The organism is Sphingomonas sp. 22176 (assembly GCF_052045505.1).
Taxonomy (GTDB): Bacteria; Pseudomonadota; Alphaproteobacteria; order Sphingomonadales; family Sphingomonadaceae; genus Sphingomonas.
The window spans coordinates 1-57,671 of the sequence record NZ_JBQEPL010000010.1 but is presented as its reverse complement, the minus strand read 5'-3'; the positions used below and the strand labels follow the sequence as shown (position 1 = coordinate 57,671).

Here is a 57,671-nt window from a genome sequence, read left to right as displayed (position 1 = left end):
ACATCCCCAGCAGTTCGTCGGTGAAGGTGGCGCCGTGCTCGCGGGCATAGACGATCATCGGCTCACCGCCGAGGTCGCGTAGCGTCACTTCCTTGTCGGCCAGCGGGTGATCGGGGCGCAGTGCCACGAACAGGCGTTCGCGCAGGATTGGCGTCACCGCGATGCCCTCCCCCATTTCCGGCCGACACTTGCTGCGGACGAAGCAGGCGTCGAGTGCATGGTCGGCCAGCGCGGTCAGCTGCGCCGAGCCGGCGACCTCGGTGAGGTTGAGCTTCACGTCCGGAAATGCCTGGCGGAAGGCGAAGATCGAACGGGCGATCATCGGCACGAAGGGCGCCGAGGCGTTGAAGCCCAGGTTGAGCTCTCCCAATTCGCCGCGGGCTGCGCGGTGGGCGATGTTGATCGCCCGCTCGGCCTGTTCCAGCGTCGCGCGTGCGGCGGGCAGGAAGGCAAGACCGGCGCTGGTGAGCTGCACGCTGCGACTGGTCCGATCGAACAGGCGAACGCCAAGCTCTGCCTCGAGCTGGCCGATCTGCTGGCTGAGCGGCGGCTGGGAAATGCCGAGCCGTGCAGCAGCGCGGGCGAAATGCAGTTCTTCGGCAACGCCGACAAAGTAGCGGAGATGGCGCAGTTCCATGGTTCGATACATACGAGATATCGATCATGCCGCAAACGATATTGGACGCGGATGGTTTTGCAGAGGCAGGGGAATGCTGCGGCTGCGAAACGGGAGCAGCGCCGCACTGTCAATCCGGAGTTTCCCTGATGCGCCTGGCCGCTCTCCATTCTTCTGACCTCCTCGGGCGGAGCCGCTCTTGATCGGGATCGTCCGCGTCGCGCTCACGCGACCGCTCACCTTCATCGTCATGGCTATTCTGATCCTGATCCTCGGCGTGCTCGCCGCGATCCGGACGCCCGTCGACATCTTTCCGGACATTCGCGTGCCGGTGATCGCGGTCGCCTGGCAGTATAGCGGCCTGTCGCCCGACGAGATGTCCGGGCGGATCGTCACGCCGTTCGAGCGCGTGCTGACCACTACCGTCAACGATATCGACCATGTCGAGAGTCAGTCGATGCAGGGCATCGGCGTGGTGAAGATCTATTTCCAGCCCGGCGCCGATATCCGCACCGCCACCGCGCAGGTGACGTCGATCTCGCAGACCGTGCTGCGCCAGCTGCCGCCGGGCATCACCCCGCCGCTGATCCTCAACTATAACGCGTCGACCGTGCCAATCCTCCAGCTCGCGCTGTCGGGCAAGGGCATGTCCGAGGGCCAGCTGTTCGATACCGCGCAGAACCAGGTGCGGCCGCCGCTCGTCACCGTGCCGGGCGCCGCCATTCCCTACCCGTCGGGCGGGCGCCAGCGCCAGGTGCAGATCGACCTCGATCCGCAGGCGCTGCAATCCAAGGGCCTGTCGGCGCAGGATGTCGGCAATGCGATCGCCGCGCAGAACCAGATCAATCCCGCCGGCTTCGCCAAGATCGGCGGCTATCAGTACAGCATCAAGCTCAACAACGCGCCGGGATCGATCGACGAGCTGAACGCGCTGCCCGTGAAGGTGGTCAACGGCGCGACGATCTACATGCGCGACGTCGCCCATGTCCGCGACGGCTCCGCACCGCAGACCAACGTGGTGCATGTCGACGGCGCGCGCTCGGTGCTGATGACGGTGCTCAAGAGCGGCGCGACCTCCACCCTGGCGATCGTCCAGGGCATCAAGGATGCGCTGCCCAAGGCCACCGCGACGCTGCCCGGCCTGAAGGTCGCGGCGATCGGCGACCAGTCGCTGTTCGTGAAGGCCGCGGTCGAAGGCGTGATCAAGGAAGGCGTGATCGCCGCGGGCCTCACCTCGCTGATGATCCTGCTGTTCCTGGGTTCGTGGCGTTCCACAGTGATCATCGCGATCTCGATCCCGCTGGCGATCCTGGCGGCGATCATCGCGCTGTCGGCGACCGGCAACACGCTCAACATCATGACGCTGGGCGGGCTCAGCCTCGCGGTCGGCATCCTGGTCGACGACGCGACGGTGACGATCGAGAACATCAACTGGCACCTGGAGCAGGGCAAGTCGGTCAAGGACGCGATCCTCGACGGCGCGGCGCAAATCGTGACGCCGGCCTTCGTCTCGCTGCTGTGCATCTGCATCGTGTTCGTGCCGATGTTCTTCCTGCCGGGCATTGCGGGCTTCCTGTTCGTGCCGCTGGCGCTGTCGGTGGTGTTCGCGATGATCGCGTCGTTCCTGCTGTCGCGCACGCTGGTGCCGACCATGGCGATGTTCCTGCTCAAGCCGCATGCGCCGGGGCATGGCCACGAGGCGGGCACGCCGGGTTCGCGCAATCCGCTGGTGCGCTTCCAGCGCGGGTTCGAGCATCGCTTCGAGAAGATCCGTACCGGCTATGGCGGGCTGCTGCAAAAGGCGCTCGCCACGCCGCGGCCGTTCATCCTCGCCTTCATCCTGGTGATCGCGGTGACCCTGTTCCTGGTGCCGCTGCTCGGGCAGAACTTCTTCCCGAACGTTGATGCGGGCGCGATGGCGATCCATGTCCGCGCGCCGGTCGGCTCGCGGATCGAGGATACCTCGGCGCAGTTCGACCGGATCGAGCGCACCATCCGCGGCGTGATCCCGGCCGACGAGCTGGTCTCGCTGGTCGACAATATCGGCCTGCCGGTCAGCGCGATCAACACGACCTACAACAACTCCGGCACCGTCGGCCCGCAGGACGGCGACATCCTGATCCAGCTCAGTAAGGATCACGCGCCGACCGCTGACTATGTGAAGAAGCTGCGCGAGTTGCTCCCCAAGGCCTATCCGGGCACCCAGTTCGCTTTCCTGCCGGCGGACATCACCAGCCAGATCCTCAACTTCGGCGCGCCGGCGCCGATCGACATCCAGGTCTCCGGCCGCGATGCGGATGCCAATGCCGCCTATGCCCGCAAGATCCTGCGCCGGATCAGCACGATCGGCGGCGTGGCGGACGCGCGCATCCAGCAATCGTCGCGCTACCCGCAGCTCGACGTGAACGTCGATCGCAGCCGCATCGGGCAGTTCGGCCTGACCGAGCGCGACGTGACCACCAGCGTCGCCAGCTCGCTCGCCGGCACCTCGCAGACCGCGCCGGTCTTCTACCTGAACCCGGAGAACGGCGTGTCCTATGCGGTGGTCGCGCAGACGCCGGAATATCGCGTCGGCTCGATCAGCGATCTCGCCAACCTGCCCGTCACGGGCACGAGCGGCGGCGCCAGCCAAGTGCTCGGCGGCATCGGCAACATCCAGCGCAGCAACGCCGCCGCGGTGATCTCGCACTACAACATCAACCCCGTCATCGACATCTTCGCGACGCCGAACGGGCGCGATCTCGGCGCGGTCTCGGCCGATATCGGCAAGGTGCTCGAGCAGCTGAAGGGCGAAGCGCCCAAGGGCGTCACCGTCACCATGCGCGGCCAATATGCCACGATGAACAGCGCCTTTTACGGCCTGGGCTTCGGGCTCATCGGCGCGGTGGTGCTGATCTACCTGCTCACCGTGGTGAACTTCCAGAGCTGGCTCGATCCGTTCGTGATCATCACCGCACTGCCCGGCGCCATCGCCGGCATCATCTGGATGCTGTTCACCACTGGGACCACCCTGTCGGTGCCGGCGCTCACCGGCGCGATCATGTGCATGGGCGTGGCGACCGCGAACTCGATCCTGGTGGTCAGCTTCGCCCGCGAACGGCTCGCCGAGCTCGGCGACGCCACTGCCGCCGCGATGGAGGCGGGCCTGGTCCGCTTCCGCCCGGTGCTGATGACCGCGCTGGCGATGATCATCGGCATGCTGCCCATGGCGATCGGCTTCGGCGAGGGCGGCGAACAGAATGCTCCCCTCGGCCGTGCGGTGATCGGCGGCCTGATCGTCGCCACCTTTGCGACGCTGATGTTCGTCCCCGTGATCTTCAGCCTCGTCCACAAGCGCAAGGCAGGCGTCGCCCCCGCCGACGGCCGGCCCATTCCATTGGAGGAATTGCATGTCTGAGAACGGCAACGGCCGACTCAAAATCGTCGCGGCCGTCGCGGGTTTCGTCGCGATCGGCGCGGTTGCCACCGGCATCGTGACGCGCGCCAATTCCGAGCGCAGCCTCACCACCTGGACCGCCGAGCAGGCGGTGCCGAGCGTCAGCGTGATCCACCCCACGCTCGCCGCGGCGAGCGATGCACTGCGCCTGCCCGCAAACCTGCAGGCGCTCAACAGCGCGCCGATATATGCCCGCACCACTGGCTATGTCCGCCGCTGGCTCGTCGATCTGGGCGATCCGGTGCGGCGCGGCCAGGTGCTGGCGATCCTCGACGCCCCCGATGTCGAGCAGCAGCTCGCCGCCGCCCGCGCCGACCTGCAGACCGCCCGCGCCAACCAGCAGCTCGCCCAGACGACCGCGACCCGGTGGAGCGCCATGCTCGCCAAGGATGCAGTGTCGAAGCAGGAAGCCGACGAGAAGCAGGGCGATCTTGCCGCCAAGTCGGCGCTAACCAATGCGGCGCGCGCCAATGTCGCGCGGCTCCAGGCGCTGACCGGCTTCACGCGGCTGGTCGCGCCGTTCGACGGCGTCGTCACCAGCCGCTCGACCCAGATCGGCGCGCTGGTCGTGGCGGGCAATGCCAGTTCCACGCCGCTCTTCACCGTCGCCGATGTCAGCCGGATCCGCGCCTATGTGAAGGTGCCCCAGGCCTATTCGCAGCAGATCCATCCGGGCATGGAAGTCGATCTTTCGCTCCCGGAATTCCCCGACCGAAGCTTCAAGGCGACGCTGACCCGCACCGCCGACGCCATCGACCCCGCCTCGGGCACGGTGCTGGTCGAGGTGCAGGCCGCCAATGGCGACCGCGCGCTGAAGCCGGGCTCCTATGCGCAGGCGAGCTTTCCGCTCAAGGGCGGTGGCAACGCCGTCACCTTGCCGCCGAGCGCGCTGATCATCGGGTCCAAGGGCACGCAGGTCGCCGTGCTCGGCAGTGACGGCAAGGCGCAGCTCCGCACCGTCACGCTCGGCCGCGACGAGGGCAAGGTGGTGGAGGTGATCGCCGGTCTCTCGCCGAACGACCGCGTGATCGACAATCCGCCGGACTCGCTGCAGACCGGCGACCCGGTCAAGGTGATCGCCAATGCACGCAAGTAAGGGCGCGCTCGTCGCGGCCACGGCACTCGGCCTTTCCGCCTGCTCCATGGCACCTGACTATCATCGGCCCGAGGTCGTGGCGGCCCCCGCCTACAAGGAAGCCGGCCCGTGGCAGACGGCCGGGTCGAACGTGCCGGCCGCGGGCAAATGGTGGGAGATCTTCGGCGATCCGGCCCTGAACGGGCTGGAGCAGCGGATCGAGGCGGGCAGCCCGAATCTTGCCGCAGCCGTCGCGCGCTATGACCAGGCCGAGGCGCTGGTACGCCGAAGCCGATCGGAACTGCTGCCCCAAGTCGGGATCGCGGCCGATGTGGAGCGGGACCGCGTTTCCGCCGCCCGGCCCAATTCGCCGGGCACAGCCGCGACTTACACCAACAAGCAGATCGGCGCCTCGCTCAGCTACGAGCTGGACCTGTTCGGCCGCATTTGGAACACCGTGCAGGCGAACCGGGCGAATGCGCAGGCAAGCGCGTCCGATGTCGCAGGCGTGCGGCTCGGGCTGCAGGCGCAGCTCGCCTCGGTCTATTTCGACATGCGCGGGCTCGATGCGCGGACCGTGCTGCTGCGGGAAACCGTGGCAGCCTTCCAGCGCGCCTATGACCTGACCGATACCCGCCACAGCGGCGGCATTGCTTCCGGGATTGACGTCAGCCGTGCCCAAAGCCAGCTGGCCAGCGCCAAGGCCGAGCTGGACGCAGTCGCTGCCGATCGTGCGCGCGACGAGCACGCCATCGCGGTGCTGGTCGGCGAGAGCCCGTCTACCTTCGCTATTCCGGTGGTCGACACGCTGATCGCCCCGCCCGCCATCCCCGCATCGCTGCCGTCGACCTTGCTCGAGCGCCGCCCCGACATTGCCGCGGCCGAGCGTCGTGTGGCCGCTGCCAATGCGCAGATCGGCGTGGCGCGGGCGGCGCTGTTCCCGAACCTCACACTGGGAGGCGCTGCCGGGTTCGAGGCAGCGAATGTCGGCCTGCTGCGCAGCGACAACAGCTTCTGGGCACTCGGCCCACTATCGGCCGCGCTGTCGATCTTCGACGGGGGTGCGCGGCGGGCGAATGTCCGCATCTCGCGCGCCCAGTATGACGAGGCCGCCGCCACGTACCGCGCGACGGTGCTGACCGCCTTTCGCGAGGTGGAGGACGATCTCGCGACCGGGCGCCATCTGATCGACCAGGAACGTAACCAGCGCGATGCCGCCGCCGCCGCCGAGCGCACGCGAGACCTGGCGATGACCCGCTATCGCGACGGCGCCGCCGATTTCCTGGAAGTCACGATCGCGCAGACCGCCGCGCTGGATGCGCAGCGGGCGCTTCTCACGATCCAGGCAAGCCAGTTGGCCGTGGCCACCGACACGATCCGAGCCTTGGGCGGGCTGTACTGAAGCGCCCTGCCCGCTTTCCACATACAAAAAGGGCGGCACCGTCACCGGTACCGCCCTTTCCGTAACAAGGTTCGACGCCAATTAGGCGGCGGCAACCTTCGCGCTGGCGCGACGACGACGCACTGCAGCACCGGCCATGCCGGCACCCGCGATCATCATGCCCCAGGTAGCGGGCTCGGGGATCGGGCTCGGCGGCGACGCGAAGCTGAAGCTTCCCGACACGTCCGAATTCGCGCCACCGGCCTGGTTGAAGGTGAAGGCAACCGAGGCCTTGCCCTTCTCGAAGCCCGACGCGGTGGTCGGGGTGAAGTCACCGAGCGTGTAGATGGTGACGAAGTTCAGGCCCGTGGTGACCTTCGCGACCTGGCCGGCGAACGAGCCGAACACGCCGGAGAACGTCACGTTGGAGCCCTGGGTCGCCGTGACCGACGAGGCCTCGAACGCCGTGAACACGTTGACCGACGACAGGTCGCCGCTCGAACCCAGCACAGCGGCGCCGCCGTTGCTGAACGTGGTATCAGCACCGATCGTAGCGGTGCTGCTCTTAACATTGACCAGACCAGCCGAGAAACCGCCGATGATGGTCGCCGCCGAAGCGGTGGCCGGGGCTGCAACCGCAACGGTCGCAGCAGCCAGCAGGGTGAGAACACGGTTACGCATAGAACCCCCTAATGGTTAACACACCGACGGAATGCCGGCAGCGCCCTACTCCACGGAAAATCCTGCCCCGTCAATCACAATATACAAAAAATGCCCCATTCAGAAACACTGGCACCGTTAATCCCCTCCGAATAAAGGATATGCGCGACGGGAATCGAGGCTTCGCGTCAACTTTTCACAATTTTACGGAGGATCTCGGCCCACCCATATTACGGCTAAACATAGCCGTTAACGGGTCACCGCAAGATTTAATTCTATATATGCAAATTATGCGAAGTTATTACTTGATCATTGAAGAGCTTCATCAAGCAATACCATAGATCGCGCACAGCGATGTGAGGCGTATATTCAACGCCAGTCCTTAACACGCTATTAACTATTTTGTTCCCCGCAAGCGCCCGCTTTTTCGCAAGCGCAGCACGAGCCAGAACCGCAGCGAATAGATGGAGAAAAACGCAAGGATTCGCTGCAGCTGCGAAGCAGAGTTTAGATGCAGGGCAGCAAGTGCTGGTGTGCGTTCACGGCTTCGACAAGGGCAACGCCGCACTGGAACAAATGCGCCCACAAGCAGCGCGCGCGGAGCAGCGACACCTTTTCGCCCGGTGGCGTCGTCGCCAGCGATCTGCACCCACTGCAGCGCGGGTGCGGCGTGACGCCCATGGGACCTGTATGATGTTTTTGAAGGATGGTCGGGGAGACAGGATTCGAACCTGCGACCCTCTGGTCCCAAACCAGATGCGCTACCAGACTGCGCCACTCCCCGACGAACCGCCGCGCTTAGAGCGTCCGCACCGCGGACACAAGGCCCCGCAACGCAGGCCAAGCGACACGCTGGTGGGCCCGGCAGGACTCGAACCCGCAACCTAGCCGTTATGAGCGGCCAGCTCTAACCATTGAGCTACAGGCCCCCAGCGCCGGCATGCCCTAGCGGAGCCCCCGCCCAGGCTGCAAGCCCAAGCAGCGTTGTCGCGGTCAGTTCTGTTGCACCTGCTCGCGTGTACCCGGCGCTGCGGCGGGCAAGCGCAGGGTGAGCAGATCGGGCGCGATCACCAGGCCGCCGCCCAGCTCGCGCGCCAGGTTCCGCGCCAGGCGAAGCGCGAATCCGGTGCCGAGCAGGGTCCCGTCCTCATCCTGCTCGTCGTCGATTCCCAGGACCGCTTCGCCGGGATACTGGCCGAGCGCCTGGGGCCGCGCGATCCGGATCGCGACGTGCCGTTCGCCGTCCTGTGCGAAACGGAGCTGCAGCCGCTCGCCCTGCCCCGTGGCGGAAGCCAGCGTTGCCAGCAGCCGGGCGAGCAGCCGCTCTATCGCTCGGCGATCGCCCGAAACGATCATGTCCTCCTCGGGCAGCAGGATCGCCGAGCCGCGCAGGGTCAGCAATTCGCCGAGATCTGCAACGATGGCGGCCAGCAGTGGGCGCAGCGCCACCCGTCCTTGACCCAGCGACAGCGCTGCACTCTCGATCCGGGCAGCCAGATCGAGGTCGTCGATCGCGCCGAGCAGCTCGCGCGCCTGGGCGCGGATTACCGCGGCTCGATCACGATAGGGCTCAGCCACCGGACCCAGCATCTGCGTCTCGATCATCTCTGCAAAGCCGGCGATCGCATTGGTCGGCGTGCGCAGTTCGTGGACGATCTGGCGGAGTGCGTCGGCTTCGATCGGCGGGCGCACGGGTTCGGCCCGCTCGTCGGCGCGGGGGCGCCTTGCGGTGCCGCGATAGCCGGTGAAGCGGCCGGTGATCGGTTCGAACGCCGGCAGCGCAGAGACCAGCCAGTCCCCCGCTGCATCCGATTCGCCCTCGATCGTCAGGCGGGCATTGGTAAAGCCGGCACGCCGCCGGAAGGCCCCCGCCGCAACGCCGTCGAGCCGGCTGCCGCGGGCGAGCCCCTGCAAGTCGAGCGAAAGGCCGATCACCGGCGGCCGGCTGACGCCGTCCACCCAGCGCACCACGCCCGCCGCATCGGTTTCGAAGCGAAAATTGCGCGCACGCTCGCTGCCCGACACCGCCGCCTTGGCAGCGTCGCGATCGCGGTGATAGGCCTCGATCCGCGCGACCAGATCGGCAACGGCGAATAGCCCCTCGGGCTCGCCGTCTTCCGGTGCGCGGCCGGTATCGCCACGCTGGTCCGCCAGGACGAAATCGACCGCACCGAAGCTCTCCAGCGCGCGAGCAACGCCCGGCGGCAGATCGCGCCGATTGCGCAAGACATGCCGCGCGCCGGGCGCCAGCGCCGGCAGCAGCGCGATCCATTCGTGCTCGGACATCTTCGCCTCGCGCAGGATCGGCACCGCGACGCTGAGATCGTCGATCGCGAGAAGCCGCACCAGGTCGGCCGGCGGCTGCGCACCTTCCAGCGCGCGCGCGCTCGCCGCGCGTACGGTCAGCGGCACCGAATCGCGTATGGAGTCGAGCGCCTCGAGGGCCCGTGGCTCCGCCGACACCCGGCCGCGGCCCAGCAGATCAACCAGTTGGCGCCACGCTAGCGGCGCGCCGGTGGCCGAGCGCAGGTCACCGGCCAGCACCGTCTCCAGCGTATCGTCAAAGCGCAGCGGCAACGCCGTCGTCCCCCAAGGTCCAATCACTCACGATGTGTTCATACCGCCATGCAAGGCATGGTGGAAACAGTCCATTTCGGCACGTCGCAATGTGGGACAATTGCGTTGAAGCGTAATTTTATTATGCTAGGAAGCGCCGATAAGAAACGAACCCACGCAGGAGCCCCAGAAAAAAATGCGATTCGACGAGATCGACGTCCGTATCCTCGGATTACTCCAGGAAAATGGCCGCATGACCAATGTCGAGCTTGCCGAGAGGGTCGGGCTCACCGCCCCGCCCTGCCTGCGCCGCGTTCGCGCGCTGGAACAGGAAGGTGCGATCAAGGGGTACCATGCCGCGCTCGATCCGAGCGCGCTTGGCTATAACCTCACCGTCTTCGCGATGGTGAGCCTGAAAAGTCAAGCCGAAAGCGATCTCCGTGCCTTCGAGCAGCTCGTCGCCGAGATCCCCGAAGTGCGCGAATGCCACATGCTGAACGGCGAGATCGACTTCATCCTGAAGATCGTCGCACCCGACCTGCAGAGCTTCCAGACCATCCTTACGACGCGGCTGACCACCGCCCCCAATGTCGAGCACGTCAAAACGTCGCTCACCATCCGCACCGCCAAGGCGTTGCCCGGCGTGCCGGTGCCCGACTTCCAGGGCTGACAGCCTGATCGAGTGACGCCCAGCCGGCACAAAAAAAGGGGCGGTCCGGCGGGACCGCCCCTTTTCTTTTGGCAGGCGCCAGAGCGATCAGGAAAGCGCCGGCAGGTCCAGCGCCACCATCCACAGCGCCGCGAGGTCGACCGCCGGAGCAGCCTTGACCTGGCCGAAGCCGGTGCGCGCCTCGTCCTTGCGGCCGAGATTGTACAGGGCGATGCCGCGGTGCAGGTTGACGTCGTCGGTAGCGACGCCGCCCTTCTGCAGCGCCATGTCGTACAGCTCCACGGCCTTGGCATAGTCGCCCGAGGCGAGGAAAGCGTCGCCGGTCTGCGCCGCCATCTTGCCGTTGGCAGCCGCCTGCGACTGCTTAATCAACGGGGTGAGCGAGCCTTCCGACTTCGACTTGGTCTGCGCCGAGGCATAGACGCGGGCAATGTCGGCGTTGCCGGTCGGCAGCTTGCCGTCAGCACGACCTTCGTCGATCACCTTCACCGCTTCCCAGGGAAGACCGGCAGCGTTCACCGATTCGGCATAGTCGAGATAGTCGTTCTGGTCGGCCAGCACCTTGGTGGTGCGCAGCAGGCGATAGAGATCGATGCGCTGCGCCGCGGTGAGGCGACCGCCCGCCTGGTCCGCGCTGCCGCGCATCACCAGCACGCCCCAGCGCCAGTTCTGCTTGGTCGGATACTCGGCGATCATCTTCTTCATCCACTCCGCGGTCGCGGCGCGGTTGCCCGTCGCGTAGACCCGCGGGATGGCAAACTGGTACCAGGCGACCGGCGGCTTCTGGCCGGTGGCCTTCACTGCCTGGATCGCGCGATCCACTTCGGCGACGGATTCGGCCGGCTTGCCGGTTGCCGCATAGGCATTGGCGAGCGCGATCGAGACGTCGAAGTCGTTGTTGCCGGCTTCCCGCGCCTTGGTGAGGCCGTCGATCGCTTCCGGATACTTCTTTTCGTTCAGCGCCTGGTTGCCGATGATCGTGTAATATTGGCGCTTGTAGATCGGCAGCTCGTTCGCCGGGGTGCGCGGGCTGGCGATCAGGATCGGCAGCGTCTTGGTGAGGCCGGCCAGATCGTTCTGGCCGATCTGCACGCGGGAGCGCAGATAGGCGGCATAATATTTCTCGTCATCGTTCTGGGCAGCCTGGTCCAGCGCGTCGAGCGCAGGCGTAGCAGCGGCCCAGTTCTTCGCCTGCACGGCGTCCATCGCCGGCTGAGCGGCCTTACGGAAGGCATCGCCTACCTTCAGCGCGTTGGGATCTTCCTTCGCGGCGGCGCCCTTCTTGTCCTTCTGGGCCAGCGCCGGCGTCGACACCAGCGCGGTGGAACCCAGCGCAAGCATGGCAGTCAGCGCAAGCTTCGAAACAACCTTCATGTGAAACTCTCCTCGTCGGCCATGCGGCGTCACGTCATCCTCTAAAGGCGCCCTGTACACCATTCAAGCGCGCTTGCCGTGCTAGAAGCACGCTGAACCACGATTGAATAAGCGCCATTGCGGTGCGGAAACGTTTAGCCTCTGACTTGGCTCCCATGCTCCCCACGCGCGCACGTACGCGCGGGCGCGGGGTTGGCAGGAGGCATGCGGACGGCTAGAGCCATCGCAGCGTAACAAAAACCCGAAAGTCTGTTGCATTGACCGACGAGACCCTGCTCGCCGACCCTTCCGACATTACCCCGATCTCGATCGTCGACGAGATGAAGACCTCGTACCTCGATTACGCGATGAGCGTGATCGTGGCGCGCGCCCTGCCCGACGTTCGTGACGGCCTGAAGCCCGTCCACCGCCGCATCCTCTATGCAGCGCAGGAAGGCGGCTATGTCGCCGGACGGCCCTATCGCAAGTCCGCCCGCCTGGTCGGTGACGTTATGGGTAAATACCACCCGCACGGCGACAGCTCGATCTACGACGCAATGGCCCGCATGGCCCAGGACTGGGCGATGCGCGTGCCGCTGATCGACGGCCAGGGCAATTTCGGCTCGATGGACCCGGATCCGCCCGCCGCGATGCGCTACACCGAAGCGCGCCTCGCCCGCGTGGCGACGGCGCTGCTCGACGATATCGAGAAGGACACGGTAGACTTCGTGCCGAACTATGACGGTTCGGAAAGCGAGCCGTCGGTCCTCCCTGCCCGCTTCCCCAACCTTCTGGTCAACGGCGCGGGCGGCATCGCGGTCGGCATGGCGACCAACATTCCGCCGCACAATCTCGGCGAAGTGATCAACGCGTGCCTGGCGTATATCGACAACGGCGCGGTCACGCTCGAAGAGCTGATGGAGCTGGTGCCGGGTCCGGACTTTCCGACCGGCGCGGTAATTCTCGGCCGCTCCGGCTGCCGCTCGGCCTATCAGACCGGCCGCGGCTCGATCCTGGTGCGCTCGCGCCACGAATTCGAGCAGCGCGGAGAGCGCCGTTCGATCGTGCTCACCGAAATCCCCTACCAGCAGGGCAAGAACGCTCTCGTTGAGAAGATCGCCGAGGCCGCCAAGGAAAAGCGGATCGAAGGCGTCTCGGACATTCGCGACGAAAGCTCGCGCGAGGGTGTCCGCATCGTCATCGACCTGCGTCGCGACGCGACGCCCGAGGTGGTGCTCAACCAGATCTGGCGGAACACGCCCGCGCAGTCGAGCTTCCCGGCCAACATGCTCGCGATCCGCGGCGGCCGCCCGGAACTGCTCAACCTGCGCGACATCATCGAGGCCTTCGTCAAGTTCCGCGAGGAGGTCATCACCCGCCGCTCGAAGTTCGAGCTGGCCAAGGCGCGCGACCGTGCGCACATCTTGCTCGGCCTGGTGATCGCGGTCACCAACCTGGACGAGATGGTCCGCATCATCCGCGGTTCGTCGAGCCCGGCCGCCGCGCGCGAAGCCCTGCTCGCCCGCGAATGGCCGATTGCCGAGATCGCGCCCTATATCCGCCTGGTCGAAGCGGTGGACACCGAAGTGACCGGCGACAGCTATCGCCTGTCCGACACCCAGGTTCGCGCGATCCTCGACCTGCGCCTGCACCGCCTCACCGCGCTTGGCCGTGACGAGATCGGCGACGAGCTCAAGGAACTCGCCGATTCGATCGCCGAGCTGCTCGAGATCCTCGGCAATCGCGCCAAGCTCTACGAAGTGCTGCGCGGCGAGCTGGTGCTGATCCGCGACACCTATGCCACCCCGCGCAAGACCGAGATCGCCGCTGCCGCCGACGGCATCGACGACGAGGACCTGATCGAGCGCGAGGACATGGTCGTCACCGTCACGGTCCAGGGCTATATCAAGCGCACCCCGCTCGACGCCTTCCGCGCACAGGCGCGCGGCGGCAAGGGCCGCGCCGGCATGGCGACCAAGGACGAGGACGCGATCACCGAGCTGTTCGTCACCTCGACGCACACCCCGGTGCTGTTCTTCTCCACCCTCGGTCGCGTCTATCGCATGAAGGTCTGGCGCCTGCCCGAGGGCGGCCCCGCCACCCGCGGCCGGCCGATGATCAACCTGCTGCCGCTCGCCAATGGCGAGACCATCTCCACCGTGCTCCCGCTGCCGGAGGATGAGGAGGAATGGGCGAACCTCCATGTGATGTTCGCCACCGCCAAGGGCAATGTGCGGCGGAACAGCATGGACCTGTTCACCAACGTGCCCTCGAACGGCAAGATCGCGATGAAGTTCGAAGGCGAGGACGAGGACGATCGCCTGATCGGCGTCGCGCTGCTCAACGAGGGCGACGACGTGCTGCTGGCGACCCGCGCCGGCAAGGCGATCCGCTTCCCGGGCGAGGATGTCCGCGCCTTCCAGAGCCGAGCCTCCACCGGCGTCCGCGGCATGCGGCTGGCCGATGGCGACCAGGTGATGTCGCTGTCGATCCTCCATCGCTCCGGCGCGAGCCAGGAAGAGCGCGACACCTATCTCCGCTTCGCCCCCTGGAAGGGCGAGCGCGAGGGCGAGTGCGAGCTGCCGGCCGAGCAATACGAGGAGATGAAGGACCGCGAGCAGTTCATCCTCACCGTCTGCGCCAATGGCTATGGCAAGCTCAGCTCGGCCTATGAATATCGGCGCACCGGCCGTGGCGGCCAGGGCATCACCAACATCGACAACATCGCCCGCAACGGGCCGGTGGTGGCGAGCTTCCCGGCGACCAAGGGCCATCAGCTGATGCTCGTCACAGATCAGGCCAAGATGATCCGCATGTCGCTGGGCGACCTGCGCGTCATCGGCCGCAATTCGGCGGGCGTGCGCCTGTTCAACGTCGCGGCAAACGAGCATGTCGTCTCGGCGGCACGCATCGAGGAAACCGAGGAGGAGGCCGAGGTGAACCTGGCCGACGGCGCGGTGGCCGGCGAAGCGACGCCCGATGCAGTGCCGGGCGAAGACCTCGCCGATGGCGGGGAGGCCTGAGTCATGGCCGAGATGCCCCTCACCGCCTACAAGATCCTGACCCAGGAGCAGATGGACACGCTCGAGCACGAACGTGTCTTCCTGGGCGCACCGATCGACCTTGCCGACGGCTATATCCACCTCTCCACCGCCGAGCAGGCGCAGGAGACGCTGGAGAAGCATTTCGCCGGTCAGACTGACCTGTGGCTCGCCGCGGTGGACCTCGCTGCGCTGGGTGACACGGTGCGCTGGGAACCCTCGCGCGGCGGCCAGCTCTTCCCGCACATCTACGGCCCGCTGCCGCTCGACGCGGTGACGGCCTACAGCGAAGTCGCGTACGAACCGGACGGCAGCCTGCGCCTTCCGGTGGCGGGTTGAAAAAAGTCTAAAAACATCGCTTGACGGCGCCGGCCCCGGAACGTAATTGGCCGCCTCTGCCAAGCACTGGCCCCTTCGTCTAGCGGTTAGGACGTCGCCCTCTCACGGCGAAAACACGAGTTCGATTCTCGTAGGGGTCACCAAATTGCTTTCCCAACGCATTCCGGAACATGCCATAATTGGCTGATTTCGGCGATTTTTTGGCGTTTTAGGCTCTCCTTCGAGCTGGCAGAATTTCAACACATATACCAGCAACGTGATGGTGTTTTTGATGGCATGTGCCGGTCGCTTCGACGGGAGGCACCATCACGACGCTGTCGGTGGTTGCCATCAAAGCTGCAGAGATTCGCGGCAAGGCTTACAACCTAAGCGATAGAGACGGGCTCTACCTGCTCTTGACGCCATCCGGCGGTCGCTATTGGCGGATGAACGGATCGTCACCTCAGTCTCAGGAAAGCCGTCGCCCGCGTCCGACAGCGATACGCCTGTCGTCAGCAGCATCAGCGTGTTGAAGTCCGCGGTAGTGATCGGGTGGTCGATATAGCCCCGTCCCACCTGCGATAGCGGCTGGGTCGTACAACGCGAACGGCTAGCGGCAGGCTTCCCCCCGAAGACGTTCACCCGACCAACAGGTTCTCCAGCGCGCGGGTGAATGCTTCCAGCGTGCACCGTCCGGTGCGCCCGGGGTCGCACGGGCCCAGGGTCAGCGGCATCCGTGCAGGACGCAGCGTGCCGCCGAAGCGGGTCAGGTTGCGGATCTGGATCGGCGTGGCCGCTTCGTAGAAGGCACGGACATATTGGGGGCCATTCCGGCCTTCGCGGACCAGTTCGAAACCGATCGCGCCGCCGGGGGGCGGGTCGTCGCGGCCATAGCCGGGAATCTGGAAATGGGTGTGGACCAGCGACGCCAGCGCGGCGATGTTGTTGTCATGCCCGACGAGCAATGTCACCGCCGCCCCCTCCGGTGCCGTCAGCGCGGCCAGCAGCCGGCGTGCCATCGGGCCGGCGATGCGCGGCGCCATGTAGGGCGAGCGGACATGCACATCGAAAAGCAGGGCGTGGAGCCGCGAAATCTCTGCCAGTCGCTTCGGCGTGGCGCGGCCCCAGCCGACTTGGGCCCGCGGCATGCCTTCCAGATATTGCAGCAGGAACACCTGCGCCGTGCCCGAAGTGATGTCGATCGGGCCGCTCAGGCGGATGCCCTTGCCGTCCGCGCTGGCGGCAATCTCGCCGGGCGCGTTCAGGATGTCGCAGGGCTTCGGGCCGGTGTCGCAGCCCAGTATATTCTCGAATGTCTGGATCGCGGCAGCATGCAGCCGGGCGATACCAGTCGCGCCGCCGGTATAGCGCAGGATGTCGGCCACCGCGGCGTTGGCGTCGAACGGCACCGCGCCTGCCTCGATCGGCTCGAACAGCGGATCATGCACGTCGGCGGCCAGATGGCCGATGGGCACGCTGCAGCCCGGCGCCACGCCGTCGGCCAGCGCCTGGCCGCTGGTGATGGTGCGGCTGACGGTGTTGGTCCAGATCGCCAGCTGGCCCGCAGCGGGACATCCGCGCGCGGGCAACAGCCCGGCAGCGGCGAATTCCTGGCGCTGCCACGCACCCAACCGGCGCAGCGCTTCGGCGCCATGCGGGGTCAACAGGCTTTCTGGCGTCGACCAGCGCGGCAGTGGCGGGTGGCGATAGGCCTGGATTGCCGCCTCGCCATCCAACGGCGCACGCACGCCGTGGCGATAGAGCAGGAATACACGCTCCACCTTCAGCGCAGGGCGCCGGCGGGCAAGCGCAGGCTGTACGGCGAGCGCCGTGAGCAGAAGCGCGGCGGCAGCGCGGCGGAGAAACGACATGGACGCTCCCAAACAGAGGATAAAATTGGAGGGGCGCGACACCGCCGCGCCCCCGGATCAAGGCATCAGAAGCTGTACTTCAGCGTACCAAGTGTCGTCGTTCCCGAATTGACGATATCGGAAATGGCCAGCGAGTCGCGGCCGACGTGTGCCCAATAGGTATAGTTGTTGAACAGGTTGGAGACAGACACGTCCGCCTTCAGACCCTTGCGGATCTCATAACCGACATGCAGGTCAACCCGCTGGATCGGCCGCACCCAGCGATCGTCCCAGCGCGTCGGCTGGCTTAGATAGTTGTACGATTCCAGATAGGCACCGGTGTAGTTGTAGATCGCGTCGATCGAGAAGCCGTGCAATGCATAGAAGACACGGCCTTGCCCGATCACACTCGGCGCGTTCTGGATCTGACGCTCGATGCCGCCGCCGATGTCGACCTTGGTCCACTGGCGGGTGAGGTTGGCGCCGACGCCGAAGCCGCTGAGCAGGCCCGGAAGTTCGACGAACGTCTTCTGCACCTGGAATTCCAGGCCGTAGATGTTGCCATCGCCACCGTTGCGCGGCTGGCTGATGAACGTCTGGTTGGTGCCGTCGTTGGTCGGCGTGTTCAGCAGCGACGTGCCGCTGTCGTACATATAGTTGCGGATGCGCTTATAATAGCCGCCGAACATCGCATAGCCGGACTGGGCGAAGTTCCATTCGACCGATCCGTCGACATTGGTCGCGCGGATCGCCTTCAGGTTCGGATTGCCCTGCACGATCGTCGTCTTGCCATCGTCGCCGGTCCGCGCCGTCGAGCTGCCGCCGAGCTGGAAGAAAGGCGGGCGGGTATAGGACTGCCAGATATCACCGCGCACCACGACCGCCGAGGAGGGACGCCAGTTCACGAACAGGCTGGGCAGCAGCGCGTCGAAACTAGACTTGTTGCTGGCGAATGCGCCGGGCTGCTCGGCACCGGAGGTGTAGGGGATCACCCAATAGGTGTTGCGGATATCGGTATGTTCGTACCGGATGCCCGGGATGATCTCGACATCGCCGGTCTTCAGCGTGGTCGTGGCATAGCCCGCGCTCACCGTCTCGCGACCCTTCAGCGTGCCGCAATTATAGTTGTTGGTGTAGAGCGAGCCGCAGGTGTCGAAGCTGTTGTAGCTCGAACCATCGGCTTCGTTGGCGAACTGGTACTTGTAGAACAGGTTGAACAGCGCCTGCTTGTTGAAGCGCGGAAGCGACCAATTGTACAGGCCGGGATAGGTCTGGGCATATTTGCCGTTGGTCAGCCCCAGCTGCGCCCAGGTCACCGGCTGGCCGACATAGTTGGCGGCATAGTCCGTGGTCCAGTCGCGGCTGCTGACGTTGCGCGTGCTGGTCTGGAACTTGCCGCCGAACGCGATCGACTGCACGATGCCGCCCTGATCGGAAAGGTCGCGGCTGATGTCGAGACGACCGCCCCATTTGCGCTGGCCGCTAAACTGTTCGGTCAGCTGGCCCGCGCGGCGTGCCGGCAGCACGTTTGCCGAATTGTCGAAGGCGTTGAAGATCGCCGGGTTAAGCAGCGCGACCGGATAGTTGTCGCTATAACCCACCTGCTGGCCGCCGAGCGGGATCTTCGAACCGTTGGTGTATTTGTCCGACTGGTTGCTGCGGGCCGAAACTTCGATGTGGTTCGGGCGGTTGTTATGGCCTTCGCTGTAGAAGACTTCGGGCGCGACCTTCCAGCCGCCGACCTGCGTTTCGCCGCCAAAGGCTGCGGTGGCGAGGATCGACGTTTCGGGGTTCGTTTCGAAATAGTTGCGGACCGAAACCGATGGCGAGGTGAGGATATAGCGATCGGTGCCTGGCGACTGCAGCCACGCCTTGGTGCCGCCGTTATACTGGGCCAGCGTTGAGTCCTGCGTCGTCATCGCCTTGCCATAGGTGCCCCGCAGATACAGCTTGGTGCCGTCTTCGGGATGCCAATCGAGCGAGGCATTGCCGCCGAAACGCTTGGTGGCGCCGCTGGACACGCCCGCATCGAAGCCGGTCAGCGCTGCATTGCGCTGCGGATCGAGGCCAGGATAGTTGTTGCCCTTGGCGTCGGCATTCGCATAGCCCCAGCTGCCATCGTCATGCGCCGACTGGGCACCGCGGATTTCGCTGTTGGTGTAGGTGCGGCGATCGAAATAACCGCTCGCATAAATGCCGAACGCATGGTCCGCACCGAAGCGCGTCGAGAGTGCACCGGCCACGCCGCCGCCCAGGCCGCTGTCGCCATATGTGCGGGCGCGCGATTCGACGCGACCCGACGCGGTGACGCTGCCGTGCAACGCATCGGAATAATCAAACGCGGTGGGCGTGCGGAAATCGACGGTGCCGCCGATTGCATCGCCATCCATGTCGGCGCGCGACGATTTGTTGAGCACGATCGTGTTCAGGCCGGTCGGGGGCAACAGGCTGAGCTGCACGCCGCGGCTATAGGGCTGCCCCTGGGCGACGTTGACGCCGTTGATCAGGTTGACGTTATATTCGGAATTGAGGCCGCGGATCCCGACATACATGCCCTCGCCACGCGATGCACCATCGACACCGCCGATGAACGACGATCCGGTATTGAGGACGTTGACGCCCGGCAACAGACCCAGCGCTTCGGCGACATTGTGGACGGCGGTGTGCTGCAGGTCTTCCTCGGACAGCACTGCGATCGGCTGCGACGACTGGAACTGAATCGACGCCGCTTGCTTGCGGGTGCCGATCACGACGATTTCGGACGAATCCGAACGCGCTTCCTGTGTCTCGTCCTGCGGCTTCGACTGCGCCTGCGCCACGGCCGGCAATACCAGCGCCACGCTGGCGAGCAGTGCCAGCTTTCGGTCAAAAAATACCATTCTGTCCCTCCCTGGAATGCGGGCAACGACCCGCTCCTGCGAGATCAGACGCAACAGCTTTTGCAATTCCCCCCGACATGAACTAATTTTTTCACTGTCATTAAACCATCATTGAACCTCGTCATACGCCCGTCCCCCGCCCGCCCGGCAGCTCTTGCGCACACCGTCGCGGAACTGCCATTCCACTGTTCTAAGGGACCTTTCCATGGCTTCTGGAGCGTCACATATGGAGAAGCGGAGCGGGATGCGGGGCCGGCTGAACATGGCCGGTCGCGGGCCCGCCACCGCATTGCCCGAGGAATGTACGGACAATGGGGTGCTGGAGGCGTATCGCTCCACGCTGCGCAGTTATTTCCGCCGCCGCGTCGAACGCCCGGAAGATGCCGAGGATTTCGTTCAGGACGTGTACCTGCGCGTGCTTGCCATGGGGCCGGACACACAGAAAGTGCGAAGCTGGCGGGGGTTTCTGCTCCATGCTGCGTCTAATCTGCTGATCGACAAGCATCGGCGGAGTGCGGCTAGGATGGAGAAGAACCATGTTGTCCTTTCGGACGACGTGCTGGACGGCGGCACCGACAATCCTGAACGGGTATTGATTGGCCGCGACGAACTACATGCGCTGTCCGAAGCGCTGAAAACGCTGTCGCCGGTCGCGCGCGATGCGTTTCTGCTGGTGCGCGTAGAGGGGTTGAGCCACCGCGACGCCGCCGCCCGATTGGGGATCGAGACCAAGGCCCTGTCGCGCCATATCGAACGCAGTCTGGCGCGCCTTGCCGCAATGCTGGCGGAGCCGGCGTGACGGCGCCTTCGCTCGACGATGAAGCCGTGCTGCAAGTGGCTGCACGATGGCTGGAACAGGCCCGCACCGGCATGTCGGCAACCGAGCGTGCCGCATTCCGCCGCTGGCTGGAGGCGCGCCCCGAACACGCCGCCGCCGCCGACATGATGGCCCGTGCCTGGGCCGCGGCGCCGGCTGCTGCCGCGCAGGGTGGCTTCGTCGCCTCCTCGACACGGGAACGCGCGGCACCGCGGGCACGGTCGCTGCGCCCGATCGCCTGGGGCGGCGGCATGGCGAGTGCGGCGCTGGCGGTGGTCGCATTGTTCTGGTTCGGCCAGCCGGTAACGACGCACTATGCCACCATCGCGGGCGAACGGCGGATGGTGGCGCTGGCGGATGGCAGCCAAGCCTGGCTCGCTCCCGGTACCCGCCTGACCGCGCGGATCGGGTGGTGGAGCCGCAGCTCCACCATCGATACGGGCGAGGCGGTATTTGATGTCGTGCACCAGTGGCGCGGCTTTGCGGTGGAAGCCGGACCGATCACGGTCGTCGATCGCGGCACGTTGTTTGCCGTGCGGCTGCGGGATGGCGCGCCGCGGGTGACGCTGGCGCGCGGCGCGGTGTCGATCCAGGACCGCAGCACCGGTGCAGTGCTCGCCGAACCCAGTCCGGGGCAAGCGGTAGACGTGGTGCAAGGCCGCGCCGTCACGCGCACGGTCGATGCCGATGGAGCACTGTCGTGGCGCGAGGGGCGGCTGACCTTTGCCGACACGCCGCTGCGCGACGCCGTCGCCGCGTTCCGGGAACAGGGATACACGCTGCGGCTGGCCGATCCCGATCTGGGCAGTCTGCGGATCAGCGGCGCCTATGGCATCGCCGACGTCCAATCCTTCCTGAGCGCCCTGTCGAGCATCCATCCGGTGCGCTGGACGCGCGCGGCGGATGGATACACGATAGCGCGTCGCTGAACGCGTGCGGCGGGCACGACATTGCCTTTCCGCTTCGTCGGCCCGCTGCTGATCCTGCCCGCCGCCTTGCTGGCGCCCGAACCGGCGCTGGCCCAGCGCCGGATCACGATCGCTGCGCAGCCGCTGGATGCCGCATTGCTCGCGCTGGCCCGCCAATCGGGCCGCAACATCCTGTTCGCCCCAGCCAGCATTGCCGGCATGGTGGCGCGACCGGTGGACAGCAGCGATTTCGATTCCGCGCTGGCCCAGATGCTGGCCGGGTTGCCGGTGCGAATCGTGCACCAAGCCGCCGGCGTATCGATCGCCCGCGTCGCCTCGCGCCCGCCCCGCACGGCCAACCGACCCCGGGTCAGCGCGCCGCCCGCCGCGGTGGTGGGCGCCACCATCTATGTCATCGCCACCCGTATCGCGCAGCGGCCGACGCTGGGCCTGCCCGACGGCACTGCGCCCGATGCCGATGTGCTGACCAGCGATCGCACCACGCCCGCCGATCGCAATCTGGCGGAGGCGCTCGCGCGGATACCGGGGGTGCTGACGTTGGCCACCAATTTGCAGGGCGACCTCGGCGGCATCGATCGAGCCGCGCGGGCGGAGGGGCAGTTCACCGCCATTCGCGGCCTGTCCGGCGCCTATAGCCTGGTGACGATCGACGGCGTGGCGATGCCGCAGGGACTACCCTATGGCCGCGATGCGCAGATGGGGCTGCTACCCGCCTTTGGGTTTGGCAGCGTGCGGCTGATCAAGACGCCCGGTCCCGAACGTTCGGGCGACGCCACCGGCGCGGTGATCGACCTGCAGACTCCCTCCGCCTTTGATTCGGGTGCCGAAGGGGTTCGGATGACCGCCGCCGCCGGGGTGGACGGCGGCGCCAGCGGCTATGGCCAGCACGCCGGCTTCGGCCAGTTGGGTCTGCGCTATGCCCGCCGCTTCGGCGACGATCGCTGGGGCGTTGCGCTGGGCGTGCAGGCCAGCCGCCGCGCCTTTGCCAACAGCCAGCAAACCTATCAGCAAGGGTCGGTCGAGTTCCGCGTAGTGGACGCGCAGGGCCGTACGCCGGCAGGCATGGATCCGGCCGCCAACCTGCTGCTGACCAGCGTCAACGCGCAGTTCACCCGCGGCGAAACCCGCAATGCCAGCGCGATGGCGGCAATCGATTTTCGGCCGAGCAGCGATCTGCATGTCTATGCCCGGTGGAGCGCGGCAGAGAGCGCGACGGATCAGGATATCTATCAGCTGGGCTTTCAGGGCGGCGCCGGCATCGCCGACATCACCCGCACGCCGATCGGCAACGGCGACTATGCGTTGGCCAGTACACGCGGATCGCTGCATTACTGGTACCAGACCAACCCGGAACGCACCCATTTTGCGCTGGGCCAGATCGGCACCGTCGCACAGCTCGGCACGATCGAACTGCGCGCGCGTGGCCAGTTCGGCATCGGCGTGGTGAGCCGCCCCGATCATATCGAAACCAGTTTCTGGGACAGCAACGCCACCGCCCTGCCCCACGGCGTGCAACTGGCGCTGCAGGGCGGCTATCCGGTACCATTGCTGGACGCGGCCGATGCGGCGCTGGCGCGGGGAGTGCTCGAGTATCCGGTGCATCGCCAGGGGCAAAAGCGCGACCAGCGCAGCGACGATCACCGGCTGGGCGGCGATCTGGCGCTGGCCCGGCGCTTCGATGGCGGCGCGGTCGACCAGGTCGAGCTAGGCCTGTCCTGGGTCCGGTCGCTGCGGCATAACCGGCAGGTGGACCTCGATTATGTCGGCCCGCTCGCGCCCCATACGCAGCTCGCGCAAAGCGGGCTGGTGACGGGGGTGCTCCCCGCGATCCTGCCCGGCATCTATGATTTCCCCCTGCCGCTGATCGACGGCGCCCTGCTGCGCGCCCGCATCGCTGCTGCCCCGCCGCCGACGATCACGCCGGACATCGCCAATGGATCGAGCCTGGACGCGGCCGAGACGATCGCCGCCGGCTATGTGCGGATGGTGATGACGCAGGGGCCGGTGAAGCTCACCGCCGGGCTGCGCGGCGAAGTGGCGCAGCTGGCCACGCGCTATTGGGTGCTCGGCAACAACGGCGTCGCGGCGAATGGCATCGCCTATGGCTGGAACGACAGCCACAACAACTTCGCCGCGCTGTTGCCCAGCCTGGCGCTGCGGTGGCAAACGGCGCCGGGCAGCGTGTTCCGCGCGGCGCTATGGACCAGCTACGCTCGCCCCGCCGCCGCCCAGCTGGCGGGCAGCGCGATCGTGGATACCACCCCCACCGGCGGCGTGCAGATCACCCGCGGCAACCCCGATCTGCGGGCGATGCGGGCGATCAACTTGGATGTGGACCAGCAATGGCGCTGGCGGGGCGGGGCGCAGCTGGACATCGCGCTCTTCGCCAAGCGGATCGCGCATTATCTGTACGATGCAGGCGGCGACTATGCCAATGTGCAGCGCGTCGCGGGCGGTGCCGGGGCCACCGTGATCCAGCCGCAAAATGGAGGCACGGCGACATTGCTCGGCCTGGAAACCAGCGCCGCATTGCCGCTGGCGCGGGACTGGACGATCGGGGGCGCGGCGACGTTGCTCCACGGGCGGGTACGGATGCGCAATCCCGATCTTTCTGCCGTCGAACAGCTGCAATATACGCCCGATTATAACGTCTCGGCTGAGCTGCACTATCACCGCGGCCCCTGGTCCGCCCGGCTGATCGGCCGCTGGACCGGCGCCTATATCCAGCAATATGGTCTGCTGGGCACGTCGGCGTCGGGATATTCGGTGCTGGCCAGTAGCGCGCTCGACACCTGGGTCCGCCCGGCCGCGCAGGTCGACGCCAGCATCTCCCGGACGATCGCCAAAACCGCCACGCTCCGCCTGTTCGCCCGCAACCTGCTGGCGGATCTCGCCTATCGCAGCACGATCGGCCGCACTGCCGACACCGTGCCGCAAACCATCTCCGCCGGCCGCCTGGTGGGGCTGGCGATAGAGGACAGGTTCTAGGTCGGGCGCCCATGATGCCGCCGGTGCGGCTTTCGCCTAGCCGTTGCCGTTGCACGGCGAGAAGGTGCCGGACCCAACGATCCATACGGCGCTAACGCCCCACCGGACGGTGCTTATGGCCGCCAGATCGGCACATGACCGGCCACCGACCTGCCTCGAACGACCATGGGATCGAAGACATCGAACCGGCCTGGCAGGTTGCAGCGCGCAGCTCGATGAACTGGCTACCAGGCGAGCTTGGCGGGCAGGAACTCGGCGAAAAGATCATCGTAATAAGGCTTTAGCTGGGCCAGATCCGGCTTGGCATGGCCTTTGGAGTAAAGGTCGTACTTGTTGAACTCCAGCACCCATTTCAGCATGGCGCGATCCTTGTCGTTGCACAGGTGATCGTACGCGCCGTGCTTGTGCCACGGATAGAAGGAATGGAAGCGCAGCATGTAGAGCGCTTCATCCTGTAGATATGGCTTCATCACCTCGGCGATATAGCCGTCATGGCCGAACGACATATGCACCTTCTCGAGGCCGCAATTGGGTTCGTAGATGCCATATTTCGTCTGGTATTCGGGTATGTTCAGGTCTGGATTGGCCGCGAAATATTCGTGGAAGACGATGTGCTCGGACCAGGCGCAACCCACGGGATAGGTGTCCCCGACCACACCCCATTGCGGTTCACCCCACAGGCACAGGCACTTGCCCAGATCGTGCAGAAAGCCCGTCAGGATCATCCAGCGCGGCTGTCCGTCACGGCGCATGGCCTCCGCGGTCTGCAACAGATGATCGGTCTGCGACAAATCGGTGTCAGGATCGCTCTCGTCGACCAGCGCGTTCAGAAACTCGGCAGCCTCCCAGATTGACCTCTCGCCCCGCGTCAGGCCGAAATATTCGGCCTCCTTGCGCATCACATAGTCGACGGTCATCTGCTCGTGGTTGTTGCGGTAAAACTGCGCGACACCCGGAACGGCAGCCTCGTCATACTGACGAAAATCGTCCTCGGCCTTGCCTTCCTTGTACCGGCTTTCGTCAACGGCCTGTGTGGTGTTTGCACCCATCGTTCCGCATCCTCTCGTCGTGGCCTGCTTTGCCAACGTTATCGGTTACGTACGAGCGTATCGCAAGTTGCGAAGAAGCTCAACAACTCCCCTCCGGCTTAAGCCAAGGCTCCTTGACACCTAGAGCGTTATCGGTAACGCTCGACGGCTGCTCAAACCTTCCCTCAGAAAGAAGGGCGAGCCAATAGGAAACGAGGGTGCGGATGAACGAACGGCACGCGACAGGTGCGTCCACGGTGCGCGCGGTCTTAACGGATATTCAGTTCTGGATTCCCGCGCTGGTTCTTGCCGGCGGCATCCTTCTTCTTGCGATGATCAACTAAACACGCCCCGAAGGCGGAGACAATCCAATGATAGAAAGGAGCGCCATCATGGCGTCTTCACAACATACGGGCGCGGCATCGACCAACCCGCAACATATGCTGGGCGTTTTGTGCGGCCTGGCTGCCGGCGCCTGGCTGGGCGCGGCGGAAGCGCCGACCAAATTGGTGACGGCAGGGTTTTCTCCCTTCGCCATCTCGCTGTGCATGGTCGCCGGCGTCTTCACCGCGCGCTGGACCTTTCCGACCCTGATGAAGGGCACCGGCTTCGTGTTTTCGGACATCGCGTCCAAGCCGCACCTAATCCTCTGGGGGCTTCTGGCGGGCGCCTTATGGGCGGTTGCCAACACGCTGACCGTCTTCGCCATTCGCGACGTGGGCCTCGCTACGGCCTTTCCGCTGTGGAACACCAATTCCCTGGTCGGACTGCTATGGGGCTGGCTGCTGTTCCGGGAAATGCGCGGAGCGGGCGCGCGCACCATTGGCAAGGTGGTGCTCGGCACGCTGGCGATCGTCGCCGCCGCCATCATGCTGGGCTTCAGCACGCTGCACGATGCGGGCGCATCCCCCCACGCCGCACGCGGCCTCGCGGCGGCAGCAGGGGCGAGCCTGATGTGGGGCACCATGTATGTCCCCTATCGCAAAGCCTATCTGAGCGGCATGAGCCCGCTATCGTTCGTCACGATCTTCACGATTGGCGAGTTGGGTACGATGCTGGCGCTGACCTGGTGCTTCGACGGCGGCCCGAACTCCTCCGCCCTGCAGCTTCTGCACCATCGTGAGGTGCTGTTCTGGCTGTTCCTAGGCGGCTTTGTGTGGGTGATCGGCGACCTGTTCCAGCAATACGCCACCAAATATCTCGGCATCAGCCGAGGCATCCCGCTGTCCAATACCAATCAGTTGTGGGGGCTGGCCTGGGGGGCGCTGGTGTTCGGCGAGCTCGCGATGGCCGACAGCGCGCATATCGGGCTGGTTGTCGGCGGTTCGCTGCTCATGATCCTGGGCGCCCTGGCCATCAGCACGGCTGCAGCGGGTGCCGATGAGATGACCAGCCGTAATACAGCCTTGCAGCGCGAATGCGACCGCTACGGCCTTGCCTATGAGGATGCACGGAACGCCCAACATGGCGAAGGCACCAAGGGGGCCGGCCAACGGCGCTGGTGGGACTGGGCCATCGTGGCCGTCGCCGTTTCGCTATTCGTCTGGCTGGCCTCGGATGCGGTCGTGCCGCCGTTGATGATGCATTGGGGATGGGTTGCCGTCCTTTGCGCCATGCTGCTTGCAACGCTGGTGGCGGGCTGCTGGGCATTGTGGACGCGCACGCGCTTCAATTAGGCCCCGCCCCCTATCTGGACGCCGTTGGGGGAGTGTGCGCATAGACGAATCATCCGGTGCAACGCAGTTGAAAAGCTCCCCCGATGGCGGTCACGCTCAAAGACATAGCCCGCGATCTCGGCGTTTCGACAGTTACCGTTTCGAAGGTCTTGCGCGGCCAGACCGATATCAGCGACAAAACCCGCGAGCGCGTGCTCAAGCGGATGCGCGAGCTGAACTATCAGCCCAATATGCTGGCGCGCGCGCTGGCTGGGGGACGTTCCCAGGCGATCGGATTGGTCGTGCCGGATCTCATCCATCCCTTCTTCGGCGAATTCGCCCGATCGTTGGCCGGGGCGCTGCGTTCGGAGGGCCTGGTTCTGGTTCTGGCCTCGTCCGAAGAAGATCCGGAGATCGAAGAACAGGAAATCAAAACCTTGCTGGCGCGCGGCGTCGACGTGTTGCTGGTGGCATCGTGCCGCCCGGCGCTGCATCCCTCCCCGGCGCTGGCGGAAACCACCACGCCCGTTCTCCTCGTCGATCGCCATTTCCCCACCTTGCCGATTGATTTCGTCGGCACCAACGACCTCATGGTCGGCGAACTGGCGGCGCGCCATCTGGTTGGCATCGGCCGCAGACGGATCGCCCATATCGGCGGGCGTGGCATCAGTCCGACGGCGGACCGGCTCAAAGGCTTCCAACGCGCGCTGGCCGCGGCGGGTATCGACCTTCCCGAAGCCTATATCGTGATGCGCGACGGCTTTGAAGAAAGCGGCGATGCCACCGGCTACCATGCCATGCAGGAGTTGCTGTCCTTGCGCGAACCGCCGGACGCCGTCTTCTGCTACAATGATCTCTCCGCCATCGGCGCCATGGACGCCGCGATGCAGGCCGGTCTGCGCATTCCCCAGGATATTGCCTTTATCGGCTGCGGCAATCTTCGGTACGCCGAGTATCTGCGGGTACCGCTGACCTCCGTTGACCAGAGCAGTCATCGGCTGGGGGATATGGCGGCGAAACGTGTTCTTGATCTCAGCACCGGGTCCGGCGCGGCACCCCAAATATCGCGCCTGGAGCCGCGGTTGATTGTTCGCAAGTCAACCGTTGCTTGAACTGCCATTCGAATTTCAGGCGACGTTTCTTTGGATCGATAGGCCGGCCCGAAGCCAAGAGTAATCGGAATGTCGGTGCCCGCGCCTCCAGAAAGGCGCGGACGACCGCATATCCATCAGCCGTTGAGCTTGTCCTTCACGGCCTTGGCGGGCGTGAAGGCGAGCTTCTTCGACGCTGCGATCTGGATCGCCGCGCCGGTCGAAGGGTTACGGCCCTCACGCGCGGCGCTTTCCTTGACCTTGAACTTGCCGAAGCCGTTCAGCGACACTTCTTCCCCAGCAGCTGCGGCCTCGGTGATGGCGGCGAAAATGCCGTCGACCAGCTTGCGCGCGTCGGCCTTGGTGAGGCCTTGCGCTTCGGAAACGCGGTCGGCGAGATCGGCATTGTTCATGGGCGTGTTCTCCGTGTGAAAAGGGGCGTGCCCTCTAGGTACGGCCCATCGACCTGTCCAGCGACTGTCGCCATCCTGCGGCAGCGGCATGCGCCAGCACGGTGATGCGTTCGCGCTACCACGCCAGTTCTTCCGCGTCGCGCAGCACGGTCGAGCGCGATCAACAACGCAACTTCTGCCTGAGATGATCGAAGCCCATTTTCGCATGTTCGGCGGGGGCGGCACGCGCAGGATCCTGCTCGGCCTCCACCACGATCCAGCCAGCATAGCCGCTTTCGACCAATGCTGCGACAAGCGGCGCAAAGTCCAAGTCTCCGGTACCGGGCGCGGCGAACATCCCGGCCACGACGCCATCGAGGAAGCTGCGGCCCCGCTCGCGGGTTTCGACGTAGCGGGCACGACGGATATCCTTGCAGTGCACATGCGCGATCCGGCCGCGATATCGCGTCACCACTTCCAGTGAATCGATGCCGCCATAGGCCGCATGGCCGGTATCCAGCGTCAGCCCCACCCCCTCGCTCGTCGCGTCCAGCAGCCGCTGCAGATCCTCAGCGGTCTCGATCACGGTGCCCAGATGGTGGTGATAGGCGAACTGCAGCCCGCGATCGGCAACCGCCGCTGCCACCGCGTCCAGCCGCGCGCCCAGCACCCGCCAATCGTCCCCCGCCAATTGCGGTGGCGCGTCGAGCCGGGAACGGCGGTCACCATGCACCGCGCTGCCCGTTTCGGCGAACACCACCACCGATGCCCCGCAGGCTTCCAGCAGATCGAGATGCGGCGTAATGGCCGCGATCTCTGCCGCCGCATCGCGACGCAACAGATCCCCGCCATACCAACCGCCGATCAGCGCCAGCCCCTGCTCGCGCAGCAGCGGCGCCAGCAACGCGGCATCGCGCGGGAAAAGGTTGCCCAGTTCGATCCCCTCGAACCCGATCGCGGCCGCCTCGCCGAGCAACTGCTCCAGCGAGATGGGAGCGCATAGCTCCGGCATGTCGTCATTGGCCCAGGCGATCGGGCTGACGCCAATGCGGATCATTCCCCGCGTTCCGGCGCCGGGACGTCCCACCAATGGCCGCCGATCGTGCTCGCCCGATCGGGATCGGTGCGCAGGACGAGCACGCTACTGCGATCCGCCGCCCGGGCGCGCGCAACCGCCGCACCCAATGCGCGCAGTTCCACCGCTTCGGCGTGCGCGCCCAGGCTGCGGGCATGGGCGACGAAATCGATCGCGGGCGCCGGCCCCCGCAGATTTTTGAACGGCCGCCCGCCCGTCGCCTGTTGCAGCCGGTGGATGCAGCCAAAGCCGCCATTGTCGAGCAGCACGACGATCAGCTTGAGCCCCATTGCCACCGATGTCGCGAGTTCGGAATTGAGCATCAGATAGCTGCCATCGCCGACCATCACGATCACCTCGCGCTCCGGCATCGCCAGCTTCGCGCCCAGACCGCCGGCAATTTCATACCCCATGCAGGAAAAGCCATATTCGGCATGGTATCCGCCCGGCACCCGAACGCGCCACAGCTTGTGCAACTCGCCCGGCAGCCCCCCGGCGGCGCACAGCACCACCGCGTCGTCCGGCAAAGTCGGCCACAGCGCACCGATCACCTGCGCATCCGACGGCAGCGCATTGTTCGGCACCGTCGCCGTGTGCCAATCGCGATTCCAGGCGGCGACCCGGTCGCAACCCGTCGCTGCCCAGTCCGGTGCTACTCGCCAATCTGCCAGCGCCTCCGCCAGCGATTCCAGCGTTATGCCCGCATCGCCTAACACCGGCAGCGCATCCTGCTTCGCCGAGTCGTACGCCGCCACATTCACCTGCGCCAGCACCACCTGCGGGGAAAACAGCCGGCGCGATCCGGTGGTAAAGTCCTGCAAGCGGGTGCCGATGCCCAGGATGAGGTCCGCTTCCGCCGCCGCGCGATTGGCCGGATCGCTGCCGGTAACGCCGATCGCGCCCAGCGCCTGCGGATGGTCCCAGGCCAAGGCCCCCTTGCCCGCCTGCGTCTCCGCCACCGGAATTCCGGTCGCTTCGGCCAGCGCGGCCAGCGCCGCTTCGCCGCGGGCATACAGCACCCCGCCCCCCGCCACGATCAGCGGCGCCCGCGCAGCCCGGATGCGCGCGACCAGTTCTGCCAGTTCCTGCGCATCCGGCACCGGCCGGCGGCGGCGCCAAACCCGTTTGCGGAACAGCGACGCCGGATACTCCCACGCCTCGGCCTGCACGTCCTGGCACAGGGCGATCGTCACCGGCCCGCACTGCGCCGGATCGGTCAGCACCGCCATCGCTCGGGGCAGCGCATCGATCAGCTGCTCGGGCCGGGTGATCCGGTCGAACAGTCGCGAGACCGGGCGCAGGCAGTCATTGGCGGAAACGGTGGCGTCGTGAAACGCCTCGATCTGTTGCAGCACCGGATCGGGCCGCCGACTCGCGAAAACATCGCCGGGCAGCAACAGGATCGGCAGGCGATTGGCGTGCGCCACGGCCGCCGCCGTCACCAGATTGGTCGCGCCCGGCCCGATCGAGGTGGTGCAGGCCATCGCCCGCTCGCGCCGATGGGCCTTGGCGAAGGCGATCGCGGCATGCGCCATCCCTTGCTCGCTATGCGCACGAAAGGTGGGCAACACCGCCTCAACTTCGGCCAGTGCCGCGCCCATCCCGGCGACATTGCCATGGCCGAAGATCGCCCAGACGCCGCCGAAATAGGGCATCTCCACGCCGTCGACCAGGCTGACCTGCGCCGCCATCCAGCGCACCAGCGCCTGGGCAGCAGTGCAGCGCACGGTTTCGCCTAGTCCCGCCGCGCCATCCTCCACGCCGCTACCAGCGCCTGGAAGTTCGCCGCGATTTGCTCCACCGCCGCATTGTCGCTGATCGATCCTGTAAACCATCGCTCGGCGGCATCGTGCCAGATCGTCCGGCCGACCGCAAAGCCCTTCACCACCGGAAAGCGCGCCGCCGCCGCAAACCGTTCAACCAGCCGCGCCGGCGTTTCCGACAGGCCGAGCAGCAGCACCCCTTCGCAATCGGGATCGTAGCGCTCGATCACCGCCGCAATGGCGGCCCAGGTCGCGGGGTCTCCGTCGGGCTCGAGCTTCCACCAATCGGGCACGACGCCGATGGTGTACAGATGCTCCAGCACTGCCGCGGTGGTGCGCGTGTCGACTGCGCCATGGGCGGAAACGATCACTTCGATCAGCAGCGGGTGCCGCGTCGCCCGACAGGCCTGGAACAGCGCGAGCAGCGCCTGGTCCTGCGCGACACGCACCGCGGACGGATCGTCCATGCGATAATAGACCAGGCATTTCACCACCTGCGGTGCTGGCCATTCGCGCAGCGTCACCGCCACTTCGGCGCCGCCTTCGAACGTCACCGGGCGCGATCCGGGCACTTCGATCGGGCGCCCGACCCAATAGGGCAGCGCCGCCGTCGCCTCCAGCGCGCGGACACCGTCTTCGCCATCCAGCAGGATGCCGAAGTCGCGATCGCCTTGGGCCAGCTGGTCGGTTGCCCGCAGCACCAGCGCCTTGAACGCCGCGATCCGATCGGGCTTGGCCCCGGTGCGCGCCGCCAGCGTGCGGAAATGGGTGCGGTGATCCACCGCCAGCACCACCAGCGACTCGTGACGTCCAGTGCGCTCGACCGACCAGTGCACCCGTTCCAGTGCGACATCGGTGCGCAGCCGATAGGGAATATCGGTGCGGCCCAGAAAATGCTGCAGCTCGCGCCAGCTGGGCATCGCCGGCGCGCAGCCGTGGCGCGAGACGACCAGCGCGCCGCACGCATTGCCCCAGCGGCACGCCGTCTCCAGCGGCTCCCCGCGCAACCAGCCCCGCAGCAAACCGGCCATGAACGCATCGCCCGCGCCCAGCACGTTGAACACCTCCACCGGAAAGCCGGCCACCGCGCGGCCATCCTCGATCCGATCGGGAATGTCGCCATCGAACACGGTGCAGCCCTCGGCGCTGCGCTTGACGACGATCGGTGCATCGGTGTGCGCGCGAATGCCGTGCAACGCTGCAAGATCGTCCTCGCTGCCGCCCAGGATGTGCACTTCCTCCTGCGTGCCGACAACGAGATCGACGAGCGGCAGGATCTGCTGCAGCTTGGCGGTGACGGCGCGATCCGCGACGAAGCGCTGCTCGCCCATGCCCGGCGTCGCCGCGCCCCACAGCACCGGGCGATAATCGATGTCGAGGATCACCCGCCCACCGCCGGCTCGCATCAGCCGCGCCGCCTTCATGCTCGCGGCGAACACGCCCGGCCGCGAGAGATGGGTGCCGCTCAGCACCACCGCCCCGGCGCGGGCGAGCAGCGTAGGATCGATATCACCCTCGTCGATCGCCATGTCGGCGCAATTTTCGCGGTAGAACAGCAACGGGAAGCGCTCGCCGTCGCGGATGCCGAGAAGCACCAACGCGGTCAGCCGATCCGGATCGGTCGAGACGGAGCACGTCTCGACCCCTTCGCGATCCAGCTGTTCGCGCAGAAACCGCCCCATGTGATCATCCCCGACGCGGGTGATCAGCGCGGTCTTCAGCCCCAGCCGGGTGCCACCGATCGCCGTATTGGTGGGGCTGCCGCCGACATATTTGGCGAAGCTGGTCATATCCTCCAGCCGGCCGCCGACCTGTTCGCCATACAGGTCCACCGCGGCGCGGCCGATCGCCACGAAATCGAGCCGGTCCGCCTGCGCCATCGCCCCGCCCTCCATCGCCCTCCCTATCCTCATCCGCCCCTTGCCGACGGGCGGCAAGCTGTGGAATGGGCCCGGCAATAACGGAGGGCCGCATGCATGCAATCGCGCTGATCGGCGCCGGGCGGATCGGGCACATCCACGCCGCGAACGTCGTCGCCCATCCGGGCTTGCGACTGAAACATATTGTCGATTGCGATCCTGCTGCCGCGACCGCGCTCGCCACGGTTCATGGCGCCATATCGTCGTCGCTGGAGGCGGCGCTTGCCGATCCCGACGTGGCCGGCGTGATCGTCGCCAGCGCAACGCCCAGCCATGTGCCGCTCACCCTCGCTGCCGCGAACGCAGGCAAGGCGGTGCTGTGCGAAAAGCCGTTCGGGGGCGTGACGGCGACGGCACGGGACGCGACGGTGCGGCTGAACCAGCTGGGCGCGCACGTGCTGATCGGGTTCAATCGCCGCTTCGATCCGCACTTCGCCGGCCTTCATGTCCGGCTCCGGGCGGGCGAAATCGGCCCGCTGGAGGCGCTGCACCTCACCAGCCATGATCCGGCGCCACCGCCCGCCGACTATATCGCCGCTTCGGGCGGGCTGTTCCTCGACATGGCGATCCACGATTTCGACATGGCACGCTGGCTGCTGGGCGCCAGCCCGGAAACGGTGTTCGCCGCCGGGTCCTGTCTGGTTGATCCCGCGATCGGTGCCGCCGGCGACATCGACACCGCCCGCATCGTGCTCCGCAGCGCCGATGGGCGGCTGTGCAGCATCAGCAACAGCCGGCGCAGCGGCTATGGCTATGACCAGCGGATCGAAGCCTATGGCGCGGCTGGCATGCTCCGCGTCGGCAATGTCGCGGCAAACAGGGTGGAGCGCTGGGATGCGAGCGGCGAGCATGCCGCCACGCTGCAGAATTTCTTCCTCGATCGCTATGCAGATGCCTATCGCGCGGAGATCGGCCAGTTTGCTGCAGTGCTGGACGGCGCCGTACCCGCGATCACCCCGCACGACGCGGTTGCCGCGCTGGAACTTGCCGAAGCCGCCGCGCGCTCGGCACGATCGGGGTGCGTCGAACAGCCCTGAACGCGCCGCGCTGCGGGTCACGCGTGCGCCAGCCGGCCGAATGAGGGCGGCCGATCGCCCGGCACCTTGCCGAATTCGCGATTGGGCGTCTTCCCCATGCGAAAGCTGAGCGTACCGCCGCGCGACAGATCGGCATGTCCCATCCAGCTCTTGCGCCACGGCCTGCCGTTCCAACGCACCTCCTGGACATAGGGCGCATCGGCGCCCACGCCCGGCGCCTCGATCACCAGCCGCCGCCCGCCGCCCAGCGTCAGCGTGGCGCGGGCATGCAGCGGGCTGCCGAACACATAGACGCCGGTCACCGGATCGACCGGATAAAGGCCCAGCGCGCTCAGCACGTACCAAGCGCTCATCTGCCCGCAATCCTCATTGCCCGAAAGCCCATCCGGCGCATCGCGATACTGGCCTTCCAGCAACATCCGCACCCGGGCCTGCGTCTTCCACGGCGCGCCGCAGTAGGCATAGAGATAGGCCATGTGGTGGCTCGGCTCGTTGCCATGCGCATATTGTCCCACCATCCCGCTCACATCCGGCGGGGCACCGGCCGGCAGGCTGCTGTCCGCGGCGAACAGCGCATCCAGCTTCGCCTCGAACGCCGTGTCGCCGCCGAACAGATCGATCAGCCCATAGACATCGTGCTGGTTGAGGAACGTCGCCTGCCACGCATTGCACTCGGTAAAGTCGCGCCAATGCGCGGTATCGTGGCCCAGCGCGCGCGGGTCGAACGGCTCTGCCCAACTTTCGTCGGCCAGCTTTGGCCGCATGAAGCCGGTCTTCGCATCGAACAAATGGCGATAGTTGCGCGAGCGTTCGCGCAGCCGGGCGGCATCGTCGTGCGCGCCCGCCGCCTCGGCGATCCGGGCCATGGCCCAATCGTCATACGCATATTCCAGCGTCTTGCTGGCGGCTTCGGCCACCTTGTCGCTGGGGATGTAGCCAAGCCGCCGATAGGGATCGAGGCCCTTCACCGTCTCGTCGAACGCCAGTGTGCGGAAGCGCGGCCACAGCATGGCGACATCGATGCCGGTGACGCCCTTTTCCAGCGCCTCGGCGATCACCACCGCCGAGTGCCAGCCGATCATGCAATGCGTCTCGATCCCTTGCAGCGGCCACACCGGCGGGCCGTTGGGGCTCTCCAGCGTCATCCGCGCCAGCCCGCGCACCAGATCGGCATTGCGCTCCGGCGCGACCAGCGTCAGCAGCGGGTGCAGCGCGCGATAGGTGTCCCACAGCGAATAGGTGCTGTAATTATGCTGCCCCGCCGGCAGCGTGTGCACCGCGGTGTCCATGCCGCGATAGCGCCCGTCCACGTCCGAAAACAGCGTCGGCGCCAGCATCGCGTGATAGGCGGCGGTGTGGAAGATGCGTGCCTGCGCCGCATCGTCGGTTTCCACCTGCAACCGGCCCAGCGCCGCCGTCCACGCCGCCCGGGCATCGGCCTGCACTCGATCGAAATCCCAGCCGCCGCCTTCGGCATCAAGGTTGCGGATCGCGCCCTCGACATCGACGCCCGATAGCGCAACCTTCGCCACCAGCGGCGCTGCGGCCGCATCGGGGAAGAGCAGCGCCGCCTTCAGCGAGGCCCCGGCCACCGCATCGCCGCCCACGGGGCGATCATTGCTGAACAGCTGCGCTTCGGCAAAGGGTCGCGACAGGCGTAGGGCGAAGTGGATGACCCGTCCGTTCGCCCATTGCTGGACGCGGCGACTGCCGACCAGCATGTCGTGGCCGATCAGCCGAAGCGACGCATCGGTCACCGGGGTGCGGCGCGGCGGATCATAGCCTTCGCTCGCCGGATCGGGCTCGTCGCGCGCGCCATGCGCCAGGTCGATCAGCAGATGCCCCGCAGCCGGAAAGCGATAGCGATGCCAGCCGATTCGCTCACCCGCCGTGAGCTCCGCCGCAATGCCGCTGTCGGGGAGGCGCACTGCATAATAGCCGGGCGCCGCGCGCTCATCGTCATGGGTAAAGCGCTGGCGGTAGCTCCCTTCGGGATGGGCCAAGGATCCCGGCGCCAGCACCACCGGCCCGGTGCGCGGCACCACCAATAGGTCGAGCAGGTCGCCCACCCCCGTCCCGCTCAGATGGGTGTGGGAAAATCCCAGCATCGTGCCATCGTCGTGGTGATAGCCCGAACAGGCATCCCAGCGGGCATTGTCCGTATCGGGCGATAGCTGGACCATGCCGAACGGCCGGGTAGCGCCCGGATAGCAATGGCCATGGCCGCCGGTGCCGATGAACGGATCGACATGGGCGGCCGGGTCCGCGGAGTGAGCGGCGGCAGTCGGCGCTGCCTGCACCTCGCCGGCGGCAGCCGTCGCCGCGATGGCCAATCCTGCGGTCAGCACATCGCGGCGTGTCGTCATGCCGTCTTCCTCAGAACTTGTAGGTGGCGGTCAGCAAGGTGGTCGAGCCGGAATTCACGATGTCCGAAACGGTCAGGCTGTTCTTCCCGATATGCGCCCAATAGCTGTAGGAATTGAACAAGTTGGAGACGGAGAGGTCCAGCTTCAGCGCCTTGTTCACTTCATAGCCGGCATGCACGTCGATGCGGTTGATCGGCCGAACCCACACATCGTCCCAGGTCGAACCCTTGCCCAGCGTGTCGTACACCGAGATGTAGCTGCCCGTATGGGTATAGTTCAGGTCCAGCCCGATCTTGCCCTTTTCGTAGAAGAGCTGGGCGTTGGCGAGCAGGTCGGGTGCATTCTGCATGCGGTCCATCCGGGTGCCGTCGCCCAGCACGTCGACCTTGGTCCATTGCCGGGTGACGTTGCCCGCGATCCCGAAGCCGCTCAACAGGCCGGGCAGCGCCGAGAAACGCTGCCGCGCGCTGAATTCGATGCCATAGATGTCGCCCGATCCGCCGTTGGAGGGCCGATAGGTGATCGTGCCGCTGGTTACGCCCAGATTGGTGCCGGTCACGACACCGGCGCTGCTGCCCGCGTCATAAATATAGTGGCGCAGATGCTTGTAGAATCCCGCCAGCATCACATGGGTGTCGTTGCCGAAATCCCATTCGCCAGATGCATCCAGGTTCAGCGCGCGGATCGCCTTCAGGTCCGGATTGCCTTGATTGATGGTGGTCACGCCGCCGGAGACATTGGTGCTCGATCCGCCGCCGAGCTGCAGAAACGGCGGCCGCACATAGCTGGTCCACACCGATGCGCGGTACACGGCGCCCGCCGGGCGATAGTTGACGGCAATGCTGGGCAGCAGCGCATCGAACTTGGCGACATTGCTTTCGAAATGGCCGGTCTGCGTCACGCCGTTCAGCGTCGGCGTCACCCAGTAGGTGTTGTCGATCTGGCTGTGCTCATACCGCACGCCGGGGATGACATCGACGTCGTTGAACTTCAGCTTGGCCATCGCATAGGTGGCATAGACCTGCTCGGTCGCCTTCTGCGTGTTGCAGTTGTAGTTGTTGACCGGGTTGCTGCCACAGGTGTCGCTCGTCGCGTCGGTGGCGCCGCCCAGCTGGTTGAACAGCGCGAACAGCTTGGTCTGGTCGATCTCCGGCACGCCCCAATTGTACCGGCCCGGCCACACGCTGGGATAGCTGGAGGAGATGATCCCCAGATCGCCGAAGGTGTTGGCATTGCCGTAACCCGGCACGGTGTAGTCGCGATTGGTGACGGTCCGCTTGCTCTTCTCGTACCGTGCGCCGACCTTCACGAACTGCAGCACACTGTCGTCGAGGTCATAGTGCAGGTCCAGCTTGGCCCCGCCCTTCTTCTGCTCGCTCGACTGCGTAGTATATTCCGGCGCCCCGCCCGCCGCGTTCATCGCGGAGATGTTGCCGAGCGCCGTGGAAAGCGCCGGCGTCAGCAACGGCACCGGATAGCCGTTGTTGTACCCGAACAAGGTCGAGCCGCCATAGGCCAGGCCGCTGCCCGAATCGCCCAGCGTGCGGCCGGCGACTTCGATATGGTCGGGCCGCTCGTTGCTGCCCCAGCTGTAGAACAGGTTGGGCGAGATCGTCAGCGAACCGCGCTTGAAATCGCCGCCCAACTGCGCCGTGCCCAGCGTCGCGAGCGCCGGGTTCGTCTCATACCAGAATTTCGTCTGCACATTGCTCAGCACCGGCGCATACAGACCGTTGCCGAGCGAAGTGCCGGCCGATCCGTCCTGCTTGTTGGTGGCGACGACCTGGGTCAGCGCGCTGTTCTGTTCCGTATCGGCGCGGGCATAGGTAACGCGGGCATAGATCGACGTATCCTCGCCCGGCCGCCAGTCGAAGCTGGCATTGCCGCCATACCGCTCGGTCGATCCCGAGGACATGCCGTAATTGGCGCCAGTCAAGATCAGGTTCGATGCGGGATCCAGGCCAGCCGCGCTGCTGCCATCGGCATTCTGCACCGCGAAGTCATAGCCGTTATCGCAGCAGCCCGATTCCTGGATACCGCCCACCAGGCTATTGGCGTAATGGCGGATGTCATAAAAGCCGCTGATATAGAAGCCGAACTGCTGGTCCGAGCCGAACTTGGTCGAGAAGTCACCCGCGACGTTATAGCCCAGCCCATCCTTGCCATAAGCCCGCGCCCGGCTTTCCAGACGCCCGCCCACCGTGATCGAACCGCGCGTGGTCTGCGCGTAGTCAAAGGCGGACGGCGTACGGAAATCGATCGTGCCACCGATTGCATCGCCCAGCATGTCGGGCTGCGACGTTTTGTTGAGCACGATCGTCTGCAGGCCGGACGGCGGCAACAGGCTCAGTTGCACGCCGCGGCTATAGGGATTGCCCTGCGCGACGTTCACGCCGTTGATCAGGTTGAGATTATATTCGGAATTCATGCCGCGAACGGAGACGAACATGCCCTCGCCGCGGGAGGCGCCGTCGACGCCGCCGGCAAAGGCCGATCCGGTGTTCATCACGTTGATGCCCGGCAGCATGCCCAGCGCCTCCGCCACGTTGTGCACCGCCGTATGCTTCAGGTCGTCGGCCGACAGCACGCTGGTGGTGTTGGAGGAGCGCATCTGCAGGCTGGTCGCCTCGTAGCGGGTTCCGACGACGACGATGTCGTTGGCGGCGCTGCTATTCGAGTCGTCCTTCTTGGGGGATGCCTGTTCGACCGTCTGCGCCGCAGCCAGGTCCGGCAGGATCAGCATTCCGGCCAGCAATACTGTGCCGGCAAGCAACCGCACTCGCAGATCGGATCGCATCATTCCCACTCCCGCTACGCCGAAGAAGCCGGCGCTCCATTTTGGTTATGGAATGACAATGCCAATCTCATGTCAATCTGCAAATTTCATTTTGTATATTTTTGCTCAGGGTGTTGCATTCCAGCCTCGACCGAGGCGCTGTGCAGCTATTCGGACGGCAGGTCGGCATCCTCGACGGCTGTCTCGCGCGCCACTTCCAGCCGATAGGCGAGCCCTACGACCAGCGCCTGGGCGACGCACAGCGACGCCGCCAGAGAGCGGAACCCGCGCACTTCCGACTCGCGCACCAGCAGCGTCTGAGTGGCCAGCTTGGCGATTGGGCTCAGCTGGCTGTCAGAGATCGCCAGTACCTTGGCGCCAGCCGCGACGGCGGTTTCGACCGCGTTGACGGTCTCCGGCGCATAGGCGTGGTAGCTGATGGCGATCAGCACATCGCCTGCGCCGATCGCGCGGAACTGCTGCTGCGAAAGCCCTCCCACCCCATCGAGCAGAATCGTCGGCTTGCCCGCGCGGGGAATGGCATAGGCGAAATAGGCGGCGACCGGAAAGGCGCGGCGCATCCCCGCGACATGGACGATATTCGCTTGTTCCAGCAAGGAAACTGCATGCGCCAGCCCCTCATGGCCGATCACGTCGCGGACGTTGCGCAGCGCGTTGATGTCGCCTTCGGTGAACTCGTCGATCAACACGCCGACACCGTGATCGGAGACCGACTGGCTCACCGTAGCGGTGAACTGGTGCACCCGCTCGCCATAGCCCAGCGGATTGTTCTGGGCGAGGAAGCTGTCGCGCAGCAGCTTCTGCATCGGCCCCGCGCCGCTGAAGCCCAATGCCTTGGCAAACCGCACGATGGCGGAGGGCTGGCTATCCGAACGCGCCGCCACCACCGTCAGCGTCTGGAGCGCCGTCTCTTCGGGATGGTCGAGGACATAGCGCGCAACCTGTTGCAGCCGCTTGCTGAGCGTATCGTAGCGCGCCAGAATTGCCGCACGCAGTTCCTCGGCGTTGGTCGGCAGTTCGGTAATGCTGTCCTCCATTCCATCCTCCTGCCCGCACCATAGCTGGCGGTGGTTGGTTTGCAATATTAGCGCTTGGAATGAAAATTCCATATTGACTTTGTTTTGACACGCACCGTCTAATGCGAGCATCGTTCCGTGGGGAAAGTCGATGCCATCAGAAGCGTACACAGCCTCGTGGCGGAATCGGGCATGAGCCCGGCATCGCTGACCCATAGCGTTGCCGATGCTACGCCTTCGGCAGCGCCGCGCCGGCTGCTGGGCCTACCTGGCGCGATTTCGGCGAACTTGCTCAACATGATCGGCATCGGGCCGTTCATCACCATCCCGCTGGCGCTGTCGGCGATGGGCGGCCCGCAGGCGCTGCTCGGCTGGCTGCTCGGTGCCGTGTTGTGCATGTTCGACGGCTTCGTGTGGGCCGAGCTGGGTTCGGCGTTGCCCCGTTCAGGCGGTTCGTTTCACTATCTTCGCGAAGCCTTCGGCCCGCAGCGGCTGGGCCGGCTGTTCGGCTTTCTGTACCTTTGGCAGGTGCTGCTGACCGGGCCCATGTCGATCGCCTCAGGCACCGTAGGCTTCGCGAAATACGCGACGTACCTCTGGCCGTCGCTCACCGGCTGGGAAATCGCGGCGATGGCGGCGGGGCTTTGCCTGCTGAACACGGTGCTGCTGTGGCGCGACGTGCGCTCGATCGAGCGGCTTTCCGTGGTGGTCAGTGTCATCGTGATCGGCGCGTGCCTGTGGATCATCTGTTCGGGTGCGCTGCATTTCGATGCGACCCGCGCCTTTGCCTTTCCACCGGGCGCCTTCACGCTCAACCACGGCTTCTGGATGGGACTTGGCGCGGCGACGCTGATCGGCGTCTATGATTACGGCGGGTACAACAATGTCTGCATGCTGGGCGGCGAGGTCCGCGACCCGCAGCGAACGATCCCCCGCGCCGTGCTGCTCTCGATCCCCATCGTTGCGCTGCTCTATATCGGGCTGAACCTCGCCATCCTCGGGGTATTGCCCTGGCAGGAAGCCGCGCGCTCGCAGGCCGTGGTCGCCGATTTCATGCAGAAGCTCTACGGCCCGCTCGGCGGCACCATCGTCGCCGTCCTGATCCTGATCGCCAGCTGGGGATCGGCGCTGGTCGTGCTGCTCGGCTATTCGCGCGTGCCCTATGCGGCAGCGGTGGAAGGCGAGTTCTTCGCGCCCTTCGCCAAGCTGCACCCGCGCGGCGGCTTCCCCACGCTCTCGCTGCTGTTCATGGGGCTCGCCTCCGCCGCGGCGTGCTTCATCTCGCTCGACAATCTGATCGCCGCGCTGATCGTGGTGCAGACGCTGTTCCAATATACCGCGCAGTGCTTCGCGGTGGTGATGCTGCGCCGCCAGAATCGGCCCGGCTTCCGCATGCCGCTCTATCCCGTACCGGTGATCGTCACCCTGATCGGTTGGCTGTATATCGTCACCACCAGCAAGCCGATCCACATCGCCGCCGGCATCGCCATGGTGGTGCTGGGCTCGGCCATGTTCCTGCTGCTGGCCAAGACGCGCAACCGCTGGCCGTTCGCGCCGGCGACGGAGACCCTTTGATGCCTGCCCCCAATCTCGACGTCGCCGTGATCGGCGAAATCTACGTCGACCATGTCTTTTCAGGCTTCACCCGCTGGCCCGCGCCGGGAGAGGAAGTGACCACCGAAGCCTATACCCGGGAAGTCGGCGGCGGCGCGGCGGCTACCGCTTGTGGCCTTGCCCGACTGGACCGGACTGTGGCGCTGGTCGGGCTGGTCGGCGCCGATGATCGCGACTGGTTCGCTGCCGGGCTGGCCCGCTACGGCGTCGCGCCGGACGGGCTGCGCATCGGCAATGGCGCCAGCGGCACCACGATCAGCGTGTCGACCGCGCAAGACCGGTCGTTCTTCACCCATATCGGCGTGAACCGCGATGTCGGCGCGCTGGCGGCTGGCGAGGGGCTGGCGGTGTTGCTCTCGGCCCGCCATGTCCATTTCGCCATGCCCGTGCCGCGCGCCGTGGCCGAACAGGTGCTGCCCGCACTCAAGACGGCCGGCATCACCACCTCGCTCGACATGGGGTACCAGCCCGAATGGCTCGCCGATCCGGCGAACCGGGCGACGCTCGCCGCGGTCGACTATCTGATCCCGAACGAGAAAGAAGCCGAGCTGCTGTGCGGCAGCACGGACGTCGAGGCCTTTTTCGACGCTGCCGAAGCACTCGGCATCGCTCATCCGATGGTGAAGCTGGGTGTACGCGGTGCCGCTGCGCGGGAGGACGGGCACACCGTCGCCGTCGCGCCGCCGCCGGTCGACGCGGTCGACGCCACCGGCGCGGGCGACGCCTTCGACGCCGGTTTCGTCGACGCGCTGCTCGACGGCACCGATTCCAAGACGCGGCTACAGCGCGGCTGCATCACCGGTTCGCTTTCCACCCGCCAGCCCGGCGCGCTGGCCGCCATTCCCGACCGACACGAACTCCGGAGTACCCATGACCGTTTCTATTGACCGCAAGCTCGTCCTGATCGGCGGCGGCGGTGTCCGCACGCCGCTCGTCACCTTCGGCGTCAACGACGCGGCCGAGGCGCTGGGCGCACGCGAACTCGTGCTGTGGGATCCCGATGCCGATCGGCTGGCGATCATGGCTGCGCTGGGGCGCGCGATCGTCAAGGCCGAAGGCGGCACCCTGATCGTCCGCGAAGCCAGCTCGATCGAAGACGCCGTCGAAGGCGCCGCCTTCGTGATGAATTCGATCCGCGTTGGTGGCATTGCCGGCCGCGCCGCCGATGAGCGCACCGCGATCGAACATGGCTATCCCGGCCAGGAAACCACCGGTCCGGCCGGCGCCGCCATGGCGATGCGCACCGTGCCGATCGCGATCGAGCAGGCGCGGCTGGTCGAAAAGCTCAGCCCCGATGGCTGGATCGTCAACTTCACCAATCCGGCGGGCCTGATCACCCAGGCGATCGCCGATCACAGCAACGCCAAGGTCGTCGGCATCTGCGACACGCCAACCGAGCTGTTCCACAACATCGCCCATGCGCTCGGCGCGACGCTGGCGGATGTGGAGTGCGACTATGTCGGGCTCAACCATCTCGGCTGGGTGCGCGGCATCCGGCTGCATGGTGAAGATGTGTTCGATCGCGTGCTGGCCGACGATGCGATCCTCGACAAGCTCTATACCGCGCCGGTGTTCGACAAGGCGATGATCCGCACGCTGCGGCTGATCCCCACCGAGTATCTGTTCTTCTATTATGAGCGCCGCCGCGCGCTGGCCAACCAGTGCAAGCACGGCTCCAGCCGCGGCACCGAAGTCGAGGCGTTGAACGTCGAGCTGATCGCCACGCTGCGCGACCGGCTGGGCGCCGATGACGGCCCCGGCGCGATCGCCGCCTATGCCGCCTATCTCAACCGCCGCTCGGGCAGCTATATGAAGCTGGAAGCCGAGGGCGGCTCCGCCTTCGATCCCGAAGCGACCTTCGACATCGATCCGTTCCGCGTCGCCAGCGGCTATCATCGTATCGCGATCGACGTGATGAGCGCGCTTACCGGCGCGGTGCCGGCGACGATCGTGGTCAACACCCGCAATCGCGGCGCCCTGCCCGATCTGCCCGAGCGTTCGATCGTCGAAACCTCGTCGCAGATCACCCGCGACAGCATCACCCCGCTGCCGATCGCGCCGCTGCCCGATCCCGCGATCGGACTGGTCCATGGCATCAAGGCCTATGAGCGCGCCGCGATCGAAGCGGCGATTACCGGCGAGCGGCTGGCCGCACGCAAGGCGCTGCTGATCCACCCGGCGATCGGCGAATGGGATCCGACCGGCGCACTGCTCGCCGATCTGCTCGATCCCACCTGCCAGCATTGCTGACATGTTGCATCGGCCTAGCCGCCGCGCCTTCCTGAGCGAAGGCGCGGCGCTTGCGGCGGCGGGCGGCATCACCCTGCCCGCCGCTGGCCGGGCCGAAAGCGCGCGCCTCCCGCCGCGCGAACGCCTGTCGTTCGATATCGGCTGGCGCTTTCACGAAGGCGACATCCCCTTCCCGCCGCTGCTCGACCATGAGGCATCCTATGCCCATGCCAAGGCGGGCAATGCCGAAGGCGCGGCGGCCGACGAATTTGACGACAATGGCTGGCAAAGCGTGCGCTTGCCGCACGATTGGGCCGTGGCCCAATCGTTCGATCGCACCGCGAATATCGATCAGGGCTATCGCCGCCGCGGCATCGGCTGGTATCGGCGCAGCTTCGCGCTGGACCTGGCCGATCGCGGCCGTGCGCTCACCTTGTGCTTCGACGGCATCGCCACCCATGCCACGATCTGGATCAACGGCACGCTCGCCCATCGCCAGTTCGGCGGTAGCACCGGCTTCACCATCGGTCTGACGCCGTTCGCCCGCTTCGGCGACGATCTGAACACGATCGCGATCCGCGCCGATGCCGATGCCAGCGAAGGCTGGTGGTATGAAGGCGCCGGCATCTATCGCCACGCCTGGCTGCTCAAGCGCGCGCCGGTGCATATCGAGGTCGACGGCGTCCACGCCGCGCCCCGGCGTGCGACGAGCGGCGGCTGGACGGTGCCGGTGGCGCTGACCCTCGCCAATCAAGGCCCTGCAGTCTCGGTGCGGATCGAAGCGCTGCTGCTCGACGGCGACACCGTGGTCGCCCGCGCGCAGGGCACCGCCACCCTTGCCGCCCGGGCCGAAGCGACCGCAACCCTGACGCTGGCCATTGCCGCCCCCCGCCTCTGGTCGCCTGACAGCCCTACCCTCTACAAACTGCGCACCCGCGTGCTCGGCCCGGCGGGCGTGCTCGACGCGGTGGATACCGCCATCGGCTTCCGCACGCTGCGATTCGATGCCGATCGCGGCTTCTTCCTCAACGACGCGCCGCTCAAGATCCGCGGCACCTGCGCGCATCAGGATCATGCCGGTATCGGCGTCGCGGTGCCCGACAGTCTCTGGGATTTTCGCCTGCGCCGCATCAAGGCGATGGGCGCCAACGCGCTGCGCACTGCGCATAATCCGCCCGCCCCGGAATTGCTCGATGCGGCCGATCGATTGGGCGTGTTGATCCTCAACGAATATCGCGAACTGAGCGCCGCCGCCGATGCGCTCGATCGGCTCGCCAGCTTCGTTCGCCGCGATCGCAACCATCCCAGCGTGTTCCTCTGGTCGCTGTGCAACGAGGAATCGCTGCAGTCGAGCGCGGTCGGCGTGGCAATGTTCGCGCGGATGAAGGCAGTCGTCCGCGCGCTCGATCCCGATCGCCCGATCACCGCCGCGCTCAACGGCGCGATGTTCGCCGAACCCAACATCGCCGACCAGCTCGATATCGTCGGCTTCAACTACGGCACCGGCCAGCTCGATCGCTTCCACGCCGCGCATCCCACGGTGCCGCTGCTCGTATCCGAAGATACATCCGCCTTCGCCACCCGCGGCGCGGCGCGCACCGATCGCGCCGTGCAGATTCTGGCCGATGACGATAGCGACCATGCCGCTTGGGGCAGCGCCCACCGCACCGCCTGGGCAACAGTTGCGGCGCGGCCCTTCGTCGCCGGCAGCTTCTTTTGGACGGCCTTCGATTATCGCGGCGAGCCGACCCCGTTCGAATGGCCGAGCGTCGCGTCCTTCTTCGGCGCGATGGACCAATGCGGCTTCCCCAAAGCCGCGTTCCACGTCCGCCGCGCCTTGTGGTCCGCGGCGCCGGTGCTAGAAGTTTGGCCACACTGGACCTGGCCCGGCCACGAAGGCCAGCAGGTGCCGCTCAGCGTCATTGCCAATGCAGATCGGGTGGCGCTGCGCCTGAACGGGCGCGCCGTCGCCACGCTCGCCCTGCACGGCGACGTGCTGGCGCGCACCACGCTGACCTATGCGCCCGGCGTCCTCGAAGCCCTGGCCTATCGCGGCGACCGCATCGTCGCGCGCCAGCGACTGGAAACCGCCGGGCCGCCGGTTGCGCTGCGGCTCACCCCCGATCGCCCCTGCATCCTCGGTGACGGTCGCGATGCGGTGCCGATCACGGTGGAAGCCGTCGACGCCCAAGGCCGCCCAGTGCCGATCGCCGATACCGCCTTCGCCCTGTCGGTGGAGGGCGGCACGATCCTCGGGACCGGCAATGGCGATCCCAACCGCCACGCGCCGGAAACCCCCGACGCCTGCGCACTGTTTGCAGGGCTGGCCCAGACGATCCTCCGCTCCGACGGCACACCGGCGCTACGCCTGATCGCGACCGCCCCTGGCCTGCGCCCCGCGATCCTGCACCTCCCCGCCATCCCCCACGACGTTCCCGCCATGCCCGCGATCGACGGCCGCCAACAGCTCACGGAGTGGCGTGTCGCCCCGGCCGCCGCCGTCCCGCCCGATCTCGCCCGCCGCATCGCCCCCGGCGACATGAACAGCTGGGCGTGGCTCAAGCCCGGCGCGGTCGAACCCGGCGATCCGGCACGCCGCTGGGTGCTGTTCCAGCTCGCCTTCACGCCTCGCGATCAGGCCGACCAGTGCGGTGGCACGATCGTCTTCGCCGCGCTGACCGGCACGGTACGGCTGTGGCTGGATGGCCGGCTGGTCGCCGAAAAGTCCGACCCGGCTCCCACCCGCTTTACCTTGCCCCTGCCGCCCGGCCGGGGCGAACGCCTGCTCCAGCTGCTGTTCGATACCGGGGGGCGCGATGCGCCGTTCGGCCTCGCCGGAAGCGTCGCGATCCTTCCCGCGCCCCTTTCCTGAAACCTCTCTCTGCGACGCCGATTGCTGCATCCCTCGCGCTCGCGCTGGGCGGCTTCGCGACGGGCACCAGCGGGCGGCATCGCCATAGCAGCCGGCTCGACTGGGATCGATCGGCTAGCCCTCTGGGCCGCCTCGCTGGTCGGGGTTGGGGAGCTACGAGTACAGCGACGCAGCCCGAGCTATGCACCTCCCCTCATCCCGATCGAATTTAAATAGAACGGTGGTGGTACATTCGACGGCATCAGACCATCATCGAAGCACCATTTTCTTCCAAGGCCAGCGGCTTAGAAAACCCTTTCGGCGGGGGCAGGGGTCACCAGCGATTTTTGTTGCTTATCTGCTGATTGGCTGCACAGGCGTGCGACCCGCCGTAAATTCACCGCGAAACTTTAGCTGGAAGTCGGCGGACCCCACGGATTGTTCCAGCGCGGCAGCCGAACATCGTCGAAGCATCGCCTAGTCGATGATGCCCGCGGTGGACCCAGTACAGACGGTCGAGAGCCGGGGCTTAGTCACCTCGAGCTCGCCGCCGGGCCACCCAGAGCCTTGCGAACCTCCGGCAAGATGCGGCCGACGATGATATCGACGCCGCGCGCGTTCGGATGCATTCCGTCCGGCTGGAGCAGCGCCCGATTGCCGGCAACGCCGTCGAGGAAGAACGGGTAGCGCGCTACTCCATGTTTCCTGGCGAGCGCGGGGTAGATGCCGTCAAAGGCGCCCACATATTCCGGCCCGAGATTGGGCGCAGCGCGCATGCCGGCGAGCAGCACGGGAATGCCTCTATTGTGCAATTCGGTGAGGATCGCATCGAGATTGGCCTTGGTTTGCGCCACCGGAAGGCCGCGGAGCATGTCGTTCGCCCCGAGTTCAACGATGACCAGATCGGGCGCGGTCCCCAGTCCGCGCAGCCCCCATCGCAGGCGGGCGCGGGCCTGTGCGGCGGTGTCACCGGCGACGCCGCCGTTGCGGACCGTCGCCGCCACCCCCGCCCGGCGCAACGCCGCCTCCAGCCTGGCGGTGAACCCCAGGGCGGGCGGAAGGCCGTAGCCGGCGCTGAGGCTATCTCCGAACGCCCAGATCACCGGCGCGCGTGGCGCGGCATCGGCGCTCGGCGCAAAAGCCAGGGCCGACAGCAACGCGAGATGGACAATCCCCCGCAACCCTCCATATCGCTTCAGGCGTGACCATGGCATCATCCCCTTCCGATAGCGCGCTCATCGACGCGCGCAATGTTTCGCTGTCGCTGGGGAGAGCACCCGCCCGCGTCGACATCCTCCGCGGGGTCGACTTGCGCGTGTCCGCAGGCGACAGCATCGCGCTGCTCGGGCCCTCCGGATCTGGCAAATCGTCGTTGATGGCCGTGCTCGCCGGGCTGGAGCGCCCGAGCGGCGGCACCGTGTCGGTCGCCGGGCTGGATTTCACCGCGCTGGACGAGGATGCGCTCGCCGTCGCCCGGCGCGGGCGCATCGGCATCGTGCTGCAGGCCTTCCACCTTCTGCCGACGATGACCGCGCTGGAGAATGTCGCCGTGCCGCTGGAACTTGCCGGCGCGCGGGACGCGTTCTCACGTGCCGAGGCGGAGCTGGCCGCCGTCGGCTTGGCGCACCGAACGGGCCATTATCCCGCGCAGCTCTCTGGTGGCGAGCAGCAGCGAGTGGCGATCGCCCGGGCGCTGGTCGGGCGCCCTGCCCTGCTGTTCGCTGACGAACCCACCGGCAATCTCGATACCGCCACCGGCGCCGCGATCATGGACCTGCTGTTCGAACGGCACGCCGCCAGCGCGACGACTCTGTTCGTCATCACCCACGATCCCGCGCTCGCCGCGCGGTGTGCGCGCGTCGTCACGCTCGCGGACGGACGCATCGCCACCGATCGGCAGGGCGCATGACCATCGCCTGGCGGCTGGCGCTGCGCGACTTGCGACGCGGCGGGCGGGGGCTGGTGCTGCTGATCGCCTGCCTCTTCCTCGGCACCGCCGCGCTGGCCGGCATTGGCAGCCTCGCCGCCAGCATGATCGCTGCCCTCGATGCCAACGGCCGGCAGATCCTGGGCGGCGATGTCGAGTTCACCGTCTCCCAGCGCCGCGCCACCGTGGCGGAACTCGCCGCCTTCGCGGAGGCGGGCCGCGTGTCCGAGACGGTGTCGATGCGGGCAATGCTGCGCAAGCGCACCGACACGCCCGCAATGCTGATTGATCTGCGTGGGACGGACGCGGCATGGCCGCTGGTCGGGCGCTTCCGGCTCGCCGACGGGGCGTTGTCCGATCGACCCCGAGGTCGGGAGATCGCCATCGCGGCCGCAGTTGCCGATCGGCTGGGGGTAAAGCCCGGCGAAAGCGTGCGGCTGGGTTCGGCATGGCTGCGGGTGGTCGGAATCATCGCCGAGGAGCCCGATCGGCTCGGCGCGGGATTCACGCTGGGGCCGCCGGCGCTGGTCGACCTCGCCGGGCTGGACGCGACCGCGCTGGTGCAGCCCGGCAGCCTGTACGAAAGCCATTATCGCATCGCGCTCGCCAGGCCTGCGGAATCAGCCGAGGTGCAGAAACGCCTGCTCGCCCGCCTGTCCGGCGCCGGCTGGACGGCGCGGACCAGCGATCATGCCGCCGGTGGCCTGCGGCGCGGCATCGACCAGTTCGGCCAATTCCTGATGCTGGTCGGGCTCGCCGCGCTTGCCATTGCCGGTGTCGGCGTGGGGAGCGGCGTCGCCGCCTATCTGGCGGGCAAGACCCGGATCATCGCCACGCTCAAGGTGCTCGGCGCGACCTCGCGGACGATTGCGGCGATCTTCCTCGCGCAGCTGGGGGCAGTTTCGGCGCTCGGGATCGGCAGCGGCCTGCTGGTCGGCGTGGCCGTGCCCTGGCTGTTGACGATCTTCGTCGGTGCATCGCTGCCGGTGCCGCCGCGCCTTGCGCTCTATCCGGTCCCGCTGGTCACCGCCGCGTTTCTGGCGCTGCTGGTGGCGTTGCTGTTCGCGCTGCCGGCGCTTGCCCGCGCCCGCGACGTTCCGGCGGCGACCTTGCTGCGCGGTGCGCTCGGGATGGGTCGCCGGCCATCGGCGATCGTGCTGGGGATGATGGCGCTGCTGGTGGCGGCGCTGGTCGGGCTCGCCGTATTGACCGCATCGGACCGGCTGCTCGCGCTGGGCTTTGTCGGTGCGGTGGCGGCGCTCATCGCGCTGTTGTGGAGCTTCGGTCTGGCCATCCGGTTCGCCGCTTCGAAGCTCCCCAGGGCGCGCACGCCGTTGCTGCGGCTGGCGATCGCCAACCTGCATCGGCCCGGTGCGCAGACCGATCGACTGGTCGTCGCACTGGGCCTCGGCTTCTCGCTGTTCGTCGCGCTGGCGGTGATCGATGCCAGCCTCGCTGCCGAACTGCGCAACGCCGCACCGGCCAAGGCCCCCCGCTTCTTTGCGATCGACCTGCAGCCGGAGGACGCCGCGACCTTCGCCCATGCCGTCCACAGCGCCGCGCCCACGGCCACGATCGAGTCGCTGCCGTCGCTGCGCGGGTCGGTCGTCGCCCTGCGCGGCGTGCGTGTCGCCGACATGAAGACGCTGCCCGAAGGCGCCTGGGTGCTCCGCGGCGACCGCACCCTCACCTGGTCCGCGACGCTTCCCCCGCGCAACACCGTCGTCGCGGGACGGTGGTGGCCGGCGGACTATCGCGGCCCTCCGCTCGTCTCGCTGGAAGACAAGGCGGCCGCGGCGCTGGGCCTTAAGGTCGGCGACAGCATCACCGTCTCGGTGCTCGGCGTCGACGTGCCGGCCAAGATCGCCGCCTTGCGCAAGATCGACTGGGGCGGGCTCGGGCTCAACTTCGCCATCGTCTTCTCGCTCGGTTATATCGAGGAAGCGCCGCACGGGCTGCTCGCCAGCGTCTACGCAGACCCTGCGCGCGACGGCTCCGTCATGCGCAGCGTCGGAACCGCGCTCCCCTCGGTCACGCTGATCCGCGTCGGCGACGTGATCGGACAGATCGGCGCGGTGCTCGGCCAGATCGCGGTGGCAATCCGGGCGGCAGCGGCGGTGACGGTGGCGGCAGGCATCGCGGTGCTGATCGGTGCCGTCTCCGCCTCGTCCCGCGCCCGGCGCTACGACGCGGTGATCCTCAAGCTGCTCGGCGGCAGCCGCCGCCAGGTGCTGGGCGCACAGGCGCTGGAATATGCCATGCTTGCCGCCGCCCTGGTGCTGGTGGCAGTCGGCGTGGGCACCGGCGCGGGTTGGTATGTCGTGACTCAGGTCTTCGCGATCGCCTGGGCCCCGCGCTGGGACATTGTCGCGGCGACGGTGGCGGCCGCCGTCGCGGCGACCCTAGGCATGGGGATCCTCGGTAGCCTCCCTGCCCTTCGCGCCCGGCCCGCCGCGGCGCTTCGCGACCTGTAGCGGCGGGTCGCCAAAGCGGGTAGGAGCACCGCCTATGAACCGCAGACAGTCGAAAAAAGACCCCTATGGCGAGTTGCTCCGCGCGGACGAACCGCCCGAAGCACCGCTATTGTGCTGGCTGTGCGGCCGGCCGATGGGCAAGACGACCGTCTGGCACCACCCGGTGCCGAAGAGCCGCGGCGGGCGCGATGTCGTGCCGATGCATGCGATCTGCCAGCAGACGCTGATCACCAACTTCACCAACGCGGAGCTGCAGCGCCACGGCACCGATGTCGAGGCATTGCTGGCGAACCCCAACGTTCGGAAGTTCGTCGACTGGGTGGCGAACAAGGATCCCGACTTCACTGCGACCATCGCCAAGAAGCAGCGCTGACCTGCGCGGCGCAGGCCGCCGGCGGGGTCCAGCGTCTGGCGTCGGTGACGGCGGGCAGGCCGCTGCGGCTTCACCAGGCGCATCACCGTCGCAACTTCCACCCGCTTGACGACCCACATATTATGTCGGACTAAAAGGCAGACAATCAGCTGTACCGGTGCTGCCTCGCCTTGTTCAATTCGAGCCGCTCGGGCGCTGCCGACAAAAATACTGGTGGAGGACCTGATGCTTACCCGACGTTTCTTCCTGGCTGGCGCTGCCGCCGCCTCGGCGACCCCCGCACTGGGCCGGGCCGCGACGCCGACCATCGTCAACCCGGTTGTGCGCCAGCGTGCGGATGCGCAGGTGTTCCGCCACACCGACGGTTGGTACTACATGACCGGATCGGTGCCCGAATATGATCGGCTGGTACTGCGCCGCTCGCGTACGCTTGCCGGCCTGTCGAACGCGCCCGAACGCGTGCTGTGGCGCCATCAGGCCAGCGGACCGATGTCGGGCTTTCTCTGGGCGCCGGAACTGCATCTCGTCGACGGCAAATGGGTGATGTATTTTGCTGCCGGCCCCAGCGGTGGTGGCGAGGACGTGTTCCGCATCCGGACCTATGCGGTGGTGTGCGACGGCCATGATCCGATGACGGGCAACTGGTCGGTGCTCGGCCAGCTTCAGACCCCGTGGGACAGCTTCAACCTGGATTCCACCAGCTTCGTCCACAAGGGCCGGCGCTATCTGGCCTGGGCGCAGCGCGAGCCGGGCATCGACACCAATTCGAACCTCTACCTCGCCCCGCTCGCCTCGGCGCTGACCCTAGCGGCGAAGCCGGTCCGGCTGTCGGTGCCGACGCTCGACTGGGAAATCCGCGGGTTCAAGGTGAACGAGGCTCCGGCGGTGCTCGCCCGCAACGGCAAGCTGTTCCTGACCTATTCGGCAAGCGCGACCGATTCGCGCTATTGCCTGGGGATGCTTACCTGCCGCGCCGACGCGGACCTGATGGAGGCGGCCAACTGGTCGAAGTCGCCGGTCCCGGTCTTCAAGACGTCGGCTGAGCACAAGATTTTCGGCCCGGGCCACAACAGCTTCACTGTCGACGAGCGTGGCCGCGACGTGCTGGTCTACCATGCCCGCGACTATGACCACATCCAGGGCGACCCACTGTTCGACCCCAACCGCCACACGCGGATGCAGTATTTCCGCTACGCGGCCGACGGCACGCCGGTCTTCGGTACGCCGGTAGCGAACGGTCCCCTGCGGCGCAGCTAAATGCGCAGCGCTTCGGCTCCGGCCTGCGCCGGAGTCGAGGCGCGCCCGCATTACTCTGATAAATGTGACTCCTGATGGTGCGCTCGGGCCGCGAGATTGCGTGGTTTCGGGCCGTTATCGCTAACTATGTGGCAAATTTGCAACTTCTTCGCTGAAATATGCCGGACTAATAGCGTACAACCACACGTCGGCGCTTGCTGCGTACACGCATCCTGATATCCAAAAGTCCGAGTAATGGCGCCACAAGAGCGCTGTCTTAGTGAACCTTTAGTCGTGGGGAGGATACCAGATGGTGTCGAAATTGCTGTTTCTGGCTTCGGTTTCCGTAGCGTCGATCGCGATCAGCGGTCAGGCGGAAGCGCAGGCCAACCTCGTTTCCGGCGGGGATGCGCAGCAGCAGGCCGGGGCACCGCAGGACCCGGTAGCCGACGAGATCGTCGTCACCGGCGTGCGCGCCTCGATCGTCGGTGCGCTCAACCGCCGCCGCGAATCCACCCAGATCGTCGACTCAATCGTGGCCGAGGACGTCGGCAAACTGCCCGACAACAACGTGGTCGAGGCGCTCCAGCGCGTCACCGGCATCCAGGTCACCGATCGTGGCCAGGGCGAAGCCGCCGGCATCCAGATCCGCGGTCTGCCCGACGCGCTGACCACACTCAACGGGCGCAACATCTTCACGGCGGCCGGCCAGTCCTTCTCGCTGCAGGACGTCTCGGCGAACCTCATCCAGCGCGTCGATGTCTACAAGACCCGCGCGGCCGATCAGATCGAGACCGGCCTTGCCGGCCAGGTCGATGTGGTGACGCGCCGTCCGTTCGACTTCAAGGGCCTCGCCGTCTCCGCGCTGGCTCGCGGGATCTACGACCAGGAAGCGGACAAGATCAATCCGAACGCCGCGCTGCTGATCAGCGATCGGTGGGAAACCGGCATCGGCGATGTCGGCCTGCTGGTGAACGGCAGCTACACCCGCTCCAAGTTCCGCACCATGTCGGCCACGGCCGGCGCGTTCGTGCCGTTTGCGACGCTCAACCCGCCGGCCGGCACGGGCCTCACCGGCTTCCAGCGCATCTTCCCGGCGGCGACCGACCCGAAGACCGGCGCGTTCCTCTCGGGTCCAGGCGTTGGCGACTGGCAGGTCGGCACCCAGACGGGCCTGCCCACCGCGGTCGGATCGACCCTGCCGGTCAACGGCATCGCGACGCCCTATTGGCTGTCGCGCGACGCGGTGTTCAGCTCGGACCTGTACGGCAAGCGCGAGCGCCCCTCGGCCAATGCGGCATTCCAATGGGCGCCGAACAGCAGCTCGGTCTACACCGCCGAGATATTCTATTCGGGCTTTCGCGGCGAGACCTATAACAGCCTGCAGTTCAGCTTCGTCGATTTCTGGGGCAATCCGCAGGCCCCGACGCTGTATGACGGCACCAACATCGTGAAGTCGCGCGTGGCGAACAGCGTCTACGGCTTCAACAGCGGCGACTATACCCGCAGCCAGACCGACAGCTTCGTCTATGCGCTGAACGGCAAGTGGGACCTGGGCAGCCGCGGCGGCATCGTCGCCGACCTCGCCTACCAGACCAGCACGTACAAGACCGCCTTCTTCGCGATGCGCACGGACCGGGTAGCGAACCAGATCACCGCCGACTTCAACGGCGGCGGCGGCATCCCTTCCTATCATTTCGACAATGATGCGGCGCTGGCCGATCCGAGCGTGTGGAACGTCGCCCAGCTCTACGACAACGCCAATCGCGACAAGGGCAGCGCCTTCACCGCCACGCTCGACGGCCATTACGGCTGGGACGAGGGCTTCCTCCGCCAGATCAAGGCCGGCTTCCGCTTCGATGATCGCAAGGCCTCGAGCGACGTGCGCACCGCCGATGCCGCCAATCTGGGCCGTCCGCTCTCCACCCTGCCGGCCGGGGCGAGCTTCACCAATTCGGACTTCTTCGAAGGCCGCGGCGACGTGCCGACCAGCTGGGTGACGGCCAACGGCTATTACAACTATGCCCATGCCGACGAGATCCGGAAGCTCTACGGGCTCAAGACCTCCGACCAGCTGACGATGACGCGGGTGTTCGACGTCGAGGAAAAGACCACCGCCGCCTATGTCCAGGCCGACGGCCAGCTGACCATCTTCGGTCGGCCGCTCAATCTCCAGGCCGGCGTGCGCTATGTCGCGGTGGATACCGACGCGGTTTTCGTCGATCGCTTCAACAACGGCGCGATCTCGCGCGCCTCGCCGGGATCGGACCGCTTCCTGCCCAGCTTCACCGCGCGCTACGACATCCTGCCGAACCTGCGCGCCCGCTTCAATTACGGCCAGACGCTGCGGCGGCCGAACTTCGGCGACATCAACCCGAACTATTCGCTGACCGGCGACCTCACCAATGTCGGCTATGGCAGCGGTTCGGCGGGCACGGCGGGCCTCCAGCCGACCACGTCGAAAAACTATGACGCGGCGCTCGAATGGTATCTCGGCCGCAACAGCGCGATCACCGTCACCGGCTTCCGCCGCGACATCCAGGGGCTGGTGGTGCCGGTGAGCCAGCTGGAGTTCATCCCGAACAACGGCATCGTCGCGGGCGCCACCAACAACTTCGTGATCAGCCGCCCGGCCAATGCCTCGAACGGCGTGCTCAAGGGCGTGGAAGTGGGGCTCACCTATTTCCCGACCTATCTGCCCTCGTTCCTCGATGGCCTGGGCTTCCAGGGCAGCCTGACGGTGCTGGACTCGAGCCAGAACGTGCCGATCTACGACAATGGCGGCAAGAAGATCGGCGAGCAGCAGTCGAGCTTCTTCGGCGTCTCCGACTTCTCGTACAACGCCACGCTCGCCTATGATAAGGGCCCGATCGGCGCGCGACTTTCCTATGTGTACCGTAACGCCTGGCAGGTGCGAAACGAGTCGCGACTGTTCGCCAACCCGCTGGGCGTGTGGCGCCGGGCCGAGGCCAGCCTCGATCTCCAGCTGACCGCGCGGATCACCGATCGCCTGGGCCTGACATTCGACGCGGTGAACCTGACGCGCACCAAGCAGCAGGAATATTACCGCTTCGGCGATGTCGGCGACAAGGATCGCTTCAACCTAGGCACGGTGCTGATCCCGCGCACCTTTGCGATCGGGGCCCGCTACAGCTTCAACTGATCTCCTGACGGGCGGGCCCAACGGCCCGCCCGCTTTGCATTCGGAAGGAATTGCCCGTGAAGCGCATCTCGCCGCTCGCGCTGCTGCTCGCCTCGGCCTGTGGCGGCAACGACAGCCCGCCGCCCGCCTCGGTCGTCGTCGTGCCCGCCGCGACGCCGACGCCCAGTCCGACGCCAGCGCCCACACCGGCCCCGACAGCCAGCCCGACGCCGACCCCGATCGCGCTCAGCGGCGCGGTCAGCCCGGTGCACGATCCCTCGATCCTGAAGGACGGCGACAGCTATTACCTGTTCACCACCGGCAATGCCGGGGATCCGGAGGGGCTGCTGGCGTTGCGCACGGCGCCGGATATGCGCGCCTGGACGTTGCGCGGCGGCAGCTACCTCGCGTTGCCCGACTGGGCGCGCACCGCGGTTCCGGGCGCAACCGGCATGTGGGCACCGGACATCTCGAAGGTCGGCAGCCAGTATCGCCTCTATTATTCGGTTTCGACCTTCGGCAAGAACCAGTCCGCGATCGGCCTGGCCACCGCGACCAAGATCGATCCGGCGGCACCGGCCGCCAACTGGGTCGATCAGGGCCCAGTGATCCAGTCGCAGACGACCGACGATTTCAACGCGATCGATCCGATGGCCTTTGCCGATGCCGACGGCCGTTCGTGGCTGGTATTCGGCAGTTTCTGGTCCGGCATCAAGCTGATCCGCATCGACCCCGCGACCGGCCTGCGCCTTGCCGGCGATTCGGCACCACGGGCGCTCGCGCAGCGGCCTGCCCCGGACGCGGTCGAAGCTTCGTACATCATCCGCCACGGCAGCTATTACTATCTGTTCGTATCGTTCGATTCCTGCTGCCAGGGGGCGGCGAGCACCTACAACACCGTCGTCGGGCGCGCCTCGGCACCGGACGGCCCCTATGTCGATCGCGACGGGCGGGCGATGATGCAGGGCGGCGGCACGGTGGTGCTCACCAACGGCCAAGGCGACGGCAGTCGTTTCGTCGGCCGCGGCGGCGCGTCGATCCTCCAGCAGAGCGACGGCGACTATATCGTCTACCACGCCTATGACCGGCAGCAGAACGGCACCCCCACGCTGCAGAT

Annotated in this window: 36 protein-coding genes, 3 tRNA genes and 1 pseudogene (1 of these 40 running past the window's edge); 23 read left to right on the top strand and 17 right to left on the bottom strand. The window is 66.6% G+C overall.

The genetic code is table 11. From position 1 onward, the window contains the following. Nucleotides 1-637, bottom strand: the 5' portion of a protein-coding gene (locus tag ACTJKY_RS20335) for a LysR substrate-binding domain-containing protein (protein WP_440847908.1). The gene continues 260 nt to the left of window position 1, outside the view; the window shows 637 of its 897 coding nt (coding positions 1-637); its start codon is at nt 635-637; the stop codon falls past the left edge of the window. A 178-nt stretch (nt 638-815) separates the two neighbouring features. On the opposite strand from ACTJKY_RS20335, the gene ACTJKY_RS20330 reads away from it, so the two are divergent. The 3 genes from ACTJKY_RS20330 to ACTJKY_RS20320 are packed head-to-tail and all read left to right on the top strand — an operon-like array spanning nt 816 to nt 6,529. Further along, nucleotides 816-4,013: an efflux RND transporter permease subunit gene (locus ACTJKY_RS20330; RefSeq protein ID WP_440847907.1), complete on the top strand. Its 3,198-nt coding sequence runs from the start codon at nt 816-818 to the stop codon at nt 4,011-4,013. Further along, nucleotides 4,006-5,148: an efflux RND transporter periplasmic adaptor subunit gene (locus tag ACTJKY_RS20325; protein ID WP_440847906.1), complete on the top strand. Its 1,143-nt coding sequence runs from the start codon at nt 4,006-4,008 to the stop codon at nt 5,146-5,148. Before ACTJKY_RS20330 ends, ACTJKY_RS20325 begins: the two co-directional genes overlap by 8 nt. Further along, complete coding sequence (locus ACTJKY_RS20320) at nt 5,135-6,529, top strand: efflux transporter outer membrane subunit (RefSeq protein ID WP_440847905.1); 1,395 nt, start codon at nt 5,135-5,137, stop codon at nt 6,527-6,529. Before ACTJKY_RS20325 ends, ACTJKY_RS20320 begins: the two co-directional genes overlap by 14 nt. 81 nt (nt 6,530-6,610) lie before the next feature. On the opposite strand, the gene ACTJKY_RS20315 is transcribed toward ACTJKY_RS20320, so the two are convergent. The 4 genes from ACTJKY_RS20315 to ACTJKY_RS20300 all read right to left on the bottom strand — a co-directional run bounded on the left by ACTJKY_RS20315 (nt 6,611) and on the right by ACTJKY_RS20300 (nt 9,745). Next, nucleotides 6,611-7,189, bottom strand: coding sequence for a PEPxxWA-CTERM sorting domain-containing protein (locus ACTJKY_RS20315; protein ID WP_440847904.1), 579 nt, complete (start codon nt 7,187-7,189; stop codon nt 6,611-6,613). Nucleotides 7,190-7,875: 686 nt separating this feature from the next. Continuing rightward, a tRNA-Pro gene (locus ACTJKY_RS20310) sits at nt 7,876-7,952 on the bottom strand. Nucleotides 7,953-8,021: 69 nt separating this feature from the next. Beyond that, nucleotides 8,022-8,097 (bottom strand) — tRNA-Ile (locus ACTJKY_RS20305). Nucleotides 8,098-8,161: 64 nt separating this feature from the next. Continuing rightward, the gene (locus tag ACTJKY_RS20300; RefSeq protein ID WP_440847903.1) at nt 8,162-9,745 is read right to left on the bottom strand and encodes a histidine kinase dimerization/phospho-acceptor domain-containing protein; all 1,584 of its coding nucleotides are present in this window, start codon (nt 9,743-9,745) and stop codon (nt 8,162-8,164) included. A gap of 175 nt (nt 9,746-9,920) precedes the next feature. Between ACTJKY_RS20300 and ACTJKY_RS20295 the strand changes: the two genes are divergently transcribed. Continuing rightward, nucleotides 9,921-10,394 (top strand): Lrp/AsnC family transcriptional regulator, encoded by a 474-nt coding sequence (locus tag ACTJKY_RS20295; RefSeq protein WP_440847902.1) that lies wholly within the window; start codon nt 9,921-9,923, stop codon nt 10,392-10,394. A gap of 87 nt (nt 10,395-10,481) precedes the next feature. Here ACTJKY_RS20295 and ACTJKY_RS20290 read toward each other — a convergent pair whose 3' ends face one another. Further along, complete coding sequence (locus tag ACTJKY_RS20290) at nt 10,482-11,768, bottom strand: tetratricopeptide repeat protein (RefSeq protein WP_440847901.1); 1,287 nt, start codon at nt 11,766-11,768, stop codon at nt 10,482-10,484. A gap of 257 nt (nt 11,769-12,025) precedes the next feature. On the opposite strand from ACTJKY_RS20290, the gene gyrA reads away from it, so the two are divergent. From gyrA to ACTJKY_RS20275, 3 genes are all read left to right on the top strand, one after another. Next, nucleotides 12,026-14,770: a DNA gyrase subunit A gene (gene gyrA, locus ACTJKY_RS20285; protein ID WP_440847900.1), complete on the top strand. Its 2,745-nt coding sequence runs from the start codon at nt 12,026-12,028 to the stop codon at nt 14,768-14,770. Between the two features lie 3 nt (nt 14,771-14,773). Beyond that, on the top strand, nt 14,774-15,127 hold the full coding sequence (locus ACTJKY_RS20280; protein WP_440847899.1) for a DUF952 domain-containing protein: 354 nt from the start codon (nt 14,774-14,776) through the stop codon (nt 15,125-15,127). 68 nt (nt 15,128-15,195) lie between these two features. Beyond that, nucleotides 15,196-15,270, top strand: a tRNA-Glu gene (locus ACTJKY_RS20275). 474 nt (nt 15,271-15,744) lie between these two features. Here the strand turns inward: ACTJKY_RS20275 and ACTJKY_RS20270 are convergent. Then, nucleotides 15,745-16,977: a histidine-type phosphatase gene (locus ACTJKY_RS20270; RefSeq protein ID WP_440847898.1), complete on the bottom strand. Its 1,233-nt coding sequence runs from the start codon at nt 16,975-16,977 to the stop codon at nt 15,745-15,747. Nucleotides 16,978-17,042: 65 nt separating this feature from the next. Then, entirely contained in the window at nt 17,043-19,835 is a 2,793-nt protein-coding gene (locus ACTJKY_RS20265; protein WP_440847897.1) for a TonB-dependent receptor, read from the bottom strand. 226 nt (nt 19,836-20,061) lie between these two features. On the opposite strand from ACTJKY_RS20265, the gene ACTJKY_RS20260 reads away from it, so the two are divergent. From ACTJKY_RS20260 to ACTJKY_RS20250, 3 genes are read left to right on the top strand one after another with little or no spacing between them, the layout of a single operon-like run. Further along, nucleotides 20,062-20,634, top strand: coding sequence for an RNA polymerase sigma factor (locus ACTJKY_RS20260; RefSeq protein WP_440847896.1), 573 nt, complete (start codon nt 20,062-20,064; stop codon nt 20,632-20,634). Then, nucleotides 20,631-21,581, top strand: coding sequence for a FecR family protein (locus tag ACTJKY_RS20255; protein WP_440847895.1), 951 nt, complete (start codon nt 20,631-20,633; stop codon nt 21,579-21,581). Before ACTJKY_RS20260 ends, ACTJKY_RS20255 begins: the two co-directional genes overlap by 4 nt. 21 nt (nt 21,582-21,602) lie before the next feature. Next, nucleotides 21,603-24,569: a TonB-dependent receptor gene (locus tag ACTJKY_RS20250; RefSeq protein WP_440847894.1), complete on the top strand. Its 2,967-nt coding sequence runs from the start codon at nt 21,603-21,605 to the stop codon at nt 24,567-24,569. Between the two features lie 224 nt (nt 24,570-24,793). Here the strand turns inward: ACTJKY_RS20250 and ACTJKY_RS20245 are convergent, their stop codons facing one another. Beyond that, entirely contained in the window at nt 24,794-25,618 is an 825-nt protein-coding gene (locus ACTJKY_RS20245) for an inositol oxygenase family protein (RefSeq protein ID WP_440847893.1), read from the bottom strand. A gap of 371 nt (nt 25,619-25,989) precedes the next feature. On the opposite strand from ACTJKY_RS20245, the gene ACTJKY_RS20240 reads away from it, so the two are divergent. Together ACTJKY_RS20240 and ACTJKY_RS20235 are read left to right on the top strand one after the other, a co-directional pair. After that, the gene (locus ACTJKY_RS20240; protein WP_440847892.1) at nt 25,990-27,273 is read left to right on the top strand and encodes a GRP family sugar transporter; all 1,284 of its coding nucleotides are present in this window, start codon (nt 25,990-25,992) and stop codon (nt 27,271-27,273) included. A gap of 83 nt (nt 27,274-27,356) precedes the next feature. Then, nucleotides 27,357-28,364 carry a LacI family DNA-binding transcriptional regulator gene (locus ACTJKY_RS20235; RefSeq protein WP_440847891.1) on the top strand — a complete coding sequence of 336 codons (1,008 nt, stop codon included), beginning with the start codon at nt 27,357-27,359 and terminating at the stop codon, nt 28,362-28,364. A gap of 116 nt (nt 28,365-28,480) precedes the next feature. Here the strand turns inward: ACTJKY_RS20235 and ACTJKY_RS20230 are convergent, their stop codons facing one another. The 4 genes from ACTJKY_RS20230 to ACTJKY_RS20215 form a co-directional block, all read right to left on the bottom strand. Further along, a complete protein-coding gene (locus ACTJKY_RS20230) occupies nt 28,481-28,756 on the bottom strand; it encodes an HU family DNA-binding protein (RefSeq protein ID WP_440847890.1) in 276 nt (91 codons plus the stop codon). Nucleotides 28,757-28,916: 160 nt separating this feature from the next. After that, complete coding sequence (iolE, locus tag ACTJKY_RS20225) at nt 28,917-29,792, bottom strand: myo-inosose-2 dehydratase (protein WP_440847889.1); 876 nt, start codon at nt 29,790-29,792, stop codon at nt 28,917-28,919. After that, on the bottom strand, nt 29,789-31,537 hold the full coding sequence (iolD, locus tag ACTJKY_RS20220; protein WP_440847888.1) for a 3D-(3,5/4)-trihydroxycyclohexane-1,2-dione acylhydrolase (decyclizing): 1,749 nt from the start codon (nt 31,535-31,537) through the stop codon (nt 29,789-29,791). The genes iolE and iolD overlap by 4 nt, the downstream gene beginning before the upstream one ends. An 8-nt stretch (nt 31,538-31,545) precedes the next feature. Continuing rightward, the gene (locus ACTJKY_RS20215; RefSeq protein ID WP_440847887.1) at nt 31,546-33,486 is read right to left on the bottom strand and encodes a bifunctional 5-dehydro-2-deoxygluconokinase/5-dehydro-2-deoxyphosphogluconate aldolase; all 1,941 of its coding nucleotides are present in this window, start codon (nt 33,484-33,486) and stop codon (nt 31,546-31,548) included. A gap of 59 nt (nt 33,487-33,545) precedes the next feature. Here ACTJKY_RS20215 and iolG point away from each other — a divergent pair, with 59 nt between their 5' ends. Continuing rightward, on the top strand, nt 33,546-34,529 hold the full coding sequence (gene iolG, locus ACTJKY_RS20210) for an inositol 2-dehydrogenase (protein ID WP_440847886.1): 984 nt from the start codon (nt 33,546-33,548) through the stop codon (nt 34,527-34,529). A gap of 17 nt (nt 34,530-34,546) precedes the next feature. On the opposite strand, the gene ACTJKY_RS20205 is transcribed toward iolG, so the two are convergent. The 3 genes from ACTJKY_RS20205 to ACTJKY_RS20195 form a co-directional block, all read right to left on the bottom strand. Beyond that, on the bottom strand, nt 34,547-36,895 hold the full coding sequence (locus ACTJKY_RS20205) for a GH92 family glycosyl hydrolase (RefSeq protein WP_440847885.1): 2,349 nt from the start codon (nt 36,893-36,895) through the stop codon (nt 34,547-34,549). 10 nt (nt 36,896-36,905) lie between these two features. Further along, nucleotides 36,906-39,695, bottom strand: a complete 2,790-nt coding sequence (locus ACTJKY_RS20200; RefSeq protein WP_440847884.1) for a TonB-dependent receptor — start codon at nt 39,693-39,695, stop codon at nt 36,906-36,908. A 143-nt stretch (nt 39,696-39,838) separates the two neighbouring features. Continuing rightward, entirely contained in the window at nt 39,839-40,729 is an 891-nt protein-coding gene (locus tag ACTJKY_RS20195; RefSeq protein WP_440847883.1) for a MurR/RpiR family transcriptional regulator, read from the bottom strand. A gap of 171 nt (nt 40,730-40,900) precedes the next feature. Here ACTJKY_RS20195 and ACTJKY_RS20190 point away from each other — a divergent pair, with 171 nt between their 5' ends. Genes ACTJKY_RS20190 through galA form a run of 4 tightly spaced genes read left to right on the top strand, consistent with a single transcriptional unit; the run spans nt 40,901 to nt 47,423 of the window. Then, complete coding sequence (locus ACTJKY_RS20190; protein ID WP_440847882.1) at nt 40,901-42,283, top strand: APC family permease; 1,383 nt, start codon at nt 40,901-40,903, stop codon at nt 42,281-42,283. Continuing rightward, nucleotides 42,283-43,209 carry a carbohydrate kinase family protein gene (locus tag ACTJKY_RS20185; RefSeq protein ID WP_440847881.1) on the top strand — a complete coding sequence of 309 codons (927 nt, stop codon included), beginning with the start codon at nt 42,283-42,285 and terminating at the stop codon, nt 43,207-43,209. Before ACTJKY_RS20190 ends, ACTJKY_RS20185 begins: the two co-directional genes overlap by 1 nt. Further along, entirely contained in the window at nt 43,193-44,572 is a 1,380-nt protein-coding gene (locus tag ACTJKY_RS20180) for a family 4 glycosyl hydrolase (protein WP_440847880.1), read from the top strand. Before ACTJKY_RS20185 ends, ACTJKY_RS20180 begins: the two co-directional genes overlap by 17 nt. Before the next feature lies 1 nt (nt 44,573). Further along, nucleotides 44,574-47,423 carry a beta-galactosidase GalA gene (gene galA, locus ACTJKY_RS20175; protein ID WP_440847879.1) on the top strand — a complete coding sequence of 950 codons (2,850 nt, stop codon included), beginning with the start codon at nt 44,574-44,576 and terminating at the stop codon, nt 47,421-47,423. A gap of 512 nt (nt 47,424-47,935) precedes the next feature. Here the strand turns inward: galA and ACTJKY_RS20170 are convergent. Further along, nucleotides 47,936-48,559 carry an arylesterase gene (locus ACTJKY_RS20170; protein WP_440847878.1) on the bottom strand — a complete coding sequence of 208 codons (624 nt, stop codon included), beginning with the start codon at nt 48,557-48,559 and terminating at the stop codon, nt 47,936-47,938. A gap of 50 nt (nt 48,560-48,609) precedes the next feature. Between ACTJKY_RS20170 and ACTJKY_RS20165 the strand changes: the two genes are divergently transcribed. The 6 genes and pseudogenes from ACTJKY_RS20165 to ACTJKY_RS20140 all read left to right on the top strand — a co-directional run. Further along, nucleotides 48,610-49,311 carry an ABC transporter ATP-binding protein gene (locus ACTJKY_RS20165; protein WP_440847877.1) on the top strand — a complete coding sequence of 234 codons (702 nt, stop codon included), beginning with the start codon at nt 48,610-48,612 and terminating at the stop codon, nt 49,309-49,311. Continuing rightward, nucleotides 49,308-51,803 (top strand): ABC transporter permease, encoded by a 2,496-nt coding sequence (locus ACTJKY_RS20160; RefSeq protein WP_440847876.1) that lies wholly within the window; start codon nt 49,308-49,310, stop codon nt 51,801-51,803. The genes ACTJKY_RS20165 and ACTJKY_RS20160 overlap by 4 nt, the downstream gene beginning before the upstream one ends. A gap of 34 nt (nt 51,804-51,837) precedes the next feature. Beyond that, entirely contained in the window at nt 51,838-52,176 is a 339-nt protein-coding gene (locus ACTJKY_RS20155) for a hypothetical protein (protein ID WP_440847875.1), read from the top strand. A 225-nt stretch (nt 52,177-52,401) separates the two neighbouring features. Next, a pseudogene (locus tag ACTJKY_RS20150) lies at nt 52,402-53,421 on the top strand (glycoside hydrolase family 43 protein); the annotation flags it as partial. 301 nt (nt 53,422-53,722) lie between these two features. Continuing rightward, nucleotides 53,723-56,575: a TonB-dependent receptor gene (locus ACTJKY_RS20145; RefSeq protein ID WP_440847295.1), complete on the top strand. Its 2,853-nt coding sequence runs from the start codon at nt 53,723-53,725 to the stop codon at nt 56,573-56,575. Nucleotides 56,576-56,631: 56 nt separating this feature from the next. Then, nucleotides 56,632-57,671, top strand: a 1,040-nt coding sequence (locus tag ACTJKY_RS20140) for an arabinan endo-1,5-alpha-L-arabinosidase (RefSeq protein ID WP_440847874.1), incomplete at its 3' end; no start/stop codon positions are given.

Bases quoted from the DNA above. Each gene is read 5' to 3' on its own strand.
- ACTJKY_RS20160 (WP_440847876.1), top strand. From the start codon at position 49,308: ATGACCATCGCCTGGCGGCTGGCGCTGCGCGACTTGCGACGCGGCGGG.
- ACTJKY_RS20270 (WP_440847898.1), bottom strand. From the start codon at position 16,977: ATGTCGTTTCTCCGCCGCGCTGCCGCCGCGCTTCTGCTCACGGCGCTC.
- ACTJKY_RS20280 (WP_440847899.1), top strand. From the start codon at position 14,774: ATGGCCGAGATGCCCCTCACCGCCTACAAGATCCTGACCCAGGAGCAG.
- ACTJKY_RS20180 (WP_440847880.1), top strand. From the start codon at position 43,193: ATGACCGTTTCTATTGACCGCAAGCTCGTCCTGATCGGCGGCGGCGGT.
- ACTJKY_RS20165 (WP_440847877.1), top strand. From the start codon at position 48,610: ATGGCATCATCCCCTTCCGATAGCGCGCTCATCGACGCGCGCAATGTT.
- ACTJKY_RS20190 (WP_440847882.1), top strand. From the start codon at position 40,901: ATGAGCCCGGCATCGCTGACCCATAGCGTTGCCGATGCTACGCCTTCG.
- ACTJKY_RS20315 (WP_440847904.1), bottom strand. From the start codon at position 7,189: ATGCGTAACCGTGTTCTCACCCTGCTGGCTGCTGCGACCGTTGCGGTT.
- iolE (WP_440847889.1), bottom strand. From the start codon at position 29,792: ATGATCCGCATTGGCGTCAGCCCGATCGCCTGGGCCAATGACGACATG.
- ACTJKY_RS20155 (WP_440847875.1), top strand. From the start codon at position 51,838: ATGAACCGCAGACAGTCGAAAAAAGACCCCTATGGCGAGTTGCTCCGC.
- ACTJKY_RS20295 (WP_440847902.1), top strand. From the start codon at position 9,921: ATGCGATTCGACGAGATCGACGTCCGTATCCTCGGATTACTCCAGGAA.
- iolG (WP_440847886.1), top strand. From the start codon at position 33,546: ATGCATGCAATCGCGCTGATCGGCGCCGGGCGGATCGGGCACATCCAC.
- ACTJKY_RS20235 (WP_440847891.1), top strand. From the start codon at position 27,357: ATGGCGGTCACGCTCAAAGACATAGCCCGCGATCTCGGCGTTTCGACA.
- ACTJKY_RS20185 (WP_440847881.1), top strand. From the start codon at position 42,283: ATGCCTGCCCCCAATCTCGACGTCGCCGTGATCGGCGAAATCTACGTC.
- ACTJKY_RS20195 (WP_440847883.1), bottom strand. From the start codon at position 40,729: ATGGAGGACAGCATTACCGAACTGCCGACCAACGCCGAGGAACTGCGT.
- ACTJKY_RS20265 (WP_440847897.1), bottom strand. From the start codon at position 19,835: ATGGTATTTTTTGACCGAAAGCTGGCACTGCTCGCCAGCGTGGCGCTG.
- ACTJKY_RS20260 (WP_440847896.1), top strand. From the start codon at position 20,062: ATGGAGAAGCGGAGCGGGATGCGGGGCCGGCTGAACATGGCCGGTCGC.
- ACTJKY_RS20240 (WP_440847892.1), top strand. From the start codon at position 25,990: ATGGCGTCTTCACAACATACGGGCGCGGCATCGACCAACCCGCAACAT.
- ACTJKY_RS20205 (WP_440847885.1), bottom strand. From the start codon at position 36,895: ATGACGACACGCCGCGATGTGCTGACCGCAGGATTGGCCATCGCGGCG.
- galA (WP_440847879.1), top strand. From the start codon at position 44,574: ATGTTGCATCGGCCTAGCCGCCGCGCCTTCCTGAGCGAAGGCGCGGCG.
- ACTJKY_RS20245 (WP_440847893.1), bottom strand. From the start codon at position 25,618: ATGGGTGCAAACACCACACAGGCCGTTGACGAAAGCCGGTACAAGGAA.
- ACTJKY_RS20215 (WP_440847887.1), bottom strand. From the start codon at position 33,486: ATGAGGATAGGGAGGGCGATGGAGGGCGGGGCGATGGCGCAGGCGGAC.
- ACTJKY_RS20320 (WP_440847905.1), top strand. From the start codon at position 5,135: ATGCACGCAAGTAAGGGCGCGCTCGTCGCGGCCACGGCACTCGGCCTT.
- ACTJKY_RS20290 (WP_440847901.1), bottom strand. From the start codon at position 11,768: ATGAAGGTTGTTTCGAAGCTTGCGCTGACTGCCATGCTTGCGCTGGGT.
- ACTJKY_RS20145 (WP_440847295.1), top strand. From the start codon at position 53,723: ATGGTGTCGAAATTGCTGTTTCTGGCTTCGGTTTCCGTAGCGTCGATC.
- ACTJKY_RS20325 (WP_440847906.1), top strand. From the start codon at position 4,006: ATGTCTGAGAACGGCAACGGCCGACTCAAAATCGTCGCGGCCGTCGCG.
- ACTJKY_RS20200 (WP_440847884.1), bottom strand. From the start codon at position 39,695: ATGATGCGATCCGATCTGCGAGTGCGGTTGCTTGCCGGCACAGTATTG.
- ACTJKY_RS20230 (WP_440847890.1), bottom strand. From the start codon at position 28,756: ATGAACAATGCCGATCTCGCCGACCGCGTTTCCGAAGCGCAAGGCCTC.